Raw genomic sequence first — 57,671 nt, 5'->3', positions numbered from 1 at the left:
GTGCATCTTCTGCGGCAGACAGTTCTGCTTCCGCAGCCGATGGAACAACTGTGGTACCGTCCGGCGATGCAGGAACAGGAACTTCTTCTGCGGGCGAGAGTCATAAGGCAGGGGAGACAACGGCGGTTGCACCGTCTCATACAGCTGCAGAAAAGACTACTGCGGCTGAAACGACAGCCCAGGCTACCACTGCAGCATCCCAGCAGCCGGTATCCCATCCGACAGTAGCCGATTCCGGCAACAGCAGCTCCGGTGGCAATAGCTCCGGAAATGCGCCGACAGCAGCCGATTCCGGCAATGCACCGACGATTGCGCCGAATCCGGGTGTGTAAAAAGAAAATAAAAGGGTTTTTGAAATCTGTAGAAAAATTAACAAAACAGAAGCGCTTTTTGACAGCGCTTCTGTTTCTTTTTTTCAACGGAAAATCCAGAAATAAGCAATTGCTAACTTGGATTTTGGACAGATTGTATGCAAAATAATACGCGAATTTCCTGTTTTCGTGTTTGCAAATCGATAAAAAGTTGCTATAATATACACAGGTCAGTCTCCTTATGCGGGGAGACTTCTCTTTCCGGTGCATTTTTCTCACTGGAAACTTCCCGGTTTTACCCGGGTTAAAGCATATTCACATTTGTAGGAGGATAATCAAATGGCAAGAAAAATGAAAACCATGGATGGTAATCAGGCCGCTGCTCATGCTTCATACGCATTTACCGAAGTTGCAGCTATGTACCCGATTACTCCGTCTTCCGTAATGCCTGAGCATACGGATGAGTGGGCTACTGAAGGCAGAAAGAATATCTTCGGCCGTACAGTACAGATCACTGAGATGCAGTCTGAGGCTGGTGCAGCTGGTGCTGTTCACGGTTCTCTGGTAGCAGGCGCTCTGACCACTACCTATACCGCTTCCCAGGGTCTTCTTCTGATGATCCCGGATCTGTACAAAATCGCTGGTGAGCAGTTACCGGGCGTTATCGATGTATCTGCACGTGCAGTATCTTCTCACGCTCTGAACATCTTCGGCGATCATTCCGACGTATATGCATGCCGTCAGACCGGCTGCGCTATGCTGTGTGAGTCCAGCGTACAGGAGGTTATGGACTTAACTCCGGTTGCTCATCTGTCTGCAATCAAAGGTAAAGTTCCGTTCATCAACTTCTTCGATGGATTCCGTACCTCTCATGAGATCCAGAAGATCGAAGAGTGGGATTACGACGATCTGGCTGAGATGGCTGACTGGGATGCAATTGCAGAATACCGTGCAAAAGCATTAAACCCGAACAACCCGTCTCAGAAAGGTTCCGCACAGAACCCGGATATCTTCTTCCAGGCTCGTGAGGCATGCAACTCTTACTACGATGCTCTTCCGGCAGTAGTACAGATGTACATGGACAAAGTAAATGCTAAGATCGGTACCGACTACAAACTGTTTAACTACTACGGCGCTGAGGATGCTGAGCAGGTTATCATCGCTATGGGTTCCGTGAACGATACCATCGAGGAGACCATCGATTACATGAGAAAGTCTACCGGTGCTAAAGTTGGTGTTGTTAAAGTTCGTCTTTACAGACCGTTCAGCGCAGAGGCTCTGATCGCAGCTATCCCGGATACTGTTAAGAAGATCACTGTTCTTGACAGAACCAAAGAGCCAGGTTCCTTAGGCGAGCCGTTATACCTGGATGTTGTTGCAGCATTAAAGGGCAGCAAGTTCGACCAGGTTGAGATCTTCTCCGGCCGTTATGGTCTTGGTTCCAAAGATACCACCCCGTCTCAGATCGTTGCGATCTATGAGAACAACACCATCAAGAGATTTACCACTGGTATCGTAGATGATGTTACCAACCTGTCCCTGCCGGTAGGTGCTCCGCTTGTTACCACTCCGGAAGGAACCACTAACTGTAAGTTCTGGGGGCTTGGTGCAGATGGTACCGTAGGTGCTAACAAGAACTCCATCAAGATCATCGGCGATAACACCGATATGTACGCTCAGGCTTACTTCGATTATGACTCCAAGAAATCCGGCGGTGTTACCATGTCTCACCTTCGTTTCGGTCATAAGAAGATCAAATCCACCTACCTGATCCATCAGGCAAACTTCGTAGCATGCCACAACCCGGCATACGTTCGTAAGTACAACATGGTTCAGGAGCTGGTTGACGGCGGTACTTTCCTGTTAAACTGCCCGTGGACTCACGAGGAGCTGGACAAGCACCTTCCGGGTCAGATGAAGAAATTCATCGCTGATCACAACATCAACTTCTACACCATCGACGGTGTTAAGATCGGTATCGAGACCGGCATGGGCCCGACCCGTATCAACACCATCTTACAGTCCGCATTCTTCAAACTGACCGGTATCATTCCGGAGGAGAAAGCAATCGACCTGATGAAGGCTGCTGCTCAGAAGACCTACGGCCGTAAGGGTGAGGACGTTGTTAAGAAGAACTGGGCTGCTATCGATGCTGGTGCAACCGGCGTTGTTAAGGTAGAGGTTCCGGAGAGCTGGAAGAACTGCGAGGATGAGGGACTTGATTACAAGACCGTTTCCGGCGACAGAAAAGACGTTGTTGATTTCGTTAACAACATCCAGACCAAAGTTAGTGCTCAGGAAGGTAACAACTTACCGGTATCTGCATTCAAAGAGTATGTAGATGGTAATACCCCGTCCGGTTCTGCAGCATTCGAGAAACGTGGTATCGCTGTAGACGTTCCGGTTTGGAATTCCGAGAACTGTATCCAGTGTAACTTCTGTTCTTATGTCTGCCCGCACGCTGCAATCCGTCCGGTTGCTATGACCGAGGAAGAGGCTGCTAAGGTTGAGGGCGCTACCTTACCGTTAACCGGTATGCCGCAGTACAAGTTCACCATCGCTGTATCTGCACTTGACTGTACCGGTTGTGGTTCTTGTGCAAACGTATGTCCTGGCAAGAAGGGCGAGAAGGCTCTTACCATGGATAAGCTTGACAAGCACCTTGACGAGCAGAAGACCTTTGATTACGCAGTAACCCTGCCGATCAAAGAGGATGTTGTTGCTAAATTCAAAGAGACCACCGTTAAGGGTTCCCAGTTCAAACAGCCGTTACTTGAGTTCTCCGGCGCATGTGCTGGATGTGGTGAGACTCCGTACGCTAAGCTGATCACCCAGCTGTTCGGTGACAGAATGTACATCTCCAACGCAACCGGATGTTCTTCTATCTGGGGTAACTCTTCACCGTCTACTCCTTACACCGTAAACGCTAAGGGCCAGGGTCCGGCATGGGATAACTCCCTGTTCGAGGATGCTGCTGAGTTTGGTTACGGTATGTTACTGGCTCAGAACGCAATCCGTGATGAGTTAAAGGAGAAGGTTGAGCAGGTTGCAGCAAACGAGAACGCTTCTGAGGAAGTTAAGGCTGCATGCAAAGACTACTTAGATACCTTCACCGTAGGTGCTACCAACGGTACCGCTACCGATAAGTTAGTTGCAGCTCTGGAAGGCATTGACTGCCCGACCTGCAAGTACATCGTAGCAAACAAGAACTACCTGGCTAAGAAGTCCCAGTGGGTATTCGGTGGTGACGGATGGGCTTACGATATCGGTTTCGGCGGCGTAGACCATATCCTTGCTTCCGGTAAGGACATCAACGTTATGGTATTCGATACCGAGGTTTACTCCAACACTGGCGGTCAGTCCTCTAAGGCTACCAAGACTGGTGCTGTAGCTCAGTTCGCAGCTGGCGGTAAAGAGACCAAGAAGAAAGACCTTGCAAGCATCGCAATGTCTTACGGTTATGTATACGTAGCTCAGATCTCCATGGGTGCTGATTATGCTCAGACTGTTAAGGCTATCGCTGAGGCAGAGGCATATCCGGGTCCGTCCCTGATCATGGCTTACGCTCCGTGTATCAACCACGGTATCAAGAAGGGCATGAGCAAAGCTCAGACCGAGGAGAAACTGGCAGTTGAGACCGGTTACTGGAACAACTTCCGTTACAACCCGGCTGCTGAGAAGAAGTTCACCCTGGATAGCAAGGCTCCGAACATGGAAGGCTATCAGGACTTCTTAAAGGGCGAGGTTCGTTACGCATCTCTGGCTATGAAGAATCCGGAGAGAGCAGCTACCCTGTTCGCTAGAAACGAGGCAGAGGCTAAGGAGCGTTACGAGTACCTGACCAAGCTGGTTAAGCTGTACGGTGACGACAACGAGTAATCGTTCGTGAAGAAATCAATATAAATCGTTCATGACTGTCCTCGGTTTGCCGGGGCGGACGTGAGCGGGTCAGTTCCGGATGGAATGGCTTGTGCTGTAACAGAAAAAAAGCTCCCGGCCTGCGAAAGCAGGTGCGGGAGCTTTTTTGTACCACTAGGCGAAGAGTGCGCCAAGCAGTCCGTAGGATAACAGGGACATGATTACGGTGGCCATGATGATTCCGCAGAGAATCGCGCCGATGGCTTTGCCGAATTTCATGTGGAGCAGGGCGGCTACCAGGGAGCCGGTCCAGGCGCCGGTGCCGGGAAGCGGAATCCCTACGAAGAGAACGAGACCCCAGAAACCAAATTTCTCAATCTGGCCTTTGTTTTTATCTGCTTTCTGGCGGACCCAGATTGCTACTTTGCTTAAGCCCGGTACACGCTCCATACCGTTTAAAACCTTTTCGATGAGAAGAAGGATGAACGGGATCGGAAGCAGGTTTCCAATGATGCAGATTGGAATTGCCTTTAAGATCGGAACATTCAAAAGAGCGGGAGATGCAGCAAGCAGTCCGCCACGCAGTTCCAGGATCGGGATCATGGAGATGATAAAGATGATGGCTTCCCCGGATACTTTTCCGCCGAGAAGGGAAGCCAGACCCTGTACCAGAGTATCAGTCATAACATATCCTCACTTTTCTGTATAAAATTGTATGAATTTGTGACAATTCTGCGGCCAATTGTGATCGCGTTTGCGCGATGCGTGAACTGTAACAGGACTGTTGCATTGACCGTAAAAAGCCACATACGCTTCATTATAGGAGAAAACACAAAAAAATTCAATTGCTTCTGCCTGCTCGTTTATAAAAAAATACTATGTAGATTTCTCGCAGAGTATGCTAAAATGAAAAGTACGGTTATAGATACAGGACAGATATAGAAAGGAACGGAAGATAAAGTTATGAAACGGCTGTGGAAAATACTGGGAATTTTGGTTGCAACGGCAATTTTACTGAACGTAGTAACAGAAATATTGAACCGGAAATCGCTGATCGGTGCAATTGGATTTGCCTTGCATACACCGCTGGTATTTTTGCTGAACAGTCTGTTGTTTCTGACGCCGTTTTTGCTGGTTTTCTTTACCAGGCGGAAGGTGTTTCTGGCGGTTGTGCTTGTGGTGACCGGCCTGACGATGGCGATTGCCAACAGTGTTCTTCTGGTATTCCGGACTACACCGTTTACGGCAGCGGACCTTCGCCTGGTAAAGTATGCAGCCACACTTCTGACAACGTATCTGACCTGGTGGCAGATCGTGCTGATGGCAGTGGCTGCAGTGGCCGCGATTTTATTTTGTGCGGTGCTCTGGAAAAAAGCGCCGGTGGACCAGCAGAAGGTGAATCTGACGGAATCGGTCTGTGTATCGGCGGTTTCCATGCTGGTGATCTGGGGGGTTTTAAATTTCTCCATTGCGACAGGCGCAGTGGCGCTTCATTTTGGAAATATCGGACAGGCTTATAAGGATTATGGATTTGCCTATTGTTTTTCCAATTCACTTCTGAATACCGGAATTGAGAAACCGCAAAGCTATGACCAGGCGGCTGTGGAGGAACTGGAAAGCGAAGAGCAGACCCAGACCGAAGATGCAAAAAACATAGAAGGCCGCTACCCGAATATCATTATGTTGCAGCTGGAATCCTTTTTTGATCCGCTTTTGTGGAAGAACAATCCGGTACAGGGAGATCCCATCCCGATGTTCCATTTCCTGGAGCGGAATTTCCCATCTGGTTATTTGAGTGTTCCTTCGGTAGGCGCCGGAACAGCAAATACGGAGTTTGAGTGTATCAGCGCCATGAATCTGGATTTCTTCGGACCGGGAGAGTATCCGTATAAGACCATTCTCCAGAAGACATCCTGTGAGAGCATGGCATTTGATATGAAAAATCTGGGTTATAAGGCGCATGCGGTGCATAATAATGAAGCAACGTTTTATGACCGCCACAAGGTGTTTTCCCAGCTTGGGTTCGATACTTTTACGCCGATTGAGTATATGAATGACATCGAGCGGAATCCAACCGGCTGGTGCAAAGATAAGGTATTGGTCGGAGAGATCGAAAAGGTGCTGGATTCCACCATGGGAAGCGACTTTGTATACACGATTTCCGTGCAGGGACATGGTAAATATCCTTCGTTTGAATATTACTGTGAGCAGATCCATGAGATGGATGAATTTATCGGACAGCTGATCAATATGCTGAATACACGCATGGAGCCGACGGTTCTGGTGATGTATGGCGATCATTTGCCGGGCTTTGAATGGACGGCAGAGGAGATGGAGAACGGCTCACTTTTCCAGACCAAGTATGTTGTCTGGAACAATGTCAACCTTCCTGCTGTGAAGCGCGATGTAGAAGCTTACCAGCTTGCTGCCCATGTCCTGAATATGCTGGATATCCATGAGGGCACCATGATCCGGTTCCACCAGCGTCATTTAGACCAGTATGATACAGACACGCAGGAATATCTGGATGCCATGCAGATCCTGCAGTATGACATTCTTTATGGGAATCACGAAGTATATGGAGGGGAATCGCCTTATCCGGCGACAAAACTGGAATTTGGCGTCACTCCGATCATTCAGAGAACAACGCTGCACAATACGGATCAGGTTATTGTATTTGGCGGCCCCTTTAACAGCTACTCCAAAATCTGTATAGATGGAAAAGCGGTGGATACCCAGTATTATTCAAAGACCAGGCTGATTGCAAAGGGAGTTTCCAAAAAAGACGGAGAAGAAATTACCGTTCAGCAGGTTGGACGTGATAAGATTCATCTGGGAACAGCAAGAAAGAGACAGGAGACGATAAAACGATGAATATTCAGGAAGAATGGGAGCTGCATAAGCCGAAAAAGAAAACCTGGGGACGATTCCTGCGGGTCATATTTGGTCGTACCACGTTTGTGATTACGGCACTTCTGATCCAGTTTATCACGCTTTTGTACAGCTTTCAGTGGCTGAGTGAGCATGTGTTTTACTTATATGGCGGTTTTGTAGGCTTAAGTGCTGTCGTTGTGATCTACATCATCAATAAAAACCAGAATCCGTCTTATCAGCTTTCCTGGATCATCCCGGTTCTGGTATTTCCGGTATTCGGTGCTTTGTTTTATCTTTTTGTGGAAGCACAGCCAGGAACCAGAATGATCGACCGGAGACTGAAAGCGAACATCGAAGAAACCAGGCCTTTTTTAAAACAGCAGACACAGGTTATGGAACGTCTGTACCGGGAAAGCAGGGGAACTGCGCGGCTGGCTTATTATATGAACGAATATGGCGGGTATCCGATCTGGGAAAACACCAGTGCACAGTATTTTCCATTGGGCGATGATATGTATCCGGTGCTTCTGGAAGAACTGAAAAAAGCAGAGCGCTACATTTTCATGGAGTATTTCATCGTGGAAAAAGGAGAAATGTGGAACACTATCCTGGAGATATTAAAAGAAAAGGCGGCATCCGGTGTGGAAGTCCGCTTTATGTACGATGGGATGTGCAGCCTGACCTTAGTACCGTACGGGTATCCGAAGCAGCTGGAGCAGTATGGGATCCGCTGCAAGATGTTCTCCCCGGTGCGCCCGGTCCTTTCTTCCGCACAGAATAACCGGGACCACAGAAAGATCACGGTGATCGACGGACATACTGCATTCACCGGAGGGATCAATCTGGCAGACGAATATATCAACCGGAAGGTCCGTTTTGGACACTGGAAGGATACGGCGATCATGTTAAAGGGCGATGCCGTGACCGGATTTCTGATGATGTTTTTGCAGATGTGGAACATTACGGAACACCAGGCGGATGATTATGTCAGATATCTATGCAAGCCAGATTACCAGTACCCGGCAGGACTGGACCGCTCGGGCTTTGCGATGCCGTACGGGGACAGTCCGCTGGATAATGAGCCGGTAGGACAGCACGTTTACATGGATATTTTAAATGAATCCCGTTACTATGTGCATATGATGACACCCTACTTGATCCTGGACAGTGATATGATCACGTCGCTGACCTTTGCGGCGAAGCGCGGCATTGAGACGATCATCATCATGCCGCACATCCCGGATAAGATTTATGCGTACCTGCTGGCGCGTTCCTACTACGCGGAGCTTTTGCAGGCCGGTGTAAAGATTTATGAGTATACACCGGGCTTTGTCCATGCAAAGGTATTTACCAGCGATGACACCAAGGCGGTGGTTGGTTCCATCAATATGGACTACCGGAGCCTGCACCTGCATTTTGAATGTGCAGTTTATCTGTACCGGAATCCGGCCGTGCAGCAGGCAGAGGCAGATTTCCAGGCAACCTTAAAACAGTGCCAGGAGATCACACAGCAGGACTGCAAAAATTATCCGATCCCGAAGAAAATCGCGGGAAAGGTGCTGCGGCTGTTTGCTCCCCTGATGTAAAACAGCAATATCGCACAGTGCGTATCAGAGATGCAGGATTTCTTCTATTAGTAGTGCCGTACCTCTGCGGCTGCCCGGATCTTCTGAATGACAGGCTCGGCGGCTGCGGAGGTGAAATATTGGAAGGTGCATGCTGGCACCTTCTTTTTTAATGCCTCAAAATCTCCGTCTTTGATCAGACAGCGCACGTCGGACGCGCTGATGGCACCATCTGCGTCGGCTTTTCGTGGAATGATGCTGCAGGTCAGGCCGGCGGCGGACAGCTCCTCTGCCATCACCTGGTTGTAGATGCCGGTTACCTGGCTGAAGGGTTCTTCCCCGACAAAGCGGTCTGTGATGGAAAGCGAACTGGCAATGCGCAAAAATACCTGGATATCAAGCTTGGCGTGAGAGCGAATGACGGTGTCGGAGTCCTTTAAAAAGTAGGACGGAAAGGTCGCATTGGAGATCATGTAAGGACCGGTCTCGTGGCAGATCACATTGGAAAGGTCTGCGCAGCCGTCTGCGACCAGCTGTCTGCGGACGGAGAATGGAACCAGGGAAGCATCCTCTGAGACTACAAATACATGGAGTAAGTCTACCGAAGCAGCCGCCTGCTCGACCAGATAACGGTGACCGAGTGTGAATGGGTTGGCATTCATGATGACAGCGCCGATTTTTTGTGTGCTGGTTGGTGCAGAGGCATCCGCGCCGTCTTTGTCGTTGTGTGTGTCCTGGTTTTCTGTCTGTGTCAGAACAACGGGGGCAGTTTGAGCTGCTAAGAAAGCAGCGGTTTCCTGCTGCAATTGTTTCAGGTAATCAGCAAAGCCAGACCGGCGGTTTTCCATAAAAACAACTTTTCCTTCCACACGGGCGATTTCGTAAAAACCGAGATCACTGAAAAAACGGGCCGTATTACATTTTGTATATAAGAAGAGACTGGTGTTGCCGCGGCTGTACTGGTATTCGATCAGGTGTGAGATCACCTGATTCATCAGTCCCTCGCCCTGGTGTTCCGAGGAGACAGCCATGCAGCGCAGTGTGTTGGCAAAGCAGGAACCGGTTGCAACCAGGTTGTAGTCATCGTCGAACAGACCGATGCTGTAATCGAGATTTTTGTCGCGTTCGATTCCTTCTTTTTCCAATAAGGCGTCCATCTGGCGCACAGCGCGTTTATCAGTGGGAGATATTCTGCTGACGGTATAATCTGACATAATAAAAAGTCCTCCGTGTTTTATTCTGAATATGTTTCGAAATGTCAAGTTTTCCGGCAGTCTGTGAAATCTGAATATGGAAACAGGAATGCCAGAACTGTGTTTAGTATAGCGTATTTCCTGTAAAAATGCGAATACTTCCTGAGTTATGGGGAATATTGGATTATGATGATGATTTGCAGCAAGGATGTTCCGTATGGAAAATTCCAAGCACAGTTGGTGTGTAAAAGAATTTTATCAATGCTTGCAGGCAGAAAGGAATGAAATCACAGATGGGCAAACGGAAAATGAAAAATAGAAACAAACAGACAGAAAATTGGAATGCGGAAGATGGTGGAAAACAAATGTCTGAAGTCAATCGCATGAACGAAAAAAATGCCAGGAAAAGGGAAAAAACAGATGTGTCAGTGAATGGAACGGAACAACTCCAAAATGGAGGTGAGCGGGTCCAGGGCGGCGGAAATGAAGCGTTTGGTCTGGGTTATGCGCAGGCTACGCTGGATGGTGGAAATGGCAAACATAAAATCCATTTGCTTTCCATCATCGGGGAAGTAGAGGGGCACGAAAATCTGTCCGGAAATACGAAGGTTACCAAATACGATCAGATTCTGCCCAGGCTTGCCGAGCTGGAAGATGATGACAGTGTGGAAGGCTTGCTGGTTCTTTTGAATACGTCCGGTGGGGATGTGGATGCAGGGCTTGCCATTGCAGAGATGATCGCCTCCCTTTCCATGCCAACCGTTTCTTTGGTGTTGGGCGGCAGCCATTCCATTGGGGTACCACTTGCTGTTTCAACCGATCACTCTTTTATTGTCCAGACCGGGACGATGATGGTGCATCCGGTGCGCATGAGCGGAACGGTAATCGGGGCATCGCAGACTTACGAGTATTTTGAAATGATCCAGGACCGGATCCTGACCTTTGTCAGCGACCATGCGCAGATCGCGTATGACCAGGTGAAGCAGCTGATGCTGAATACGGAAATGCTGACCCGGGACCTGGGAACGGTGCTAGTAGGAAGTGAAACCGTAAAAGCCGGACTCATCGATGAGGTCGGGGGGATCCGGGAGGCACTGGGGTATTTGTACCGGAAAATTGAAGAAGGAGAAGAAGATACGGTACACGGGTAGGAATGTTCTGAAGAACCGGCAAGATCCATTCCTGTTTGCGCAACGTGTGCACAGGAACGAATCTTGAATTTGTGGAGTATGTCCGCGTCTTGCATTTCCTGATAATTTTTTGTATACTAACTACATTGGGAAAGAGGAGGCTGAATTTTTGTGGCAGCAAAGAAACAACAAAACAAAGTAAATTCAGATAAAACAGCAAGAACAACGGGCAGCCGGAAAGCTGCAGGAACCGGGGCGAAGAATGCGGCAGACGGCAGAAAAAAAGCCGGAAGACCGAGAAAGGTCCAGGAACCGGAGCCAGTTCAGGAAGAGGAAAGCCTGGTACGCGCAGAAGTGATCGTTTTGGGATCGTTTGCGGCCGCAGTGCTTTTATTTTTAAGCAATTTTCATCTTTGTGGCTTTGCCGGAGATTTTCTGCGCGGTGTTCAGCTGGGACTGTTTGGTCTTCCAGGATACATTGCTCCGCTGGTCCTGTTCGTAGGGACCTGTTTTTACCAGGCAAACCGGGGAAACCGCGTGGCTTTGCACAAGACAGTTGCTTCTGCAGCAGCTTTTTTTCTGCTCTGCGGCTTTTCACAGATGATATTTGGACAGCAGCCGGAAGCCGGGAAGGGTGTATTGGAATATTACCGTCTGTCTGCGGCATCCGGTATGGGCGGCGGTCTGGCAGGAGGACTTTTATTTGGAGTACTTCGCTCTGTGCTGGGAAGCATCGGTGCATTTCTGATCCTGGCTGTAGGCATGATTTTATGTATGGTGTGCATCACGGGACGCTCGTTTGTGAAAGCAGTGAAACGGCACAGCGATGTGGCTTATCAGTATGCCAGGGAGGATATGGAGCGCCGCAGGGAAATCCATGCTGAGCGCCAGGAAGAGCGCAGGAGACTTCGCGAAGAACAGCGGGTGCGCGGCGTGAATCTTGGTTCCACGTATCTGCCGGCGAAAGAAGACGAGTACCTGGAGAAAGATCCGGAGGCGGATTACGGCGAGCGTTACGAGGATGATTATGATAACGGCTATGATGATGGCAGTGCCGACAATCATGACAGTGGCTATCATGATAACTATGCTGACGGTCATGCGGAACATTACGATGACAGCTATGGTTATGGTGACAGCGATAGCGGCAGCTATGATGAAAGTTATGGCACCCGTGGAAGGGCAGAGCATGCTGCAAGCCGTCCGCGTCCGAAGCGGCAGACACCGGACCAGGCAGATCTGTTTACCGGAAGTATTTCCATGCCGGATGAATACCGGAATGAAAAGCCGGATGTTTCTGCTTATTCAACCAATCTTCCGACCGGAGAAGTGGTACCGCCGGAGCCGGAGGATGATTACGATCTGGAGGCTGCGGCCAGAAAACTGACTGAGTCTGGTTTTGGGCGTTTTGAAGAAACCGGAGAAGTTTTCACCGGCGGTGCAAGGAAACTTGACGAGCCGGAAAAGGGAAAAGCAGGGCAGACCGATAACACGGATGTTTATGCGGATGTGGCTCCGTGGGATGAGCCGGATACATACACAGAAAATCCTTATAAAGAAAATCGGTATACAGCAGATGCTTATGTACAGCAGCAGGCTGAAATGCAGAACGGGCGGAATATGCAGCAGGAGCAGACGAAAGCAGTCCAGGCAGCTTCCGCAGAAAATGCGACGCTGAACCGGGTGCAGAAACCAGCACAGGGAACCGGGCGGGAATTGCAGACAGAATCAGCGCAGCAGATGTGGGAGACCGTGCAGGAACCACAGCCGGAGCCAGTGCAGCAGATGCAGGAGCCATCTCCGTACATGCCGGAGCCTGCCCCGGAGGAGTATCTCCCAGAGCCGGATGTGGCATACACCGTAAAAACGGAGCAGAACACCGACTTTGCGATCCCGGAGGAAAGCAAACGTGTGGTCACTGCGGGAGGCAAGGTCATCGAGACCGATACCGAGGCGCTTCAGAAGAAATTGGAATCTGCCAAAAAGGCAGAAGCAGCAAAACACGAGTCAGAGCAGGCCGAAAGCGAAGTGTCAGTGGAGCAGCAGATTCAGGAAAAAGAAGAAGAACCGAAAAAGGAATACATCTTTCCGCCGTTTAGCCTGTTAAAGCGCGGCAGCCGCAATCCGGGCGGTTATTCGGAACAGGAATACCGGGAAACCGCAGTGAAATTGCAGCAGACGCTGCGCAACTTTGGCGTTGGCGTTACCGTGACCAATATCAGCTGCGGACCTTCCGTCACCCGATATGAGCTGCACCCGGAGCAGGGCGTAAAGGTCAGCAAGATCGTCGGACTTGCTGATGACATTAAGCTGAGCCTGGCGGCAGAGGATATCCGTATTGAGGCACCAATCCCGGGCAAGTCTGCAGTGGGTATCGAGGTGCCGAATAAAGAGAAGACATCCGTATTCTTGCGCGATCTTCTGGAGTCCGATACGTTCCAGAAGCATCCGTCCAGACTGGCTTTCGCAGTCGGAAAGGATATCGGCGGTCAGGTCGTGGTAACCGATATCGCCAAGATGCCGCATCTTCTGATCGCGGGCGCGACCGGATCCGGTAAGTCGGTCTGCATCAACACGATTATCATGAGCATCATCTACAAGGCTGACCCGGAGGATGTCAAGCTCATCATGGTGGATCCGAAGGTCGTGGAGCTGAGCGTATATAACGGCATTCCGCATCTGCTGATTCCGGTTGTGACCGATCCGAAGAAAGCATCCGGTGCCTTGAACTGGGCAGTAGCTGAGATGACAGACCGCTACAAGAAATTCGCGAAATACGGTGTGCGTGACTTAAAAGGCTACAATGCAAAGATTGAGACGATTCAGGATATTGATGACGCAGACAAGCCGAAAAAGATGCCGCAGATCGTCATCATCGTGGACGAGCTTGCGGATTTGATGATGGTGGCTCCGGGCGAGGTGGAGGATGCAATCTGCCGTCTGGCCCAGCTGGCGCGTGCGGCAGGCATTCATCTGGTCATCGCGACCCAGAGACCGTCGGTCAATGTCATTACCGGACTGATCAAGGCAAACGTACCGTCAAGAATCGCATTTTCCGTTTCTTCCGGCGTGGATTCCCGTACCATCATCGATATGAACGGTGCAGAGAAACTTCTCGGAAAGGGCGATATGCTCTTTTATCCGGCAGGGTTCCCGAAACCTCAGCGTGTGCAGGGCGCTTTTGTCTCCGACTCGGAGGTCCAGCAGGTAGTGGACTTTTTAACCGAGCAGGGATTGACAGCCCAGTACAGTCCGGAAGTAGAAAACAGTATGAACGCGGCTCCTTCTGCGACAAGCTCCGACCCGTCTAGCAGCCGGGACGAGTACTTTGAGCAGGCTGGCCGTTTCATAATAGAAAAAGAAAAGGCATCCATTGGTATGCTGCAGCGTATGTTCAAGATCGGATTCAACCGTGCCGCAAGGATCATGGACCAGCTGGCGGAGGCCGGTGTGGTCGGCGAGGAAGAGGGAACAAAGCCCCGTAAAGTCCTTATGACTATGGAAGAATTTGACCAGATCATTTAACCCAGGATGAAACGGTACAGGCTGCCGGCGCATTGCGTGCAGACAGGAGATCAACAGCGGACAGTTTCATTCAGACCACAGGAAAAAGAAAGGGAGGATACTGGATATGAAGACAGATATTGAAATCGCGCAGGAGGCGGTAAAGCTTCCAATCAAAGAGGTTGCAGAGAGCTATGGAATCGTTGAGGATGATCTGGAACTGTACGGCAAGTACAAGGCAAAGATCACCGATGAGCTGTGGCAGCAGGTGAAGGACCGTCCGGACGGAAAGCTGGTTCTGGTCACTGCGATCAACCCGACTCCGGCCGGAGAAGGCAAAACTACGACCAGCATTGGTCTGGCAGATGCCCTTACAAGACTTGGCAAGAAGACCATGATCGCCCTGCGTGAGCCGTCCCTTGGACCGTGCTTCGGCATTAAGGGCGGAGCAGCAGGCGGCGGTTTTGCCCAGGTCGTTCCGATGGAGGATTTAAACCTTCACTTCACCGGAGACTTCCATGCGATCACATCTGCGAATAACTTACTGGCAGCACTGTTAGACAACCATATCCAACAGGGCAATGCCCTTCAGATCGATACCAGACAGATTCTCTGGAAACGCTGCCTGGATATGAACGACCGTGTACTCCGCAATGTTGTGGTAGGTCTTGGCGCAAAGGCAGATGGTGTTGTGCGTGAAGATCATTTCGTGATCACGGTTGCTTCTGAGATCATGGCAATCCTTTGTCTGGCAAACGATATGAACGACTTGAAAGAGCGTCTCGGCAAGATCATCGTTGCATATAATTATGCCGGAGAGCCGGTTACCGCAGCACAGCTGCATGCAGTAGGAGCAATGGCAGCGCTGTTAAAGGATGCCATCAAGCCGAACCTGATCCAGACCCTGGAGCATACCGGTGCCCTGGTACACGGCGGACCGTTCGCAAACATCGCACATGGCTGCAACAGCGTGCGTGCGACCAAGACCGCGTTAAAGCTGGCGGATATCGTGGTAACCGAGGCAGGCTTTGGCGCAGATCTGGGTGCAGAGAAGTTCATGGATATCAAGTGCCGCAAGGCAGACTTAAAGCCGGATGCAGTTGTTCTGGTGGCAACCGTGCGTGCATTAAAGTACAACGGCGGTGTGCCGAAGACGGAACTGGCGGCAGAGAATCTGGATGCGCTGAAGAAAGGTATCGTAAACCTGGAGAAGCACATCGAGAACCTGCAGAAGTTTGGTGTTCCGGTTGTAGTAACCTTAAACTCCTTTGTGACCGATACCGAGGCAGAGTATGCATTCATCCGTGATTTCTGCGAGGCACGCGGCTGTGAGTTCGCGCTCTCTGAGGTATGGGCAAAAGGCGGCGAGGGCGGCGAAGCCCTGGCAAACAAGGTGCTGGAGACTCTGGCAAACAAGGAGAGCCATTACCATGCCCTGTACCCGGATGAGATGAGCTTAAAGGATAAGGTCAAGACCATTGCCACCGAGATCTACGGTGCAGACGGCGTTTCCTACGCTCCGGCAGCATCTAAGGCCCTGGCACGCATCGAGGAGATGGGCTTTGGCAATCTTCCGGTCTGCATGGCAAAGACCCAGTATTCCCTGTCTGATGACCAGACCAGGCTGGGACGCCCGGCCGGATTCACCATCAATGTGCGCGATGCTTATGTTTCCGCAGGCGCAGGCTTTGTGGTTGTTCTGACCGGCGCGATCATGACCATGCCGGGACTTCCGAAAAAACCGGCTGCAGACGGCATCGATGTCGATGAAAACGGCGTGATTACCGGACTGTTCTAGAAAAAACGCCTGTAATCTGGCACAGGCCGGATTGCAGGCATGAAACATGCATGCGGGGCAGCAGGATTGCATGTCGTGCATGCGTGGACAGAAAACAAAAACGTGTGGAAAGGATAGACGAAGAGTATGACGATAAAAGACTGGTTAGAGGGACTTTCTTACAAGCTGGTACAGGGAAGCCTGGACGTGGAAGTAAACGAAGTCGTATACGATTCCAGAAAAGCGGCTCCGGGAGCTGTATTTGTCTGCATGAAAGGAACAAAGATCGATTCCCATGATTTTGTGGGACAGGTAACGGATGCGGGTGTGAAGGTGCTTGTGACTGAGCATGCAGTAGAGGCACCGGCAGATGTGACGGTCGTGGAGACAGCAAATGGCAGGGAGGCATTGGCGCTTTTATCGGCAGCACGGTTTGGCTATCCTTCCCGCAAGCTGACCATGATCGGTGTTACCGGAACCAAGGGAAAGACAACGACGACCCACATGATCAAGACGATTCTGGAGACAGCCGGAAAGAAAACCGGCATGATCGGAACCAACGGTGTCTACATCGGCGAGGAGCATTTCCCGACTGTGAACACGACGCCGGAATCCTATGATCTGCACCGCTATTTTGCAAAAATGGTGGAAGAGGGCTGTGCGTGCTGCGTGATGGAGGTTTCCTCCCAGGCAATGAAGATGCACCGGGTCGCAGGCATCCAGTTTGATTACGGCTTGTTTACCAACATTTCCCCGGATCACATCGGAAAAGATGAGCATGCGGATTTTGCGGAGTACTTATACTATAAAAAGCAGCTTTTTGCGCAGAGTAAGCGTGCCCTGGTCAATGTCGATGATGAGCACATCGAGGAAATTGTAAAGGATATCCCGTGTCCGTGGACCGGATTTGGCTTAAAAGAGGGAGCAGGCTTCCAGGCAGAGAACATCCACTATGTCTCTGAGCCGGATTTTGTCGGCGTGGAGTTTGACATCAAGGGCGAGCATCAGATCCCGGTGCGTGTCAGCATCCCTGGCAAGTTTAATGTATACAATGCGCTGGCGGCAGCAGCAGTTACGCTCTGGGTGGGCGTTCCGGCAGATAAGCTGCAGCATGCCCTGGAGCATTTAAAGATCAACGGCCGTATGGAGATTGTCTATACCTCCGAAAAATGCTGTGTGATTGTGGATTATGCCCACAATGCAGTCAGCATGGAAAGCCTTCTCGAAACGCTCAGGGAGTATCATCCGAAGCGCCTGGTGGTTGTATTTGGCTGCGGTGGAAACCGCTCAAAAGACCGCCGTTATTCCATGGGTGAGATCGGCGGCCGCATGGCAGATCTTTCCATCATCACTGCAGATAACTCCCGCTTTGAGAAGGTGGAGGATATCCTTGCGGATATCCGCGGCAGCATCGAGAAAACCGGCGGAAAATTCATCGAAATCCCGGACCGGAAGGAAGCCATTACCTACAGCATCACCCATGCCGAGCAGGGAGATATGATTGCCATCATCGGGAAGGGACATGAGGATTATCAGGAGATTAACGGAGTGCGTTATCCGTTTTTGGACCGCGCCGTGGTGGAAGAGGTTGTGAAGACCTTGCAGTAAAACGCATGCAGAATCCATGATGGAAAATGGCATGGCATTGCGAAACATGCTGTATGGAAAAATGACATAGAGCATTGTCAGAATGGCAGCATGTAAAAAATAGAAACAGAAAAGAGAACCGGACATGGAAAAGATAACGGTAAAGGATATTGTAACAGCAGTAAATGGAACGCTTTTATGCGGGGATGAGAATCATCCGGTGGAGCATCTGAGCATTGATTCCAGAACCATGAAGGGCAACGACTTGTTTGTGCCGCTCATCGGCGAAAAGGTAGACGCCCACCGCTTTATCGAGCAGGCCTTTGGCGCAGGAGCTGTGGCGGTGCTGACCTCCGAGCACGATCATGCAGAGGATGCAGATCATGCGTGGATCCGGGTGGCCGACACCAAAAAGGCACTGCAGGAGATTGGCCGCTATTACCGCAGCCACTTAAACCTGCCGCTTATCGGCATTACCGGAAGTGTCGGAAAGACAACCACCCGTGAGATGGTGGCAGCAGCACTTTCTGCAAAATACCGGGTTTACAAGACCCCGGGTAACTCCAACAGCCAGGTCGGTGTGCCGATTACGCTGTCCGAGATCACGTCTGCGGATGAGATTGGTGTCTTAGAGCTTGGCATGAGCATGCCGGGAGAGCTGACTGTGATTGCGAAGATCGCACAGGTGGATATGGCGGTGATCACCAATGTCGGCATTACCCATATTGAGCAGCTTGGAAGCCAGGAGAATATTTACCGCGAAAAGCTGACCATTCAGGATGGTTTAAAGGAAGGCGGCATTCTCTTTTTGAACGGGGATGACCCGCTGCTAAAGGAGACAAAAGCGAAAACCGGATGTCGTACCGTCTATTATGGAACCGGGGAAAATTCGGAGTACCGCGCGGAGGATATCCGCAGCGAAGATGGGTATCCGGTGTTCACAGCAAACTGCCGCGGCGAAAAATACATGGTGCGATTAAGCATTATGGGCCGTCACAACGTGTTAAATGCGATGGTAGCACTGGCTGTGGCGGATCTGAGCGGAGTTCCGCTTTCGGATGCAGTGAAGACTCTGGCTGCGTTTACCGGCTTTAAAAACCGTCAGCAGATCGCGGAAAAGAATGGGGTCACGGTCATCGACGATACCTATAACGCAAGTCCGGTTTCCATGAAAGCAGGACTTGAGGTGTTAGAGGCGAAAGCAAAAGGGCGCCGGGTCGCAGTGCTTGCCGATATGAAGGAGCTGGGACCGGATTCTGCCAAATTCCATTATGAGGTAGGAAGCTGGATGAAATCGCATCCGGTGGATGTATTATTTACATACGGAGAGCTTGCCCTGCAGATTGAAAAAGGCGCAAAGCGTTCCGGTATGAAGGCAGAATACCTGCATTTTGATGAAAACCAGAAAGAAGCAATGGTAGATGCCTTAAAAGCAAATCTTCAGACGGGTGACTGCGTGCTCTTGAAGGGCTCCAACAGCATGCGCCTGGGCGAGGTGGCGGCAAAGCTGCTGGCTGAGTAAAAAATTACTGTTTGCGCAGCACGTGAAGAGTAATGAAAGAAGCATGATAGCCAGCTGCACAAAGAATTGCCCGGTTTTGTGCGGGCAGGAATGAAAACATGGGTCGTAAGACCTCAAAAGACAGGAGTATTTATGGCAGAACAATATGCCAGTATTATCATAGATATTTCCCATGAAGACGTAGACCGGGTATTCCAGTACCGGATCCCGCCGGCGCTTTTGCCGCAGATCCGTGTCGGGGTGCAGGTCTGCGTCCCTTTTGGTTCAGGAAACAGAAAACGGACTGGTTATGTGGTGGAACTCACCGACAAGCCGGATTATGATAAAGATAAGATCAAGGAAATCATCGGAGTCACGGAAAAGAGCATTACGGCAGACAGCCGTTTCATTGAGCTGGCCTGGTGGATGAAAGAGCAGTACGGCTCCACCATGAATCAGGCATTAAAAACCGTGCTTCCGGTGAAAAAAAAGGTGAAGGCCCGCAATAAAAAGATTGTGGAAACCATGACCGGGATGCCGCAGTTGCCCGGAACGAGTCTGCATGACGAAAACAAGACTGGAACCAGCGCAAATGCGGCAGACGCAGGAAATGCAGCAGGAGCAGAAAACACAGTACCAGCAGCAGGAAACAGCTCTGCGGTTGTACTGAATCCGGAACAGCAGGCAGTTGTGGATGCCTTCTGCTCCTCTTACGATATCGGAGACCGCACTCCGTGTCTGCTCCATGGTGTTACCGGAAGCGGAAAAACCGAGGTTTACATGGCGATGATCGACCATGTGTTAAAACAACAGAAACAGGTGATCGTGCTGATCCCGGAGATTGCCCTGACCTACCAGACGGTGAGCCGGTTTTACAGCCGGTTTGGAAGCCGGATCTGTGTCATGCATTCCCGGCTTTCCGCGGGAGAGAAATGCGACCAGTTTGAGCGGGCGAGAAAGGGCGAGACGGATATTATGATCGGTGCCCGGTCGGCATTGTTTACGCCGTTTCCGAATCTGGGTCTCATCATTTTGGACGAGGAGCATGAAGGTGCCTATAAGAGCGAGACCACGCCCCGGTATCATGCCAGGGAGGTGGCTGAAAAGCTGGCAGAGTTAAACGAAGCCGCCTTTGTCATGGGCTCTGCCACGCCGTCTGTGGAGGCATACGCAAAGGCACAGGCAGGAATCTACCGCCTGTTCACCCTGAAAAAACGTGCCAAGGCAGGAAGTGAGCTGGCTGCTGTGGAGATCGCGGATCTGCGAAAAGAGATGGAAGCCGGAAATAAGTCCATCTTCAGCCTGCGTCTGCAGGAGCTGATCAAAGACCGGCTGGCGAAAAAAGAACAGGTGATGCTGTTTATCAACCGGCGCGGATATTCCAGCTTTGTCTCCTGCAGAAGCTGCGGCGAGGCATTAAAATGCCCGCACTGCGATGTGTCCCTGACACTTCACAACCATCAGCGGCTGGTGTGCCATTACTGCGGATACCAGATTCCGATGCCGAAGAAATGCCCGCACTGCGGTTCTCCGTATCTGGCGGGCTTTGGCATCGGCACCCAGAAGATTGAGGAGATGGCAGCGCAGATGTTTCCGGAGGCAAAGCTTCTTCGGATGGATCTGGACACTACCTCAAAAAAAGGCGGTCATGAAAAGATTTTGTCCGCATTCGCAAAGGGCAAAGCCGATATCCTGATCGGCACCCAGATGATCGTAAAAGGACATGATTTTCCGGGCGTGACGCTGGTTGGTGTACTCGCAGCCGACGTCTCATTGTATGCGCCGGACTACACCGCAGCGGAGCGGACGTTCCAGCTTTTAGTGCAGGCCGCAGGGCGTGCGGGACGCGGCAGAAAAGCTGGAATTGCACTGATCCAGACCTATATGCCGGAGCATTACAGCATCCAGACAGCCACCTCGCAGGATTATGAGAGCTTTTTTAAGCAGGAGATGGGCTACCGCAGGCTGATGCAGTACCCTCCGGCCTGTCATATGCTGAGCATGCAGGTGACAGGGGAAAATGAGGAGCTGATGACCCGGATCATGGAGGCCATTGCTGCTTCCGTGCGGAAACACTTTGAAGAACAGACCCAGATCATCGGGCCGGTTCCGGCACCGGTGTACAAAGTTAATGATATTTACAGAAAAATTTTATATATGAAACAGGAAAACTATGATATACTAATAAAAATCCAGAAGTATGTCAAAATGCGCTGGGATGAAACAGAAAGCTGTAAAAAACTAACCCTGCAGTGCGATTTCACGTAAACTGCAGCGGAAATAATCAGGGGACGCGTCACGGATGCCGCCCCGATAAGCAGAAAATGACTTATCGATCGAATACAGAAAGGAACAGATAAATGGCAATCAGACAGGTAAGAACCATTGGAGACGATATTTTAAGAAAGGAATGCAAACCGGTAAAGGAGATCACCCCGCGTATCGCAGAGCTGATCGAGGACATGTTTGAGACCATGTACGAGGCAAACGGCGTGGGACTTGCGGCACCGCAGGTTGGCGTGTTAAAGCAGATTGTAGTCATGGATGTGGATGACGGCAACCAGTATGTGCTCATCAATCCGGAGATCATCGAGCAGAGTGGAAGCCAGACCGGTCAGGAGGGCTGCCTGAGCGTGCCGGGAAAGGCTGGCATGGTAACCCGTCCGAACCACGTTGTGGTACGCGCTTATAACGAGAACATGGAACCGTTTGAGTTAGAGGGCGAAGAACTTTTAGCACGCTGCATCTGCCATGAGTGTGCACACCTTCACGGAGAACTCTATGTAGATTTAGTGGAAGGCGAGCTGATGGATGTAACTGCAGAACCGGAGGAAGAATAAGCATATGAGAATTGTATTTATGGGAACACCGGATTTTTCGGTGCCGACACTGGAAGCATTAGTTGCTTCCGAGCATGAGGTGGTTGGTGTGGTAACCCAGCCGGATAAGCCAAAGGGCCGTGGCAAGGAAATCCATATGTCACCGGTAAAAGAATGCGCTTTGCAGCACAACATCCAGGTGTACCAGCCGGTGCGCGCAAGGGATGAGGCATTTGTGGACGAGATGCGTGCATTAAACCCGGATGTTATGGTTGTGATTGCGTTTGGGCAGATCCTGCCGAAGAGTCTTCTGGAGCTGCCGAAATACGGCTGTGTCAACATTCACGCATCCCTGCTGCCGAAATACCGCGGCGCAGCCCCGATCCAGTGGGCAGTCATTAACGGTGACGAGGAAACCGGAATCACCACCATGATGATGGATGTCGAGATGGATACCGGCGACATGCTGGAGAAAACCGTTGTGAAGCTGGACCCGGAGGAAACCGGCGGAAGTCTGTTTGACCGTTTGAGCCTGCTTGGCGGAGACCTGATCCTTTCTACCTTAAGTAAGCTGGAAAAGGGTGAGATCACCCCGGTGCCTCAGGACCATGAGAAGGCAACCTACGTGAAGAAAATTTCCAAATCCATGGGCGATATTGACTGGACCATGGATGCGGTTTCCATTGAACGCCTGGTACGCGGCTTAAATCCGTGGCCGAGTGCGTTTACCAGGTGGAATGGAAAAATGTTAAAGATCTGGGAAGCAAAAGTACTTCCGGATCCGGACGTGAAGCTTCCCTGCGGCAGCGTGATCAGTGCATCCGACGAGGGCTTAAAGATCCAGACCGGAGCAGGTGTTTTGTGCGTGACCAGTCTTCAGCTGGAAGGAAAGAAGCGGATGGATACTGCGGCATTCCTCAGGGGATACCAGGTGGCAGCCGGTTCTATGATGGAAAGGAGTGAGTAATCATGTATGGTGGTTACTACGGGCTGGGCTACAGCCTTTTTGATCCGACAATGATCCTTGTGTACATTGGAGCGCTGCTCTCCATGTGGGCATCTTCGAAAGTAAACAGTACGTTTCAGCGTTATTCCCGCGTGCGCAGCATGACCGGCATGACTGGTGCGGAGGCGGCAAAACGTCTGTTGCAGTCCCAGGGAATCTACGATGTTACGGTTCAGCCGGTGCGCGGACAGCTTACCGACCATTATGACCCGCGGACGAAAACTGTGAATTTATCGGAATCGGTATATGGCAGTACTTCGGTTGCAGCAGTAAGCGTTGCGGCGCATGAGTGCGGACACGCGATTCAGGACAATGTGGGCTATGCACCGCTGCGTCTGCGCTCTGCGTTCGTGCCGATCGCAAACTTTGGAAGCAAGATTTCCCTGCCGCTCATTATCCTTGGTTTCTTTATCGGTCTGACTCCGTTTATTGAGATTGGTATCTGGATGTTTATTCTGGCAGTCTTATTCCAGATCATCACGCTTCCGGTAGAGTTCAATGCTTCCTCAAGAGCTGCAAATCTTCTGGACAGTCTTGGGATTTTGCAGGGCGATGAGGTGAGCGGTACGAAAAAAGTACTGGGTGCAGCAGCCCTGACTTATGTAGCGGCGGCAGCAGCTTCCATCTTACAGCTTATGCGGCTGATCATCCTGTTTGGAGGACGCAGACGAAATGACTAAACAGAACGGACCGACCAAAGAGCGGGAACTGATCCTGGATATCTTAATGGAGATCCTGGAACATGGCAGTTACAGCCATGTGGTATTAAAAAAAGCACTGGATAAGTACCAGTACCTGGAAAAACAGAGCCGTGCGTTCATTACCCGTGTGACGGAAGGTACGATTGAGTATCTTCTCACCATCGACGCGGTCATTGACCAGTGTTCCAAAACTAAAGTAAAGAACATGAAACCGGTGATCCGTACCATCCTCCGTATGTCGGTATACCAGATCTTAAAGATGGACCGGATCCCGGACAGCGCAGTGTGCGACGAGGCTGTGAAGCTTGCGGTGAAGCGTAAGTTTCATGGTCTGAAAGGCTTTGTAAACGGAGTGTTGCGGACCGTGGCAAGGGAAAAAGAAACGTTTGTATTTACCGACTGGGAAAGAAAATATTCCATGCCAGACTGGATCATAGAACTGTGGAAACAGCAGTATCCGGCAGAAACCGTGGAAGGGATCATGAAAGCATTTTTAGAGGAGCGCCCAACTTCGGTGCGCTGCAATCTGGACCGTGCTTCCATAGAGACAATCCTTGCAAGTCTTGAAAAAGACGGGGCAGCGGTTCAGAAAAACCCGCTTGCGGACCATGCGCTTCTCCTTTCCGGATATGATTACCTGGATGCTTTAGAGGCATTCCGGGAAGGCTGGATCACGGTTCAGGATGTCAGCTCTTCTTTTGTGGGAGAAGTGGCAGATCCGCAACCGAATGATGTGGTCCTGGATGTCTGTGGGGCGCCGGGCGGAAAGAGCCTGCACATTGCAGATAAGCTTGCGGGAACCGGACAGGTTGTCGTAAGAGATCTAACCGAGAACAAGATCTTACTGGTGGAAGATAACATCCGCCGCACCGGCTTTAGCAATATCCGGGCGGAGGTCTGGGATGCCCTTTTGGAGGATCCATCCTGGGAAGAAAAGGCAGATATGGTGATCGCAGATCTGCCCTGCTCCGGTCTTGGCATCATCGGGAAAAAGCCGGATATCAAGTATCAGGTGACAGAAGAAAGCTTAAAAGATCTGGCAGAACTTCAGAAAGATATCCTGTCGGTGGTCTGGAAGTATGTAAAACCGGGTGGGAAGCTGATCTACAGCACCTGCACAGTCGACCATCTGGAAAATGAAGACCAGCGTGCCTGGTTTTTAGAGCATTTTCCGTTTGAACCGGTAAGCATTGAGGGGGCATTTGGCAGTCAGGTAAGCGAAGAAACCATGAAAGACGGTTATATCCAGCTGCTGCCGGGCAAGTATCCGTGCGACGGATTCTTTATTTCCGCATTTCGGAGAAAACGGATAACATAACGCGGCTGCGGACAATGGAAAGCAGCCACAAAATCCTGTTGCCGGGCACGCATGCGTGAACGGCAATAAAGAAAGCAGATAATAGATTATGGAAAAGCAAGATATCAAATCCATGACGCTGGAGGAGCTGACAGAAAGCATCCGGCAGATGGGAGATAAGCCCTTCCGGGCAAAGCAGATTTACCAGTGGCTGCATCAGAAGCTGGTGACAGAGTTTGATGAGATGAGCAATCTTTCCAAGCCACTCCGCGAGAAATTGAAAGAGCAGTTTTTTCTGACAGCGCTGTATCCGGCGGATGTAAAGATCTCACAGATCGACGGAACCAGAAAATATCTGTTCCGGCTGGCAGACGGCAATGTCATTGAGAGTGTGTGGATGCAGTACCATCACGGAAACAGCGTTTGTATTTCGTCCCAGGTGGGCTGCCGTATGGGGTGTCGCTTCTGTGCTTCTACCTTAGACGGTCTGGAGCGGAATTTAACACCGGCAGAGATGCTGGATCAGATTTACCGGATCCAGTCCCTGACAGGGGAACGCGTTTCCAACATTGTTATCATGGGTTCCGGCGAGCCGATGGACAACTACGATAATGTGATCCGTTTCATCCGCATGATCACCGATGAAAACGGATTGAATATCAGCCAGCGAAACATTACGCTGTCGACCTGCGGCATTGTGCCGGGAATCTTGAAACTGGCAGAAGAAGATGTCCAGATCACGCTGGCGCTGTCCTTACATGCTCCGAACGATGAGGTGAGAAAGACGCTGATGCCGATCGCGAACCGCTATGCCTTAAAAGATATCCTGGCAGCCTGCCAGACTTATTTTGAGAAGACGGGGCGCCGTCTGACCTTTGAATACAGTCTGGTAAGCGGAGTCAACGATAATCTGGATGAGGCAAAGGCCCTGACTGCGTTGATCCGGCATATGCACGGCCATGTGAACCTGATCCCGGTCAACCCGATCAAGGAGCGTGACTACCGTCAGTCAGACCGGAAGGCAATCGAGGCATTTAAGGCATATCTGGAGAAAAATGGCATCAATGTGACGGTCCGCCGGGAAATGGGCCGTGATATCAACGGTGCCTGCGGGCAGTTAAGAAAAAGTTTCCTGGAAGAGGAAAACAAAGGAGGGATCTAAAGGCATGGAGGCATGTGCACTGACGGATGTAGGACAGAAGCGAAGCATGAACCAGGATTTTGTCTATGTGAGCACTGAGCCGGTTGGATCCCTGGAGAACCTTTTTATTGTCGCAGATGGCATGGGCGGTCACCAGGCCGGTGATTTTGCATCCCGCTTTGTGGTGGAAAATCTGGTGCGCTTTTTTGAAACGCCCTATCCGGACCGGGATGTTCACGGAATCCTGAAGGAGGGAATCCGTGCGGTGAATCGCGAACTTTATGAATGTGCCAGCAAAACCCCGGAGTTAAACGGTACGGGAAGTACGTTGGTATTGGCTACGATCAAAGGAAATGTCCTTTATGTGGCGAATATTGGAGACAGCCGTTTATATCTTTTGCGCGGAGAGCTGGAGCAGATCACAAAAGATCACTCTTACGTGGAAGAACTGGTTGCCATGGGAAAGTTAAAGCGCGGCAGCCGGGATTATATGGAAAAGAAAAACATCATTACCAGGGCCGTCGGCGTCAGTGACGAGGTCGATACGGATCTGTTTGCCCTAAAATTAAAGAGTGGAGACCAGATTTTAATGTGCTCGGACGGACTGAGCAACATGGTAGATGAATTCGAAATGGAATATATCATCCGTTCGGAAGATGGAGTAAAGGATAGAGCGAGGGCTCTGGTGGAGGCAGCCAACCGAAGCGGCGGGCAGGATAACATTTCCGTTGTCCTTATAGAACCGCAGATAAGAGAGGTGAGCTTATGATACTGAGACCGGGAACATTTTTGCAGGATCGTTATGAAATCCTGGAACAGATCGGTTCAGGCGGCATGTCCGTGGTATATAAGGCAAAATGCCATAAGCTGAACCGGCTGGTAGCCATTAAGGTTTTGAAAGAAGAATTCTGTAACGACAGCAGTTTTGTAAGCAAATTTAAGATGGAGGCCCAGTCTGCAGCGGGATTGTCCCATCCAAACATTGTGAGTGTTTACGATGTTATTGATGAGGGAAAACTCCATTACATAGTCATGGAACTGATCGAGGGGATTACCCTGAAAAGCTATATCCAGAAAAAGGGCAGGCTGGAGGTAAAAGAATCCATCGGCATTGCCATTCAGGTGGCACAGGGGATTGCCGCAGCGCATGAGCAGCATATCATTCACCGTGATATCAAACCGCAGAACATGATCATCTCCAAAGATGGCAAAGTCAAGGTGGCGGATTTTGGTATTGCGAGAGCCGTATCAGCCCAGACCATGACGTCGTCTGCCATGGGATCGGTCCATTATATTTCCCCGGAACAGGCACGCGGCGGCTTCAGCGATGAGCGCAGTGATATTTATTCCCTGGGTGTTACCATGTATGAGATGGTAACCGGCCAGGTGCCATTCGAGGGAGACAACACCGTAGCCATTGCCATTGCACATTTGGAAAATGCCGTGGTTCCGCCAAGTGTTTACAATCCGGAGATTCCGGTCAGCCTGGAGCGGATCATCCTGACCTGCATGGAGAAAAAGCCGGAGCGCCGTTACCGCAGTGCACAGGATGTGATCATGGACCTTCGCGATGCCCTGATCCATCCGTCCGGAGAGCGGACAGCAAACCAGATTGACGCAGAGGAGCGGGCGCTGAACGGGGAAACGGTTCAGATCAGCAGTGAGCAGCTGTCCCAGATCAAGCATTTCAGGCGTCCGGAACGTATGGAGCCGGAACACAGGGAAAACTACGACCGGGAAGCAAAGGCGGCATGGGAGTCCTATCAGGATGAAAAAGAGCAGGAAAAGGCATTACCTGAGCGGGAAAGAAAATCCGAGACAACGTCCAGAACCGTGCAAAAACGACGCAGCCGTGATGAGGAAGAAGACCGTGCCAACCCGCACATCGAGCGTATTCTGGCAGGTGCAGGAATTGTAGCCGCGATCGTAGTCGTGGCGGTGCTGATCGTTGTATTTTCCAAACTGGGAGCATTTTTCAAAGCCGGGAGCGGAATCCTTGGAAATACCCAGACGGAAAGCGCCCAGACAGAAAGCGGGGAGTTGATCTTAAAAGATACGGAAGTGTCGATGCCACCGGTACTTGGAATGACAGAAGATATGGCAGAGAGTACCTTAAAAGAAAGCTCTCTGACCATGAAGCGGACCTACGAATATTTTGATGATGTAGAAAAAGGTCATGTGGCAAAACAGGATCCGGAAGCAGGAAGTGTTGTGCTAAAGGGCGGTCAGGTCAATGTTGTGATCAGCAATGGAACCGACAAGCTGGATCTTGGCAAGCTTGGAATTACAGAACTGGATGAAACGACGGCGGTCAGCTTTCTGGAGAGCAAAGGTCTTCATGTCCAGGTTACGCAGGAAGAAAACGAAACCATCAAGGCCGGAACCGTGATGCGCTATGAACCGGAACTGGTGGCAGATGGCGGTACGGTATATCTGTATGTCAGCAGCGGACCTCATGTGGATAAGGTACCTGCTCCGTATCTGGTAGGAAAGACGGAGGAAGAGGCAATCGCGCTTCTGGCAGAGAATGATCTGATGCCGGGCAATACCTCGACGGAATCCAGCGATACGGTGGAAAAGGGCTCTGTCATCAGCCAGTCTGTGACTTCTGGCACACAGCTGGAAAAGGGCAGCAAGATCGATTATGTGGTCAGCAGCGGACCGGAAGTAAAACATCAGCGCTATGTGGCATCCATCAACCAGGTCTATGATCTGAGCAATCTGATCGGACCGGGCGCCGGAACCTCCAGCGTTACCATCATGATCCGCCTGCGCCAGGGAACTGCGGATGATCCGCATTATAAGGTGCTGACGCAGTCTACTACCATCAAAGGCGATGTACTCCTTCCGGTAAACTTTACCAGTATCGAGAGTATGGATGGCACCGATCAGGGTTCATTGGAAATCGTGGATGTAAATTCCGGCGCAGTCATTAAGACGTATCCGCTGACATTCTTCCCAATGGATTAGAAAGAGAAGAAAGAGACATGACAGGAAAAATCATTAAGGGAATTGCAGGTTTTTATTATATCCATGACGGAGTGGACAAGGTATATGCCTGTAAGGCAAAAGGAATTTTCCGAAACCGGGGCATCAAACCGGTAGTAGGAGACAATGTAGAATTTACCGTGCTGGATGAAGCCGCACTGGAAGGCAATATCGATGAAATTCTTCCGAGAAAAAATGTGCTGGTACGTCCGGCGTCAGCGAATGTGGATCAGGCTCTGGTGGTGTTTGCCATCACCCAGCCGGACCCGAATTTCAATCTTCTGGACCGCTTCCTCATCATGATGCTGGCGCAGGACATTCCGGTAACGATCTGCTTTAACAAGATTGATCTGGAATCCGAAGAAAAGCAGGAGGAATACCGGAAAATCTATGAGCAGGCCGGTTATCCGGTTATGTTTGTCAGCACGTATAAGAAGACCGGTGTGGAAGCCGTGCGGGCATATCTGCGTGGAAAAACCACGATCCTGGCTGGGCCTTCCGGTGTGGGAAAATCATCGCTCACCAATCTCTTGCAGCCGGAGGCGGCGATGGAGACGGGAACTATCAGCGAAAAGATCAAGCGGGGAAAACATACGACCCGCCATGCGGAGCTGTTCTGTGTGGAGGAGGATACGTACCTGATGGATACGCCGGGCTTTTCTTCCATGTATCTGGAAGAGATTGAACCGCAGAATCTGAAAGATTACTTCCCGGAGTTCGAGGCTTTCGAGCCTGCGTGCCGTTTTGCAGCCGACTGTGTGCATATCGGGGAGCCGGTATGCGGTGTCAAGGAGGCCCTGGCGGAAGGAAAGATCAGTCAGAGCCGGTATGACAATTACGGACTCTTATATCAGGAGTTGAAAAACCGGAGAAAATATTAATGTTCAGCGGTTGTGTGCGTGCGGAACTATTTCAAATGCTGCACGGGACACGAGTGTGAGGAAGGATTTTAGAAAAGGAATGAAGGAGTAAGTGACCATGTATATTTTAGCACCATCTATTCTTGCAGCAGATTTTGGAGATTTAAGAAAGGAAGTCCAGACCGTGGCAGAGGCAGGCGCACAATACATCCACATCGATGTGATGGATGGCATGTTTGTGCCGAGCATTTCCTTTGGCATGCCGGTCATCAAGAGCATCCGCTCCTGCACGGATAAGGTTTTTGATGTCCATATGATGGTGGAAGAGCCGGGACGCTATGCGGCAGACTTAAAAGAAGCCGGGGCTGACCTTCTCTGTGTGCACCAGGAGGCATGCTGCCATCTGGACCGCACGATCAATCAGATTAAGGAGCTTGGCATGAAGGCTGGTGTGGCATTGAATCCGGCAACTCCGGTGGAAACGCTTTCCTGTGTACTGGACCAGGTAGATATGATCCTCTTAATGTCTGTGAACCCGGGCTTTGGCGGGCAGAAATTCATTCCTTATACGGTAGATAAGATCAAAAAGCTCCGCGCTATGTTAAATGAGCGCGGTTTGAAGACCGATATCCAGGTAGATGGTGGAGTCGGACTTGGCAATGTAAAGGAACTGATGGAAGCAGGAGCAAATGTCTTTGTAGCAGGCAGTGCTGTATACAAAAACGACGCTGCAGCCAATGTAAAGGCATTCTTGAAAATTTTTGATGAGGCTGGGAAATAAATGAAACGGTGTCTGGTTATGACGGGCGGAAAGCTGGATCTGGCTTTCGCCCGCTCCTTTTTGGAGCATGAAACATTTGATAAGATCATAGCGGTGGACGGCGGTCTGAAAGCGGTGAAGGAGCTGGGACTGGTGCCGGACTATATCGTAGGGGATTTTGATTCGGTCTCAAGTGAGGTCCGGGAGGAATTCCGGCGGTACCCGTACATTGTATGGGAACAGCACAAGCCGGAGAAAAATGAGACCGATACAGAGCTTGCGAGAAACCGGGCGCTGACCCTTGCCTGTGACGAGATTGTATTTCTTGGTGCGACCGGAGGCCGCATTGACCATATGATCGGCAATATCCATGCGCTGAAAACCTGTATGGAGCGCGGAATCGATGCCTATATCATCGACGCCCAGAACCGGCTGTATCTGCTGGACGGGGAGCGGGAGTTCTCCAAAGAAACGCAGTGGGGAAAATACGTTTCCTTTGCCCCGTACACAGAAGAGGTGACGGGGATCACGCTGACCGGCTTTAAATACCCGTTAAAGGATAAGACCATCCGCCGCGGTGAAGAGGTGGGGCTTTGCGTCAGCAATGAGATCGCGGAAGATACGGCGAAGATTACGCTGGAGGATGGGGTGCTGATCTGTATCGAATCCAGGGATTAGGGGTCAGGAGCTTCTGGCTGTTTTGCAGGCTGGAAGGCACACGAAAACTGGACTGGTTAAAAAGTTTAAAACTGGCTATTAATATCACTCCACTTGCGTGCTATGATATGCGACAAGATCGTTGTTGCCGGCACAACATAAATACAAAAGCAGCAAGGGAGAATGATTATGAAAGACAGAGAAAACGATAAGGTATACAAGCTGGTACTGACTGCGCTGATGGCGGCCCTGTGTTATGTGGCCTTTACCTTCTTAAAGATTCCGATCCCGACTCCGGGCGGAGACACCACGGCACTGCATATCGGAAATGCATTCTGCGTTCTGGCAGCTCTGCTTCTGGGTGGTGGCTACGGCGGTGTGGCTGGTTCCCTGGGAATGACCATTGCAGATTTGTTAGACCCGGTTTATATTACCAGTGCTCCAAAGACCTTTATCTTAAAGCTCTGCATTGGTCTGATCGCAGGTTTTGTGGCACATAACATTGCACACATCACGGAGGATCACGACAGCAAATACATTATGAAGTGGTCCCTGATCGCTTCGATTGCAGGACTTGGCTTTAACGTGGTGATGGATCCGATTGTTGGTTACTTCTATAAAAATTACATTCTTGGCGTCCAGTCTGACGCAGCCAAGATCATGGCAACCTGGGCAGCAGGTGCAACCCTCGTCAATGCCATTGTCGGAACCATTGTAGTCGTCGTGGTTTACATGGCAGTGCGTCCGGTCTTAAAAAAGGCTGGTCTTTTTATGAAAATCAAATAAAGTCAGGCTGAAGCAGTGATAAAACGATAAAAGTAAAAGCAAAAAAACAGAAGAAAAACAGGATAATTTCTCATGATATTTATTTATAAGTGGAAATAAGTAAAATTCATGTTAAATTATCCTTTTCTTTTATAGGAATTAATGATAATATGAAAATAAGGCTTTTTTGCCCGAGAACCCAAAAAGGAGAGAGAACTTATGAAAAAGAAAATGCTGGCTGTATTATTAGCTGGTACCATGGCAGCATCCATGACCGCATGCGGAGGCAGCAGCTCCAGTAACACTGCAGACACCACTGCAGCAGCAAAGGAGGCTGGCGACAGCGCAGAAAAGACCGGGGAGGCAAAAGCAGACGCAAAAGACGCTTCCGAGTTCAAAATCGGTCTGATCACCGATGTAGGCGGCGTAAATGACGGATCCTTCAACCAGTCTTCCTGGGAAGGCCTTGAGAGAGCAGGCGAGGAACTGGGGGTGACCGTAAACTACTTAGAGTCCGCTACCGATGCTGACTATGCTCCGAACATGGAAACTTTTGTGGATGAGGATTATGACCTGATCATCAGTGTCGGCTACATGCTTGCAGATGCTACCAGAGCAGCAGCAGAAGCAAACCCGGATACCAAGTTTGCGATCATCGATGACGCAACCATCGACCTTCCGAACGTAACCAGCCTGATGTTCCGTGCTGAGCAGGCTTCCTACCTGGTAGGTTATGTGGCTGGTCTGACCACCAAGACCAACAACATCGGTTTTGTCGTTGGTATGACCAATGAGACCATGAACCAGTTCGGCTACGGCTACTGCGCAGGTGCGATCGATGCAAACCCGGACATCACCGTTCAGCAGTTCAATGCAAACTCTTTTGCTGATTCCGCTACCGGTAAGACCATGGCAAACACCGCAATCACCAACGGTGCTGACATCGTATTCCAGGCTGCAGGTGCAACCGGTCTTGGCGTAATCGAGGCATGCCAGGAGGCTGGCGTTTATGCGATCGGCGTAGACAGTGACCAGTCCAGCATTGCTCCGAACACCGTTTTAACCTCTGCCATGAAGCGTGTAGACAATGCAGTATACGAGGCAGTTCAGGAACTGATCGACGGTTCTCTTGAAGGCGGCGTGAAGACCTTTGACCTGGCAGCAGGCGGTGTAGACATCGCTCCGAGCCAGGATCTGATCGCACCGGAAGTCATTTCTGCAGTTGACGAAGTAAAAGAAAAGATTGTAAACGGCGAGATCGAAGTTCCGGATGACAAGGAGTCCTTCGAGGCAAAATACGGTGATGTATATCAGTTAGACTAATACAGATGCTATTATCGTGTTACATGGCACATTACGTGAATCGTAACATGACAGATACTGCATGGCAGACGCGGGGTTCGCAGATTTGCGGACCCCGTATTTCTATGCAGAATTTTATTTCATGGGAAAATCTGCCAAGTGGCATAAAAATAATGGAAATCGAGAATAAAAGTGACATTTGTCCTTTCTTGTTTATGGGAAATGTGGTATAAAAAAGGTATCATGAGAATAAAACCGGGGAAATAAACAAAATGAGCGAAGCAGATGACGTGATCAGCAAACTGAGTCCGAAACAGCAGAATTACTTAAATCGTTACTTTACTTATGCGCCGGAAGCCTTAAAAAGCAGCATGCAGGTGGTGCGGATGCCGGCGGGAACGACTTTCATTCAGGAAGGAACACTGGTCGATAAGGTGTATATCCTTTTAAAAGGAAGTGTATCCGCGGTTGACTACCGGGTGCGCGAAACGGTTTATGGGTTCTGCCATTTTGAACCCATTGAAATATTCGGGACCATGGAGATCCTGGGACAGATGAACCGATATAAGACAACGCTGGCCACGACACAGGACAGCCTGCTTTTAAAGATACCGGGGGATATCTGTAAAAAATGGCTTTTAAACGATGTATCTGCCCTGCGCATGGAAACTGAGCGCATCATTGGGTATCTTCTGGGCCAGTCCAGAAAAGAACGCCTTTATGTGATGCTGCCGGGCAATGAGCGGGTTTATCTCATTCTTACGAATTTATATGAAACCTACGGAAAATGTGATACGTACCGCGTATACTTAAGCAGAAAAGATTTTTCTGAAGTCACCGGTGTCTCCGAGCGGACGATTACCAGAGCGTTAAAAGATCTGGAGGAGAAGGGGCTGATCGCAAGAGATGGCTGGAGCATCGTTATGACGTGGGAGCAGTATCAGAAAATCCGGAAACTCGTAGGAGCACAGATCAATGAAACGGGGGAATGACAAATGAAGTATTCAGAAAATCCAGAGAAACAGTATCATATTCAGGTAGGAGAGGGCGATGTAGGTCGTTACGTGATTCTGCCTGGCGATCCGAAGCGCTGCGCCAAGATCGCCGCTTATTTTGATGACGCAAAGCTGGTTGCCGACAGCCGTGAGTATGTGACCTATACCGGCTACCTGGATGGAGTCAAAGTGAGCGTGACCTCCACCGGTATTGGCGGTCCGTCTGCATCCATTGCCATGGAAGAACTGGTCAAGTGCGGGGCAGACACCTTTATCCGTGTCGGAACCTGCGGCGGTATGCAGCTTGACGTAAAAAGCTCAGACGTTGTTGTGGCAAGCGGTGCCATCCGCATGGAGGGAACCAGTAAAGAGTATGCGCCGATCGAATTTCCGGCAGTAGCCGATCTGGACGTGACCATTGCACTTCGGGAGTCCGCGAAAAAACTGGGACAGACCTGCCACGTCGGTGTGGTGCAGTGTAAGGATGCGTTTTATGGGCAGCACTCCCCGGAGACCATGCCGGTCAGCTATGAACTTTTAAATAAGTGGGAAGCCTGGAAACGTCTTGGATGTCTTGCATCGGAGATGGAATCCGCGGCCCTTTTCATCGTAGCCAGCACACTGCACGTACGCTGCGGTTCCGTATTTCTGGTTATGGCCAACCAGGAGCGGGAAAAACAGGGACTGTCCAATCCGGTAGCCCACGACACCGATATGGCCATCCGTGTGGCAGTGGAAGCCATCCGGAAACTGATTCGCGAAGATGCGAAGTAACTTTCAGCAATTGCAAAGAAACGGAATCATTACGATTCTGAAACTTTATCAATCATATCTATCACATGTAGGAGGAAGTTGTTATTATGCGTGACATTTCTATGGAAAGAGTCAACGAAACCAGAAAAAACATTCTTGAGATCATTGAGAGCGCGACGCTCACCCATGAGCAGAAGCTGACCTGTCTGGCAAACCAGGCAGATTCCCTGATGGAGGTCTTAGATCTTCCGGAAGGTCTGGATGAACTGTTAAACGTGCCGATCGACAGAAAGTGCATCTGCGATTTAAGCGAGGGTCATGCGCCGATGCGTCCGCGTTACATCATCCCGGATTACGCAAAATTCTTAAAAGAAGGAAGCAAATTCCTCCAGTTAGATCCGCCGACCGATCTGTATGAGGCATTAAACAGCCTGATGATCTTCTATAAACATGTCCCGAGCGTGACCAACTACCCGGTTTATGTGGGCCAGTTAGACGAGCTCTTAGAGCCGTATATTGACACCGTGGACGCGGCACAGGCAAAGAAGATGCTGAAGCTGTTCTTAACCCAGATGGACCGTACCATCCTGGATTCCTTCTCCCACGCAAACATTGGACCGCGTGAGACCAAGGCAGGCCGTCTGCTCTTAGAGGCAGAAAAAGAACTGGAGAATGCCGTTCCGAACTTAAGCTTCAAGTATGACGAGGATATCACTCCGGATGATTTCGCGCTCAAAGCGATTGACTGCGCAATGCACAGCGCAAAGCCGAGCTTTGCAAACCACAAGATGTTTAAGAGCGAACTGGGCGAGAATTATGTCATCGCAAGCTGCTACAATGGCCTGCTGCTTGGCGGCGGCGCTTACACCCTTTGCCGTCTGGTGCTGGGCAATATCGCAAAGCGCGCAAAGAATATCCAGGATTTCAAGGAGAGAGAGCTTCCGTATGTACTGGATATCATGGCACGCTATATGGATGCCCGCATCAAATTTGAGGTTGAGGAGAGCGGTTTCTTTGAAAATAACTTCCTGGCAAAAGAGGGCTTCATCCACAGAGACCGTTTCTCTGGTATGTATGGCCTGGTAGGTCTGGCTGACTGCGTCAACATCCTGTTCGAGAAAGAGGGCATCAAGGGACGCTTCGGCCACGACGAGAATGCAAATAACCTTGGTGTAGAGATCATGGAGATCATCAAGGAGTTCAACTTAAACCATAAGAATAAATACTGTGAGGGAACCGGAGGACATTTCCTGCTTCATGCACAGGTAGGTCTGGCAGAGGATGAGAATGTTACCCCGGGAACCAGAATCCCGATCGGCGAGGAGCCGGAAGAGCTGATCGACCAGCTGAACGTGTTAAAGAAGTTCCACAAGTACTTCACATCCGGAACCGGTGACATCTTCCCGATCGATATGACTGTGCACAGAAATCCGGAGTACGTTCTGGATATCATCAAAGGCTCCTTCAAGATGGATCTGCGTTACTTGTCCTTCTATTCCAGCGACAGCGATGTGATCCGTGTAACCGGTTATCTGGTAAAACGTTCTGAACTGGAGAAACTGGCTGGCGGTGAGGCTGTCCTTCAGGATACCACGGCACTGGGACTGGGCGCGGCAAGAAATGGCCACATCCTGGAAAGAAAGGTGCGCTAAATGAAAGCAATCGTAAACCGGATCATCCCGTTCAGCAGTGTGGATGGTCCGGGAAACCGGACAGCCATCTTTTTACAGGGCTGTAATATTGACTGTAAATACTGTCATAACCCGGAAACGAGAAAACTTTGTGTACAGTGCGGAAAATGTGTGGTAAACTGTCCTGCAGGAGCATTAACCATGGGAGAGGATAAGAAAGTTGTTTTTGACCCCCCAAAGTGCGTACAGTGCGATACCTGTATCCACATCTGTCCGCATGACAGTTCTCCGCGTACCTGCGAGATGACACCAGAGGAAGTCTATGAACGCGTGAAAAAGCAGATCCCGTTTATCCGGGGCATCAGTGTTTCTGGTGGCGAGTGCATGCTTTGGCCGGAATTTTTAACAGAGCTGTTTAAGCTTGCGAAAAAAGATGGTCTTGGAACCCTGATCGACAGTAATGGCATGGTCCCGTTCGAACAGTATCCGGAGCTTATGGAGGTTTCCGACGGTGTGATGCTGGACATCAAAGCGTTTGAGGCAGCAGAGCATGAGCGGGTGGCAGGGGTCACCAATGAAATGGTGCTTCAGAATGCGGATTATCTTGCAAAAACCGGAAAGCTTTACGAGGTACGCGCGGTGATCGTCCCGGATCTTTACGATACGGAAAAAAGTGTGCGGGAGATGGGCGATTTTCTGTCTCCTTATCTGAAATACGGAGATATCCGCGTAAAGATCATTGCATACCGCCCTATGGGAGTGCGGGAACAATATTCCCATTTCCAGGTGCCTGACCAGAAGTATCTTTCTTATCTGGCAGACATTTTAAAAGAAAAAGGATTCCAGCATATCACGCTGATCTGATGAGGAAAGATTGCTGTTACGCGCTTGCGCAGACAGCAAACGATAAAAGAAACAGGAGGGACCAAGCCGTGGCAAGAACGAGCCATATGGATGAAAGTAAAGTCGTAATTCAGATGAAAGACATCGTCAAGAAGTTCGGCGACTTTACGGCGAACGACCATATCAACCTGACCGTGCACAAAGGAGAGGTGCACGCAATCTTAGGTGAAAACGGAGCCGGAAAGAGTACCATGATGAATGTACTCTGCGGACTGTACAAACCAACCAGCGGACAGATCTTTATCAACGAGAAGGAAGTTCATTTCAACAGCCCGAAGGATGCGATCGACATCGGTATTGGTATGGTACACCAGCATTTCATGCTGATCCAGCCATTCACCGTAACCGAGAATATTATTCTGGGTATGGAGCCGGTTAAGGGCTTAAGTGTTGACAAGGAAACTGCAAAGAAAAAAGTGCTGGAGCTGTCCGAGCGTTATGGCATGAAGGTAGACCCGGACGCAAAGGTAGAAGATATTTCCGTAGGTATGCAGCAGCGTGTGGAGATCCTGAAGGTGTTGTACCGCGGTGCGCAGACCCTGATCCTGGATGAGCCGACTGCGTCCCTGACCCCGCAGGAGATCGAGGGCCTTATGGAGATCATCTCCAACCTGACTGCAGACGGAAAGAGTGTCATCCTGATCACTCATAAGTTAAAGGAGATCACCGCATCCTCCGATAACTGTACCATTATCCGTCAGGGTAAATACATCCAGACTGTAAAAGTAGCCGATGTCGATGAGAATGTCCTGGCTGCCATGATGGTAGGACGAGACGTTAACTTTAAGGTCGACAAAAAAGACCAGGAAGCAGGCGAGGGTGTCCTGCATGTAGAAAACCTGCACGCAAAGGATTACCGCGGTGTGGAAATCTTAAAAGGCTTTAACTTAGATGTAAGAAAAGGCGAGATCGTAGGACTGGCCGGTGTCGACGGAAATGGACAGACCGAGCTTGTCGAGATTTTGACCGGCCTTCGCAAGGCTGAGTCCGGCACCATTACCATGCTTGGAAAAGATGTCTTCAACAAGAGCCCGAAGGAGACCTTTGCAAACGGTATTTCCAGTATTCCGGCTGACCGCCAGAAGCATGGTCTGGTTCTGGAATTTTCCAACGAGGATAACCTGATCCTGCAGCACTTCGAGGAAGCGCCGTATTCCAAACATGGTATCCTCGACCGCAAAGCGATCAAGGAACATGCCCTGGACCTGATCGAGAAGTTCGATGTCCGTCCGCGCGGCTGTGCAGAGGCATCATCCGGCACCCTGTCCGGAGGTAACCAGCAGAAAGTCATCATTGCCCGCGAGGTAACGAACGACAAAGACCTTCTGATCGCGGTGAACCCAACCCGAGGTCTTGATGTCGGTGCGATCGAGTTTGTACACAAGTATCTGGTAGAGCAGAGAAATAAAAACCGTGCAGTATTGCTGGTATCCTTCGAGCTGGATGAGATCATGAGCCTTTCCGACCGGATCGAGGTTATCTTCGATGGCCAGATCACCGGAAGTGTTCCTGGTAAGAACGCAGACGAGAAGGAACTCGGATTTATGATGGCAGGAGGAAAAAAGACAAATGAATAAAAAGAAAAGTATTCTGGAATGCAATGTACTCTACACCATCATTGCAATTATCATTGGCTTTTTGGTAGGAGCCATCTTCTTGACGATTGCGGGCATCAGCCCGGCAGTCGCTTACGGAAAGCTTTTTAGCAGTATTTTCAGTAAGCCGAAGTACCTGGTATGGACCCTGGTTTACGCAGCACCGCTGATCTTCACTGGTTTAAGTGTAGCTTTCTCGTTCCGTACCGGTGTGTTCAACATCGGCGCTGAGGGTCAGTTCGTTATCGGCGGCCTGGTAGCCTGCATTCTGGGAATTGTGTTAAAGCTTCCGGCAGGCATCCATGCGATCGTATGTCTGGTGGCAGCGGCAGCTGCAGGCTGCATCTGGTCTCTGATCGTAGGCGTCCTGAAAGTAAAACGCGGCATCCACGAGGTACTTTCCTTTATCATGTTTAACTGGATCGCATTCTATCTGTCCAACTACATGGTAAACCTGCCGTTCATCCACCGCGATAAGACTGAGGCAACCCAGGATATCGCAGCTTCCGCGAGACTCCTTCTTCCGGAAAGCCTGAGAAACGCACTTGGCTGTACCAGTGCACACTGGGGCTTTGTCCTGGCTGTAGTCGCAGCAATCGTGATCTGGATCATCATCGAGAAGACCACCCTTGGCTATAAGCTGAAAGCCGTAGGTTTTAACAGCAGCGCTGCAGAGTATGGCGGCATCGATGCAAACAGATCCATTCTGACTGCACTTGGTATTTCCGGTCTGTTATCCGGTCTTGGCGGAGCAGTCCAGGTACTTGGTATGTCCGGACGTTTAAGCCAGTTCGCTGGTCAGGAGGGCTTTGGTTTCGAGGGTATCACCGTTGCCCTGATCGGTTCTTCAAACCCGATCGGCTGCATCTTCTCCGGTCTGTTCTACGGTGCCATGAAATACGGCGGATCCAAGCTCAGTATCGTAAAAGCACCGTCTGAGGTTGTAGACATCATCATGGGCTGCGTTGTTTTACTGATTGCGATCGCTCATGTATTTAAGTATTTTGTCCTGAAGACAGCAAAGAAGAAGGAGGCAAAGTAAGATGAATGAAATTATAAAAGACCTTGGTCTTCTGATCAACGCGACCCTGATCGCGACTCCGCCGCTTCTTCTTGCGGCTCTTGGCTCCTGCTTCTCTGAGCGAAGCGGAGTTGTTAACATCGGTATTGAGGGTATGATGACCATCGGCGCGTTCACCGGTGCTGTTATGGGACTGACCACCGGAAACGGCTGGATCGCATTCCTCTGTGCAGGTCTGGCAGGCGCATTGTTCGGACTGATCCATGCTTACGCATGTATTTCCTGCCATGCAGACCAGACCATCGCCGGTACGGCGATCAACTTCTTAGGACCTGGCCTGGCGCTGTTCCTCTGTAAGGCAATGTACAACAACTCATCCGATACACCGGCCATGGATCCGAGCTGCAAGCTCCCGAAGCTGTTTGAGGGCGTGTTCCCGACCGGTTCCTTCTGGAACAACGTATTGAATGTATATGCGGTTGCTTATCTGGTATTTGTTCTGGCATTTGTGTGCTGGTTCGTATTCTACAAGACCAAATTCGGTGCACACTTAAGAGCAGTCGGAGAGCATCCGGAGGCATGTGAGTCTCTGGGTATCGACGTTTACAAGGTCCGTTACACCTGCGTGATCCTTTCTGGATTCCTGGCCGGTCTCGGCGGTGCTTTCGTAACCCTGGCAACCATCAACCAGTTCCGTCCGAGTGTTATCGTAGGACAGGGCTTTATCGCGATCGCAGCGGTTATCTTCGGTAAGTTCTCCCCGGGAGGAGCAACCAAGGCATGCCTGCTCTTTGGTCTGTGCAGCGGTATCAAATCCCTGGCAGCGCAGAGCAACATGGTATCCCCGAACTTAATTTCCATGATCCCGTACGTGGTAACCATCGTGGCACTGGTACTGTTTGTCGGTAAGGCACATACTCCGGCAGCAAACGGAAAGATCTTTGTAAAGTCCAAATAAGAATGACGTTGCTGTATGCGCAGTGCATACACAGCAGCAAAGATTTACACTGTTCTTTAAAATTTTAATCAGGTCTGTATATAGGAAGCAAGACTTATATACAGGCCTGTAATAATCTAAATAGAAATAGGGGCAGGCGGGTCTGGCGCGAAAGGCAGCCCGATGTGTCCTACTATCTGGAAAACAGGAGAAGGAAAGGGGATTTATTATGACGAACACACCAACTGCGCATAACAGCGCGAAACTCGGCGATTTCGCCAAAACCGTACTGATGCCGGGTGATCCGCTGCGCGCAAAGTACATTGCAGAGACGTATCTGGAAAATGCAAGACAGGTAAACGGGGTCCGGAATATGTTTGGTTATACCGGAACCTACAAGGGAAAAGAGATTTCTGTTATGGGAGGCGGTATGGGAATGCCGTCCATCGGAATCTATTCCTATGAGCTGTTTCACTTTTATGATGTAGATCAGGTGATCCGCATCGGTTCCGCAGGGGCTCTGCAGGACAATATGAAGCTGATGGACGTTGTCATCGGCATGGGTGCCTGCACTGATTCCAACTATGCATACCAGTATGGACTGCCGGGAACCTTTGCGCCGATCGCAGATTATGAGCTGTTAAGCCGGGCTGTGGAGACCGCAAAGCGCCAGGGCACAAACGTCGTAGTCGGAAACGTGCTTTCTTCCGATGTGTTTTACAACGCAATGGGCAATGTCAATGACCTGTGGCGCGGTATGGGCGTGCTTGCTGTGGAGATGGAAGCAGCAGCACTCTATATGAATGCGGCAAAGGCAGGCAAGAAGGCACTCTGCATGCTCACGATTTCCGATCATCTCTACACCAACGAGCATTTAAGCGCCGAAGACCGGCAGCTTGGTTTTCACAAGATGATGGAGATTGCGTTAGAGCTGGCATAAAGCGATTGCAAAAACATGGAAGCAGAAACAAAAAAAGTGGGAATCTGGCATCTGTCGGAACCGTCTGCTTCTGACTGTAATATGTGATAGAAAAGAAAGGGGATTCATACAATGGATGTAAAAGATATTATCAAACATGTGGACCACACACTCTTAACTCAGACTGCAACCTGGGCTGAGATCAGGCAGATCTGCGATGACGCGGTTGCTTACGGAACTGCTTCCGTCTGCATTCCGCCGTCCTATGTAAAGCAGGCGAAGGAGTATGTGCAGGACAAGATGGCAGTCTGCACCGTCATTGGCTTCCCGAACGGCTATATGACCACCGCAGCAAAAGAGTTTGAGACGAAAGATGCACTCGCAAACGGGGCAGACGAGATCGATATGGTCATCAACATCGGCTGGGCAAAAGACGGCAAGTTTGACTGCATCGAAGAGGAAATCCGCACCCTGAAAAAAGCATGCGGCTTTAAGGTATTAAAGGTCATCATCGAGACCTGTCTTCTGACCGACGAGGAGAAGATCCGCATGTGCGAAGTAGTGACAAAGGCAGGAGCAGATTACATCAAGACCTCCACCGGTTTCTCCAAAGCAGGAGCAACCTTCGACGATATTAAGCTCTTTTCCGAGCACATCGGGCCGAATGTAAAGATGAAAGCAGCAGGCGGCATCTCTTCTCTGGATGACGCAGAGAAATTCCTTTCTCTGGGTGCTGACAGACTGGGAACCAGCCGCATCATCAAGCTGGTAAAGCAGGAAGAGGCAACCGGATACTAAAAAATCTGCCTGCCTGAGTGGGCGCATGGATAAAGAAAGCACGGGGATCCGGGAAGCGGAAATCTCCTAAGGAGTGTTGAATAAACAATGAAGAAACTGGAAAAGGATCAGATCGAAGCCCTGATCGAAAAGGCCATCAGCATGATGGATTACTCTTATGTGCCGTATTCCCACTTCCATGTGGGAGCTGCACTGCTGGCGAAAAACGGCACCGTTTACGGTGGCTGTAACATTGAAAATGCCGGTTATACGCCAAGCAACTGCGCAGAGCGCACCGCATTTTTCAAGGCCGTGAGTGAAGGCGTGCGGGAGTTTGATGCCATCTGCGTAGTCGGTGGCGCCAATAAAGAATTAAAAGAAATCACAGCTCCATGCGGCGTCTGCCGCCAGGTTATGATGGAGTTCTGTAACCCGGAAGAATTCCAGATCATTCTGGCAGTCTCCAAAGAGCAGTATGAGATCTATACTTTAAAAGAGCTGCTGCCTCTTGGATTCGGGCCGGATAATCTGAAATAAAATTAAGGAGAATTACATGGAAAAGTTTAAACGCGTATTTGTAGTAGTCATGGATTCCCTTGGAGTGGGAGCTATGCCGGATTCTGCAGATTTTGGTGATATCGGGGTGAACACCCTGGGGCATATTTCCGAATCCGTGGAAACCTTTCAGATTCCAAACCTTCAGAAACTGGGGATGGCAAACATCATCCCGTTAAAGCAGGTCGCACCGGTGGAGAAGCCGCTGGGCTATTATGGAAAACTGCGTGAAAAGAGCCGCGGCAAGGATACCATGACCGGACACTGGGAGATGATGGGCCTGGAAGTGACCAAACCATTCCAGACCTTCACCGAGACCGGATTCCCACCGGAGCTGATCAAAGAGCTGGAGGAGCGCACCGGACATAAAGTCATCGGCAATAAGAGCGCCAGCGGCACCGAAATCTTAGACGAGCTTGGTGAAGAGGAAATCGCAACCGGCCATATGATCGTGTACACCTCTGCAGACTCTGTGCTTCAGATCTGCGGCAATGAGGAGACATTTGGCCTTGATGAACTTTATCGCTGCTGTGAGATCGCCCGGGAGCTGACCATGAAGGATGAGTGGAAGGTTGGCCGCGTCATCGCCAGACCATATATAGGAAAGAAAAAGGGCGAATTCAAGCGCACCAGCAACCGCCACGACTATGCGTTAAAGCCATTCGGTCCGACTGCTTTGAATGCGCTGAAAAGTGCCGGTTATGATGTCATTTCCATTGGAAAGATCAACGACATCTTTGTGGGCGAGGGTATCACTGAGGCCTACAAGTCCAAGAACTCCGTTCACGGCATGGAGCAGACCATCGATGTGGCAAAGAAAGATTTCCATGGTTTGTGCTTCGTGAACCTGGTTGACTTCGATGCCCTGTGGGGACACCGCAGAAATCCGTCCGGCTACGCACAGGAGATTGAAAAGTTCGATGTAAATCTTGGCTTACTTCTGGATACGCTGCGGGAAGATGATCTCCTCATCATCACGGCAGACCACGGAAATGATCCGACCTACACCGGAACCGATCACACTCGCGAGAAAGTGCCGTTTCTGGCATATTCTAAGGCGTGCAAGGAGAGCGGCGAGCTTCCGGAGACCGATACCTTTGCGATCATCGGAGCAACCATTGCCGACGATTTCGGTGTAAAGATGCCGGAAGGAACCATTGGGGATTCGATTCTGGATAAGCTGAAATAAAATAATAATTTGATACAGGAAACATGAAAGGGCCGAAAGCTCCCGCTCCGCCGTATGGCGGGGCAGGAACTTTCGGTCCTTGTTCGTTGCGTTAACGATATGATTCTGTTTTTCTACTTAATTGTTACATACTGTTGGTTCTTCTCATTTTCTCCCATAACCTGATGGTCAAACCACTGGCTCACGTAACGCTCAAAGCTCATGGTATAGTAACCATCCTGGCACTGGTCAGAAGTGTCGTAGGAGTCAGCGAATACCAGTACATCATCGAGCATGATGTCAGAGCTTCTCATATCGTCATAACCGATCAGGACCATCCAATGACCGCCCCATTCAACACTTGTCTACTGGTTCTACCGGCTCAAGACGCTGCTCGAAGTTTTTTGTTTCTGATTCTGCGGCATTTCCAGTTGTTTCGGATACTGCTTCTGATTCGGTTTCCTTTACAGATGCATCTGCCTGTGCAGTTGTTTCTTCTGCCTGTGCAGTTGTTTCTTCTGCCTGGGTTGTTGCTTCTCCTGCCGGTGCTGCAGTTTCCTTTGCCTGGTTTCCTGCACATCCTGTGAAGGTCAGGGCTACGGTGAGCAGGCCTGCTGCTGTCATGATTTTGCTTTTCATTGGTTAGGTCCTTTCGTTTAAAATATGGTTCGATTTTATTGTTTTTAATCGGGAATTGTCAACTCTCATGTCATCTAAGATGAACGAATCGTCTGACATTTTCTTGTATTTGCAAAAGGAATATGCTATGCTCGCATTAGAAAAATATCTGACGGGGCCTTTTGAAACTCTTAAAGATCTGTCAAAAAACACGAAAATGAGGTACAAATGATGAATAACAAACTCTTGCTGATCAATGACCTGGCAGGCTACGGAAAAGTCGCATTATCTGCAATGATTCCGGTGCTTTCTCATATGAAATATGAGATATTCAGCCTTCCTACGGCTATCGTTTCGAACACGCTGGACTATGGTAAATTTGATATTCTCGATACCACAGAATACATGAAAAATACGCTTGACGTATGGAAACAGCTGAATTTTGAGTTCGATGCCATATCAACTGGCTTTATTGTTTCCAAAGAACAAACGGAGCTGATCACGGAATTCTGCAGGGAAGAATCTGCAGCGGGCATTACCATATTTACCGACCCGATCATGGGTGATGAGGGAAAGCTTTACAATGGCATTACGCAGGAAACGGTTGCGCTTATGCGAAAATTAATCTCGGTTTCCGATTACACGGTTCCTAATTATACGGAAGCCGCATATCTCGCCGGTTCTGAGTACCATGAAGAGGGTGCCACAGAGGCAGAATTAAAGGATATCATCGATGAATTGAAACGCCTGGGTGCAAAATCCATTGTGATCACAAGTGCAAAGATCAAAGGTTCAGAACAAAAATGTGTGTTCGGTTATGATGATAAGACAAAGGAATATTTTCAGATTGATTTTGAGGAGATTCCGGTAAGATTTCCTGGCACAGGAGATATTTTCTCGGCCGTTTTCATGGGTAAGATATTAGCTGGATGCAGCCTGCGCGATGCCACAGAGCGTGCCATGACGACGGTAAAAAATATGATCGTGAAGAATGCCGGGAACGCAGATAAATACAAAGGAATACCGATTGAGACATGTCTGGAGGAGATTGATTGATGAAAAGACCAAAGATCCGAATTACCCTGATTGATCAAAAAGGTACCGTTGGCTGCCACAGAGGGCATAAGATTGGTGATTCCTATGATTTTGACACGGAAAGAGGCAATCTGTGCCCTATGGCGATGCATGTAGCGTTTCCGTATGTTGATATCCTGCGGTACGGCGGAAACATTCCAGGGCAGAAAGAGGGAACTGCTTTGTTTGCCTGTCCGGATGTGGATACACTCAATGTATTTAAGATTGAACGAATTGACGAAGATGCATAATTCCTTGAAATTGGAATTAGGAACAAAGGGTGATTTTCTATGCAAAAGGATGATATAGTTGGATCCAAAAAGAAAGGACGATAAGAATATGAAGCTTCTGGTTATCGACAGCACCATCCGCTCCCGTGAAGTCTCCAGAACTGCGAAAGCAGATTTTATTTGTCAATATGTCCGTGAAAAATGAAACACGTCAGGCTCTCGTATTTATAAAAAAACAATGAAAAAGTGACATGTGTCCTTTTCAAGCACATTGATTTGTGTTATAAACTATAGGGTTATTCTGAGACCGTGAAAATTATTATATTGGAGAACATTATGAAAAGAAGAATTACAGCTCTTATGATGGCAGCAGCAATGTGCATGTCTCTTGTGGCATGCGGCGGTTCTAACAGCAGCACCGGTGCAGCAGACACCAAAGCAGCAGACAGCAACAGTGCAGACAGCAACACCGCAGAAAGCGGTTCCGCAGCAGTAGACGCATCTGATTTAAAGATCGGTCTGGTTACCGATGTCGGCGGTGTAAACGATGGTTCTTTCAACCAGACCGCATGGGAAGGTATGGAGCGTGCAGCAAAAGAGCTTGGCGTAACCGTAAACTACTTAGAGTCCAGCACCGATGCAGACTACGCACCGAACCTGGAGACCTTCGCAGATGAGGAGTATGACCTGATCATCAGCATCGGTTACATGCTTGCAGATGCAACCAGAACCGCAGCAGAGCAGAACCCGGATATCAAGTTTGCGATCGTAGATGATGCAACCATCGACCTTCCGAACGTTACCTGCCTGATGTTCCGCGCAGAGCAGGCTTCCTACCTGGCTGGTTTTGTAGCAGGTAAGACCACCAAGACCAACAACATCGGTTATGTAGCAGGTATGGCAAACGAGACCATGAACCAGTTTGGTTACGGTTACTGTGCAGGTGCCCTGGATGCGAACCCGGATGTAACCATCCAGCAGTTCAACGCAAACTCCTTTGCAGATGCAGCAACTGGTAAGACCATGGCAAATACTGCAATCACCAACGGTGCAGATGTCATCTTCCACGCAGCAGCAGCAACCGGTCTTGGCGTGATCGAGGCTTGTCACGAGGCTGGTGTTTATGCGATCGGCGTAGACAGCGACCAGTCCAGCATCTCCCCGGATACCGTCCTGACCTCTGCTATGAAGCGTGTAGACAACGCTGTATTTGATACCATCGAGTCTTTAGTAAACGGAACCCTGGAGAGCAGTGTTCACACCTATGACCTGGCAGCAGGCGGTGTAGATATCGCACCGAGCCAGGATCTGATCGCAGACGATGTCATCGAGGCAGTAAACGAAGTGAAAGAGAAGATCATCAGCAGCGAGATCGAAGTACCGGCTGATAAAGAATCCTTCGAAGCAAAATACGGCGATGTTTACGAGTTAGACTAAGTGCTAAAATAAAATAGAGTCTTTCCATTCAGAAAAAAGTGTAGTATAATCGATTTTGATTATACTACATTTTTGCTTTCCGGGCATATTGGAAGTACAGAGTATGTATTTTACGGTTGGGAAAACAGAAACGTATACAGGAGGAAGAGATGTTAGATTTAAAGTTTGTCCGTGAGAATCCGGACATCGTAAAGAAAAATATCGAAAACAAGTTCCAGTTTGAGAAGCTTCCGCTGGTGGACGAGGTGATCGAGCTGGATGCGAAGAACCGTGCAGCAAAGGCAGAGGCAGACAGTCTTCGTGCATCCCGCAACAAGCTCTCCAAGCAGATCGGCCAGTTAATGGGTCAGGGCAAGAAGGAAGAGGCAGAAGAGGTTAAGGCTCAGGTAGCAGCAAACGCAGCACGCCTTGCAGAGCTGGAAGCTCAGGAGACCGAGCTGGAAGCAAAGGTATTAAAGATCATGATGACCATTCCGAACATCATCGATCCGAGCGTACCGATCGGTAAAGATGACAGCCAGAACGTAGAGATCGAAAAATTCGGCGATCCGTTCGTACCGGATTTTGAGATTCCGTATCATACCGACATCATGAAGACCTTTGACGGCATCGACTTAGACGCAGCAGGTAAAGTAGCAGGAAACGGCTTCTACTACCTGATGGGCGATATCGCAAGACTTCATTCCGCAGTCATTTCCTACGCTCGTGACTTCATGATCGACCGTGGCTTCACTTACTGCATCCCGCCGTTCATGATCCGCAGCAACGTGGTAACCGGCGTTATGTCCTTCGCAGAGATGGATGCTATGATGTACAAGATCGAGGGTGAGGACCTGTACCTGATCGGTACCAGTGAGCACTCCATGATCGGTAAGTTCATCGACACCATTACCCCGGAAGACCAGCTTCCGAAGACCTTAACCAGCTATTCCCCATGCTTCCGTAAGGAGAAAGGTGCCCACGGCATTGAGGAGCGCGGTGTATACCGTATCCATCAGTTCGAGAAGCAGGAGATGATCGTTGTCTGCAAGCCGGATGAGTCCAAGATGTGGTACGACAAATTATGGCAGAACACCGTAGATCTGTTCCGTTCCATGGACATCCCGGTTCGTACCCTGGAGTGCTGCTCTGGTGACCTGGCAGACTTAAAGGTAAAATCCTGTGACGTAGAGGCATGGTCTCCGCGTCAGAAGAAGTACTTCGAGGTAGGTTCCTGCTCCAACTTAGGAGACGCACAGGCACGCCGCTTAAAGATCCGCGTAGACGGACCGGACGGAAAGTACTTCGCTCATACCTTAAACAACACCGTAGTTGCTCCGCCGCGTATGCTGATCGCATTCCTGGAGAACAACCTGCAGGCAGACGGCACTGTCAAGATCCCGAAGGTGCTGCAGCCGTATATGGGCGGTATGGAAGTTATGGTACCGAAGCATAAATAAGATATATTGGCAGAAAGCCGCCGCACGTTGGATATGCGGCGGCTTTCATTATATTATTTTCGGAGTTGAACATATGAGGAGAAATGCGTTATGTGGTTTTTATTCGCATTATTATCGGCAGTATTTGCGGCACTTACATCCATTCTTGCGAAGGTCGGCATTGATGGCGTGAATTCCAACCTTGCAACAGCGATCCGGACTATGGTGGTTGTTGTGATGGCATGGGGAATGGTTTTTCTGACACATACCCAGAGCGGTATTTCCGAGATCAGCAAAAAGAGCTGGCTGTTTTTGATTCTTTCCGGACTTGCAACCGGGGCGTCCTGGCTTTGTTATTACCGGGCACTGCAGATCGGGGAGGCATCCAAAGTGGTGCCGGTTGATAAACTGAGCGTGATCATTACGTTGGTTCTCGCATTTGTATTTTTGCACGAATCCTTTACAATGAAATCCATGATCGGGTGTGTCCTGATCGGAGCGGGAACGCTGCTGATGGTGCTGTAGGGGAATGAACTGGAAGTAGGACAGGATAAGTTTTGATTGAATCCAATCGGATCGTCAGATAAATGACAGAAACACAGGAGGAATAAATGTCACTGGAAAAAGCAAAAGCAGATCTGGAAGCAAAGGGCTTTCTGGATCACGTTATCGAGTTAGATGCTTCGACTGCAACAGTTACCGATGCAGCAGAGGCGCTGGGCGTAAAGCCGGCCATGATCGCAAAGACCATGTCATTTTTGCAGGGAGAAAAAACAGTGCTGATCCTGACAGAGGGAACGGCAAAGGTGGATAACCGGAAATATAAGGATACCTTTCATGTGAAGGCAAAGATGATCCCATTCGATGAAGTGGAGCAGCATGTGGGCCATGCGCCGGGCGGGGTATGCCCGTTTGGAATCAAGGAAGGCGTGGAAGTCTACCTGGATGAAAGCCTCCGCCAGTTTGACGTGGTCTATCCGGCAGCAGGAAATGACCACAGTGCGGTGAAACTGACGATTCCGGAATTGGAACAGGTAGCTGGTGCAAACGACTGGGTGGATGTTACGGTACATGGATAGGAATTTTTTGAAAGAAAATTCCGTACAGTAAAGTTGCGGAAGCCGATTTTGCCGATTTTCCGGTGACGCTGCATTGGTCAATGCCTTTGTGACCGCATCGCTGACCGTTTCCATTGGCGCTATGGCGATCGTGGGATCAATCCAGGACGGTCTTTTGCACGATTATTCTACCCTGGCCGTGAAATCGATTTTGGACTTTATCATCATTGCGGTCATGACCTCATCCATGGGAAAAGGATGTGCGTTTTCTGCAATCCCAGTGTTTGTATTTGAAGGCGGTATTACGCTTTTGGCGGGATTGCTTTCTCTAATTATGACGGAGCTGGCACTGGACTATCTGTCCCTGGTTGGTTCTGCGCTGATCTTCTGTATCGGCGTGAATCTGATCTGGGGGAAAAAGCTGAGCGTAGCCAATATGCTCCCGGCGGTAATATTAGCGGTTGTGGCAGCGTATCTGCCATGGGGATTCTAAATATTTGGGTGTGGAATAACGATAAAGCACATGAGAACGCATGGATGTGAGAGAAAGAGGTGTGACATGATTCAAAAACATTGTTACGAATGTGGAACGGAGCTGATGGAAAAAGAACTGGAAGGAGAGGGAATGGTTCCCTATTGTCCAAAGTGCCAGCAGTACTGTTTCCCGATGTATAACGTGGCAGTCAGCATGATCGTTACCGATGAAAAGACCGGAAAAATCCTGCTGATCCAGCAATACGGAAAGCCAACCTACATTCTGGTGGCTGGCTATGTGAACCGCGGGGAAGCCGAGGAAGATGCAGTTGTGCGCGAAGTAAGGGAAGAAACCGGACTTCATGTTTCCCACATGAAATTTAACCGGACCCAGTTTTTCGAGCCCTCGAACACGCTGATGTGCAATTTTACGGCCTATGTGGATAATGCAGAGGAACTGCACACAAATCAGGAGGTGGACCGCTGCAAGTGGTTTACACCGGAAGAAGCAAGAACCAATATCCGGCCAAATAGTCTGGCCGAGTATTTTTTGAAGAGCTATCTGGATGAAAGATAGATCAAAAAATTTCGTAAGAGGTGACACGTATGAATAGAACGATAAACATAGATCCTGCCTTAATTTCGGTTTACCCGGAGATCCGTCTTGGCTGTCTTCATTTTACCGCAGAAGTAAAAGCATCTTCGGACGTATTTTGGGATTATCTGGATCATGAAATCCTTCCAGCGGTAAAAAATGATATCGAAGGAAAAGAGTGGAGCGAGGTTACAGGCGTGCGAGGAAGTCGCGCCGCTTACAAAGCATTTGGCCGCAATCCGGGGCGTTACCGTGTTTCTTCCGAGGCATTGCTGCGCAGAGTGCGGCGTGGTGACGAGCTGTACCATGTGAATTCTGTCGTGGATGTAAATAACCTGATTTCCGTGGAAAGCGGATTGTCTGTCGGTTCTTATGATCTGGAACAGCTGCAGGGTGATATTGTGTTTCGCAAAGCAGAAGCCAGTCAGGTGGAAGTATGGAATTTATAGTTGGAAAGGAAACAACAAACTGATACATAAGGAGAAAAAAGATGCCGTTTACTTATGAGAAAAAGAAGTGGATCATAGTTGCAGTCTGGCTGCTGATTGCGGTTTTATCGTTTACTGTAGCAGCAAAGTATGCCTCTGCCCCGGAACATCATAAAGAAGTAATTTCCTCGCTGGACGAAAAAAAGGATACGGTTCTTGAACTCACGGCAGCTGCAACAGCAACTTCTGCGCTGATCACGCTGCTGCCTGGTGATGTGGCGACACCCATTGCGGAAAAAATAGCAGATTTAAGCGGTTATCTGATGATTGTACTTTGCGCGATATTTTTGGAAAAATATTTGGTGACAATTACCGGATATGCTGCGTTTCGCATTTTTATTCCATTGGCCTGTTTGCTGTTTGCCGGAAATAAATTCTTTGAAAACGACAGTATCCGATGTCTTGCCAGAAAACTTTTGGTATTTGGAATTTGTATTTTCCTGGTAGTTCCATCTAGCGTAAAGCTGGCAGATCTGATTGATGATACGTATCATACACAGATCGATCTGACGCTGGACGAGGCCAGGAAAACACAGAAAATCCTGAAAAGTCAGTCAGAATCCGATACAACGGCAGTCCAGCCTGAACAAAATGCTAAAACAGAACAGAAGCAGCAAAAAGAAGGAAGCGGTAATCTGTGGGAAATGGCAAAGGGAGCCTTGAACAGTGCAAAAGAATCTGTTACGAGTGCAGTGGAAAATGTAACATTATCAACAGAAGAGCTGTTGCAGAAAGCAGAGCATTCCCTGAGCCGTTTTGTGGAGGCTGTGGCAGTCATGTTGATCACATCCTGTGTGATCCCACTTCTGGTCTTGGTCGTATTTGTCTGGCTGATCAAGATTTTGGTGAATGTAGATCTGAGCAGAAAGATGACTGCGATATCTGATCTGAGAAAGAGGTCTGGGGAAAAATAATGCCTGGAATAAAAGTCTGAGACAAAGGCTTCCTGTCTTGTGATTCTGAATGGAATCAAGTATAATGAACTCAGATAAAAGCGTTTTTGATGGGAGGGATTTGCATGGGAAGTTACCTAAATCCGGGAAATCTTTCATTTCGCGGCAGTCTTCGTTCAAAAATATATGTGGACAAAAGCGAATTGATCGCAAGGACGAATGAAGCTCTTTGTACAGAGCAGAAATACATCTGTGTAAGCCGTCCAAGAAGATTTGGCAAGTCTATGGCAGCCAATATGCTTGCCGCGTACTATGACCGAAATGAAGATACAGAAGAATTGTTTCAGAGTCTTGCAATCAGTAAAGAAAAATCATATAAAGAACATCTGAATCAATATGACGTGATCAAGATTAATATGCAGGAATTTTTAAGCATGTCAGAAACCATGGAAGAGATGCTTGAGATGCTTAAAAATTATCTGGTTTCGGATTTTAAAGAAACCTTTCACGAAATACAATTTCGGGATGAAAAGAACCTGATTCAGGTTATGAAGGATGTATTCCGTTATACGAAATGTCCGTTTGTGATTTTGATCGATGAATGGGATTGTCTGTTCCGTGAGTATAAACAGAATAAAGATGCACAGAAAAAGTATCTGGATTTTTTACGTGCATGGCTGAAAGATAAAGACTATGTGGCGCTGGCTTATATGACAGGGATTCTCCCAATAAAAAAATATGGTTCTCATTCGGCATTGAATATGTTTACGGAATATTCCATGACGAATCCAAGGGAGATGGCTGAATATTTCGGCTTTACAGAGAAAGAAGTAACGTCACTGTGTGAAAGATTTCATCGAAATTTTGAGGAAACGCAAGCCTGGTATGATGGATATGAACTGGTAGCAGTGAACGGCGAAGAAAAAATTTCGTACGCGATGTATAGTCCGAAATCGGTAGTAGACGCGATGCTCAGTGGCGTGTTCGATAACTACTGGAATCAAACAGAAACATATGAGGCATTAAAAGTATATATTAAGATGAATTTTGACGGACTCAAGGATTCGGTAATCCGTATGCTTGCAGGAGAACGAGTCCAGATCAATACGGGAACATTTTCAAATGATATGACGAATTTTCAAGGGAAAGATGATGTTTTAACATTGCTGATCCATTTGGGATATCTGAGCTATCACTGGCCGGATAAAACGGTTACAATTCCTAACAAAGAAGTTTCCCAGGAATATATCAATGCAATCAGTACCATGGACTGGGCTGAAGTAACAGCGTCAGTTGAGTCTTCCAGAAAATTATTAAAGGCTCTTTGGAATCTGGATGAAAAGGCAGTTGCAGAAGGAATTGATAAAGCGCATCGGGAAATTTCCATTCTTCAGTATAACGATGAAAATTCACTAAGCTGTACGATCAATCTTGCTTTTTATTTTGCAAGAGAATACTATACAATTATCCGGGAACTTCCAACAGGAAAAGGATATGCAGACGTTTGTTTTATCCCAAGAAAAATGTATCTGGATAAACCGGCAATCGTTATGGAACTGAAATGGGATAAAAGCGCGAGAGGTGCAATCAGCCAGATTAAAGACAAACACTATGTAGATGCACTGAAAGAATATCAGGGAAATCTTCTTTTGGTGGGGATTAATTATGAGAAAGATACGAAGACACATACTTGTGTGATTGAAAGAATGTATAAGGATTAAAATGGATTGCAAAAGCCCGCCAAATTTTGAGCGGGCTTTTTTCAATCTATTTCTCGATTATTTCTTCATCAGCGGAGCACCGGTCTGCCATGCCTGGCCAACCTTTTCCCCGATGGCATAGTAGCCGCTCTGGAACTGGTCGAATACGAAAGCATTTAACTTGGTCGGGTCCACATTTCCTTTTTCATCCAGGACCGATTCATCGGCCAGAACGCCGACGATCTCGCCGATCACATGGTGCCCGTAGACTTCCATTTTGTCTTCTACAACATGGCATTCCAGGGTAAGCGGGAATTCCTGAACGACAGGGGCGTCGACCTTTTCGCTCTTGACAGAAGTCAGACCGCTGCGCTCAAATTTATCTTCCATTTTGTTGCCGCTGGCAATGCCGAAGAAATCAGCCGCTTCGATGTGCGGGATATCCGCGATGCTTAAGGTAAAAGCACCGTGCTTTTTGATATTTTCAGAAGTTTTATGATCTTCATCGATGTTTAAAGAAACCATGTTCGCTGCGCAGATGCCGCCCCATGCCATGTTCATGACATCAACACTGCCGTTTTCGCCGTAGGTTGCGATCATCAGAACCGGCATTGGAAACAGATATGGTTTGATTCCTAAATCTTTTTTCATGAAAAATCCCTCCAGTCTTCTTATGGATTGACTTCGTATGGTCATCCTCCTATAATGATAGCAGACGACGTAAAAAACACAAGTACTGTTAAGAAAGACAGGTACTATCCTGAAAGGAAGTGTGAAGATGGGATGCATGGAACGTTATATTGAGCATGCGAATTTTGCGGATACCGGGTTTAGTTACACGATGTCACTGATCAGCGGCAAACACAAAATGGTAATCCTGTACTGTCTCATGGAATATGAACCAGTCCGTTTTAATGAAATGAAGCGGTATCTGGGAAACATCACAGACAAGACATTGAGCAGCAATTTAAAAGAGCTGGAAGCAGACCAGCTGATCGTGCGCAAGGAATATCCGCAGATCCCGCCGAAAGTGGAATATTCTCTTTCGGAGCGGGGCAAGTCGCTCATGAAGGTGTTGGACCAGCTTTGTGTGTGGGGCGCGAAAAACCGCCTGTAGATGAATTAAGATAGGGGGAATACAAGTCATGACTTCGTATCAAAAAATCGATATGGAAACCTGGGCGCGCCGGGAACATTACCAGTATTATACGGAAAAACTGAAGGTTGAGTGCAACATGACAGCGCTTATCGATGTGAAGAATTTGCTTGATTTTTGCCATTCATGCGGCTATAAATTTTATGCATCTCTGATCTATCTGGTCACAAAAGTAGTAAACCGGATTGAAAATTTCCGCATGTTCCGGGACGCAGATGGGCACCTTTGTGTCTGGGAGCAGGTGGTTCCAAACTACACGATTTTTCATGAGGACGATAAAACGTTCTCCGATTGCTGGACGGATTATTCCAGTGATTTTGATACCTTTTACCGGGATATCATAACGGATATGCAGACTTATAAAGACAAAAAAGGAATCAAGGCAAAGGTAGGACAGCCAGCCAACTTTTACTGCATTTCCGGTGTGCCGTGGACCTCATTTACTGCATTCGGCAGCAGGACAACGAACGGTTCAGACCCGGCATTTTTCCCGATCATTACGATGGGAAAATACGAAAAAAATGGTGACAAGATCACGATGCCGGTGAATCTTCTGATCGCACATGCGGTAGCAGATGGGTATCATGCAGGACTGTTTTTCCAGTATTTGCAGGAGGAACTTGACGGGCTGCAGGAAGCGGCGGAAAAGCAGAGCGAGATGACTGGAATGCAGGTAGGAGAGGAGAAGACAAACATGACCGAAAAAGAAAAAATGTTAAATCAGATGCTTTATGATGCCAATTATGATGGAGCATTGAAGGCAGAACGTATCCATGCCAAGGAACTGTGTCATCAGTATAATCAGCTTCATCCGGCACAGGAAGAAGAACAGCGGGAGATTTTGCTTCAGCTTCTGGGAAAAACGGGCGAAAATTTCTGCATCACAGCACCGTTCTGGTGTGATTATGGATATAACATTGTGCTGGGCGAAAATTTTTATTCCAACCACAATATGGTCATCCTGGACTGCGCGAAAGTTACATTCGGGGATAATGTATTTGTCGCACCGAACTGTGGCTTCTATACGGCGGGGCATCCGATCGATCTGGAGCGCCGTAACCAGGGACTGGAATACGCGTATCCGATCACGGTTGGTAACAATGTCTGGATCGGAGCGGGCGTTCAGGTCATGCCGGGTGTCACCATTGGGGATAACGTTGTGATCGGCGGCGGAAGCGTTGTGGTCAAAGATATTCCAAGTGATTCTGTAGCGGTTGGAAATCCATGTAAAGTTGTTCGCAAGATTACAGAAGCTGACCGGAAAACCTGCTGGGACCGGAAAACAAAGGATGAAAAAAGGAGTTAAATAATGTGATCGCAGAACTATATCATAAGACGGTTTCCGTTCTGGAAGATGAGCTGACTGGGAATTTTTTCGGAACCATGCGTTATATGCCGTTTCAGCGTGGCCTTGGGTGGATTTTCCGGCATTATACTGTCAGCAGGGATCCTGAGGTGATGCGTATTTTGAACACGCTTACAGACGATGCATTTACGTTGGAATTCTGGAAACGTTCGGAAAACGGGCTGGTGGAGATTGACGGATTTATCCCGTTTTCCGATGTTGGAATCGGGATTGAAGTGAAATACCGCAGCGGTTTATCCGGAGAGGATCAGTTGGAAAAAGAAGCGTTGGTGCTCCAGAATGAGTGGTGCAGGAAGAAGGAAAAGATCCTGCTT

At 49.2% G+C, this 57,671-nt stretch carries 52 protein-coding genes and 2 pseudogenes (2 of these 54 running past the window's edge); 49 read left to right on the top strand and 5 right to left on the bottom strand.

From position 1 onward, the window contains the following. Positions 1 to 332, top strand: partial view of a VanW family protein gene (locus DWZ40_RS03960; RefSeq protein WP_118540993.1) — the 3' end only. It extends 1,648 nt beyond the left edge of the window; only the last 332 of its 1,980 coding nucleotides appear in the window; the start codon falls outside the window, past its left edge; the stop codon is at positions 330 to 332. Positions 333 to 650: 318 nt separating this feature from the next. Next, positions 651 to 4,190: a pyruvate:ferredoxin (flavodoxin) oxidoreductase gene (nifJ, locus tag DWZ40_RS03955; protein WP_118540991.1), complete on the top strand. Its 3,540-nt coding sequence runs from the start codon at positions 651 to 653 to the stop codon at positions 4,188 to 4,190. 153 nt (positions 4,191 to 4,343) lie between these two features. Here the strand turns inward: nifJ and DWZ40_RS03950 are convergent, their stop codons facing one another. Further along, complete coding sequence (locus tag DWZ40_RS03950; RefSeq protein ID WP_118540989.1) at positions 4,344 to 4,853, bottom strand: small multi-drug export protein; 510 nt, start codon at positions 4,851 to 4,853, stop codon at positions 4,344 to 4,346. Positions 4,854 to 5,132: 279 nt separating this feature from the next. On the opposite strand from DWZ40_RS03950, the gene DWZ40_RS03945 reads away from it, so the two are divergent. Both DWZ40_RS03945 and cls read left to right on the top strand, forming a co-directional pair. Beyond that, on the top strand, positions 5,133 to 7,043 hold the full coding sequence (locus DWZ40_RS03945; protein WP_118540987.1) for an alkaline phosphatase family protein: 1,911 nt from the start codon (positions 5,133 to 5,135) through the stop codon (positions 7,041 to 7,043). Beyond that, positions 7,040 to 8,629, top strand: coding sequence for a cardiolipin synthase (gene cls / locus DWZ40_RS03940; protein WP_118540985.1), 1,590 nt, complete (start codon positions 7,040 to 7,042; stop codon positions 8,627 to 8,629). Before DWZ40_RS03945 ends, cls begins: the two co-directional genes overlap by 4 nt. A 47-nt stretch (positions 8,630 to 8,676) precedes the next feature. On the opposite strand, the gene DWZ40_RS03935 is transcribed toward cls, so the two are convergent. Then, positions 8,677 to 9,822: an adenylyltransferase/cytidyltransferase family protein gene (locus tag DWZ40_RS03935; RefSeq protein WP_118540983.1), complete on the bottom strand. Its 1,146-nt coding sequence runs from the start codon at positions 9,820 to 9,822 to the stop codon at positions 8,677 to 8,679. 362 nt (positions 9,823 to 10,184) lie between these two features. On the opposite strand from DWZ40_RS03935, the gene DWZ40_RS03930 reads away from it, so the two are divergent. The 29 genes from DWZ40_RS03930 (at position 10,185) to DWZ40_RS03795 (ending at position 44,871) form a co-directional block, all read left to right on the top strand. Beyond that, positions 10,185 to 10,952, top strand: coding sequence for an ATP-dependent Clp protease proteolytic subunit (locus tag DWZ40_RS03930; protein WP_182431613.1), 768 nt, complete (start codon positions 10,185 to 10,187; stop codon positions 10,950 to 10,952). Positions 10,953 to 11,270: 318 nt separating this feature from the next. Next, on the top strand, positions 11,271 to 14,456 hold the full coding sequence (locus DWZ40_RS03925) for a DNA translocase FtsK 4TM domain-containing protein (protein WP_118541223.1): 3,186 nt from the start codon (positions 11,271 to 11,273) through the stop codon (positions 14,454 to 14,456). 106 nt (positions 14,457 to 14,562) lie between these two features. Then, complete coding sequence (locus DWZ40_RS03920) at positions 14,563 to 16,233, top strand: formate--tetrahydrofolate ligase (protein WP_118540981.1); 1,671 nt, start codon at positions 14,563 to 14,565, stop codon at positions 16,231 to 16,233. Positions 16,234 to 16,359: 126 nt separating this feature from the next. Beyond that, a complete protein-coding gene (locus tag DWZ40_RS03915; protein ID WP_118540979.1) occupies positions 16,360 to 17,820 on the top strand; it encodes a UDP-N-acetylmuramoyl-L-alanyl-D-glutamate--2,6-diaminopimelate ligase in 1,461 nt (486 codons plus the stop codon). A 124-nt stretch (positions 17,821 to 17,944) separates the two neighbouring features. Beyond that, complete coding sequence (murF, locus tag DWZ40_RS03910; protein WP_118540977.1) at positions 17,945 to 19,321, top strand: UDP-N-acetylmuramoyl-tripeptide--D-alanyl-D-alanine ligase; 1,377 nt, start codon at positions 17,945 to 17,947, stop codon at positions 19,319 to 19,321. 132 nt (positions 19,322 to 19,453) lie between these two features. Further along, positions 19,454 to 21,568 carry a primosomal protein N' gene (gene priA / locus DWZ40_RS03905; protein WP_118540975.1) on the top strand — a complete coding sequence of 705 codons (2,115 nt, stop codon included), beginning with the start codon at positions 19,454 to 19,456 and terminating at the stop codon, positions 21,566 to 21,568. 92 nt (positions 21,569 to 21,660) lie between these two features. Then, the gene (gene def / locus DWZ40_RS03900) at positions 21,661 to 22,140 is read left to right on the top strand and encodes a peptide deformylase (protein WP_118540973.1); all 480 of its coding nucleotides are present in this window, start codon (positions 21,661 to 21,663) and stop codon (positions 22,138 to 22,140) included. A gap of 4 nt (positions 22,141 to 22,144) precedes the next feature. After that, the gene (gene fmt, locus DWZ40_RS03895; protein WP_118540971.1) at positions 22,145 to 23,086 is read left to right on the top strand and encodes a methionyl-tRNA formyltransferase; all 942 of its coding nucleotides are present in this window, start codon (positions 22,145 to 22,147) and stop codon (positions 23,084 to 23,086) included. Positions 23,087 to 23,088: 2 nt separating this feature from the next. Continuing rightward, entirely contained in the window at positions 23,089 to 23,805 is a 717-nt protein-coding gene (locus DWZ40_RS03890; protein ID WP_118540969.1) for a zinc metallopeptidase, read from the top strand. Next, positions 23,798 to 25,144, top strand: coding sequence for a 16S rRNA (cytosine(967)-C(5))-methyltransferase RsmB (rsmB, locus tag DWZ40_RS03885; RefSeq protein WP_118540967.1), 1,347 nt, complete (start codon positions 23,798 to 23,800; stop codon positions 25,142 to 25,144). Before DWZ40_RS03890 ends, rsmB begins: the two co-directional genes overlap by 8 nt. An 88-nt stretch (positions 25,145 to 25,232) precedes the next feature. Continuing rightward, positions 25,233 to 26,285: a 23S rRNA (adenine(2503)-C(2))-methyltransferase RlmN gene (rlmN, locus tag DWZ40_RS03880; protein WP_118540965.1), complete on the top strand. Its 1,053-nt coding sequence runs from the start codon at positions 25,233 to 25,235 to the stop codon at positions 26,283 to 26,285. A gap of 4 nt (positions 26,286 to 26,289) precedes the next feature. Then, positions 26,290 to 27,033, top strand: coding sequence for a Stp1/IreP family PP2C-type Ser/Thr phosphatase (locus DWZ40_RS03875; RefSeq protein ID WP_118540963.1), 744 nt, complete (start codon positions 26,290 to 26,292; stop codon positions 27,031 to 27,033). Continuing rightward, the gene (gene pknB / locus DWZ40_RS03870; RefSeq protein WP_118540961.1) at positions 27,030 to 29,234 is read left to right on the top strand and encodes a Stk1 family PASTA domain-containing Ser/Thr kinase; all 2,205 of its coding nucleotides are present in this window, start codon (positions 27,030 to 27,032) and stop codon (positions 29,232 to 29,234) included. The genes DWZ40_RS03875 and pknB overlap by 4 nt, the downstream gene beginning before the upstream one ends. A gap of 17 nt (positions 29,235 to 29,251) precedes the next feature. Further along, entirely contained in the window at positions 29,252 to 30,133 is an 882-nt protein-coding gene (rsgA, locus tag DWZ40_RS03865) for a ribosome small subunit-dependent GTPase A (RefSeq protein ID WP_118540959.1), read from the top strand. A 97-nt stretch (positions 30,134 to 30,230) separates the two neighbouring features. After that, positions 30,231 to 30,893, top strand: coding sequence for a ribulose-phosphate 3-epimerase (gene rpe, locus DWZ40_RS03860; protein WP_118540957.1), 663 nt, complete (start codon positions 30,231 to 30,233; stop codon positions 30,891 to 30,893). Positions 30,894 to 30,911: 18 nt separating this feature from the next. Then, positions 30,912 to 31,550: a thiamine diphosphokinase gene (locus DWZ40_RS03855; protein WP_243035185.1), complete on the top strand. Its 639-nt coding sequence runs from the start codon at positions 30,912 to 30,914 to the stop codon at positions 31,548 to 31,550. Positions 31,551 to 31,718: 168 nt separating this feature from the next. Then, on the top strand, positions 31,719 to 32,315 hold the full coding sequence (locus DWZ40_RS03850; RefSeq protein WP_118540953.1) for an ECF transporter S component: 597 nt from the start codon (positions 31,719 to 31,721) through the stop codon (positions 32,313 to 32,315). A gap of 198 nt (positions 32,316 to 32,513) precedes the next feature. After that, entirely contained in the window at positions 32,514 to 33,617 is a 1,104-nt protein-coding gene (locus DWZ40_RS03845) for a BMP family ABC transporter substrate-binding protein (protein WP_118540951.1), read from the top strand. Between the two features lie 251 nt (positions 33,618 to 33,868). After that, the gene (locus DWZ40_RS03840) at positions 33,869 to 34,588 is read left to right on the top strand and encodes a Crp/Fnr family transcriptional regulator (protein ID WP_118540949.1); all 720 of its coding nucleotides are present in this window, start codon (positions 33,869 to 33,871) and stop codon (positions 34,586 to 34,588) included. Positions 34,589 to 34,591: 3 nt separating this feature from the next. Next, positions 34,592 to 35,365 (top strand): uridine phosphorylase, encoded by a 774-nt coding sequence (gene udp, locus DWZ40_RS03835; RefSeq protein ID WP_118540947.1) that lies wholly within the window; start codon positions 34,592 to 34,594, stop codon positions 35,363 to 35,365. A gap of 101 nt (positions 35,366 to 35,466) precedes the next feature. Further along, positions 35,467 to 36,996 (top strand): YjjI family glycine radical enzyme, encoded by a 1,530-nt coding sequence (locus tag DWZ40_RS03830; protein ID WP_347560044.1) that lies wholly within the window; start codon positions 35,467 to 35,469, stop codon positions 36,994 to 36,996. Beyond that, positions 36,997 to 37,839 (top strand): YjjW family glycine radical enzyme activase, encoded by an 843-nt coding sequence (locus DWZ40_RS03825; protein WP_118540943.1) that lies wholly within the window; start codon positions 36,997 to 36,999, stop codon positions 37,837 to 37,839. A gap of 68 nt (positions 37,840 to 37,907) precedes the next feature. Continuing rightward, positions 37,908 to 39,455 (top strand): ABC transporter ATP-binding protein, encoded by a 1,548-nt coding sequence (locus tag DWZ40_RS03820; protein WP_347560040.1) that lies wholly within the window; start codon positions 37,908 to 37,910, stop codon positions 39,453 to 39,455. Then, positions 39,448 to 40,515 carry an ABC transporter permease gene (locus tag DWZ40_RS03815; protein WP_118540941.1) on the top strand — a complete coding sequence of 356 codons (1,068 nt, stop codon included), beginning with the start codon at positions 39,448 to 39,450 and terminating at the stop codon, positions 40,513 to 40,515. The genes DWZ40_RS03820 and DWZ40_RS03815 overlap by 8 nt, the downstream gene beginning before the upstream one ends. A gap of 1 nt (position 40,516) precedes the next feature. Next, positions 40,517 to 41,452, top strand: a complete 936-nt coding sequence (locus DWZ40_RS03810; RefSeq protein ID WP_118540939.1) for an ABC transporter permease — start codon at positions 40,517 to 40,519, stop codon at positions 41,450 to 41,452. A 208-nt stretch (positions 41,453 to 41,660) separates the two neighbouring features. Beyond that, the gene (gene deoD / locus DWZ40_RS03805; RefSeq protein WP_118540937.1) at positions 41,661 to 42,371 is read left to right on the top strand and encodes a purine-nucleoside phosphorylase; all 711 of its coding nucleotides are present in this window, start codon (positions 41,661 to 41,663) and stop codon (positions 42,369 to 42,371) included. A 111-nt stretch (positions 42,372 to 42,482) separates the two neighbouring features. Continuing rightward, complete coding sequence (gene deoC / locus DWZ40_RS19965) at positions 42,483 to 43,148, top strand: deoxyribose-phosphate aldolase (protein WP_118720604.1); 666 nt, start codon at positions 42,483 to 42,485, stop codon at positions 43,146 to 43,148. A gap of 87 nt (positions 43,149 to 43,235) precedes the next feature. Beyond that, a complete protein-coding gene (locus tag DWZ40_RS19960; RefSeq protein ID WP_347560039.1) occupies positions 43,236 to 43,664 on the top strand; it encodes a cytidine deaminase in 429 nt (142 codons plus the stop codon). Between the two features lie 16 nt (positions 43,665 to 43,680). After that, positions 43,681 to 44,871 carry a phosphopentomutase gene (locus tag DWZ40_RS03795; RefSeq protein WP_118540935.1) on the top strand — a complete coding sequence of 397 codons (1,191 nt, stop codon included), beginning with the start codon at positions 43,681 to 43,683 and terminating at the stop codon, positions 44,869 to 44,871. Positions 44,872 to 44,984: 113 nt separating this feature from the next. Here DWZ40_RS03795 and DWZ40_RS03790 read toward each other — a convergent pair whose 3' ends face one another. Next, positions 44,985 to 45,188 (bottom strand): hypothetical protein, encoded by a 204-nt coding sequence (locus tag DWZ40_RS03790; protein ID WP_118540928.1) that lies wholly within the window; start codon positions 45,186 to 45,188, stop codon positions 44,985 to 44,987. A 16-nt stretch (positions 45,189 to 45,204) separates the two neighbouring features. Further along, positions 45,205 to 45,489, bottom strand: a complete 285-nt coding sequence (locus DWZ40_RS03785) for a hypothetical protein (protein WP_118540926.1) — start codon at positions 45,487 to 45,489, stop codon at positions 45,205 to 45,207. A 207-nt stretch (positions 45,490 to 45,696) separates the two neighbouring features. Between DWZ40_RS03785 and DWZ40_RS03780 the strand changes: the two genes are divergently transcribed. The 12 genes and pseudogenes from DWZ40_RS03780 (at position 45,697) to DWZ40_RS03730 (ending at position 54,856) form a co-directional block, all read left to right on the top strand. After that, positions 45,697 to 46,524, top strand: a complete 828-nt coding sequence (locus DWZ40_RS03780) for a pyridoxamine kinase (protein ID WP_347560038.1) — start codon at positions 45,697 to 45,699, stop codon at positions 46,522 to 46,524. Beyond that, on the top strand, positions 46,524 to 46,793 hold the full coding sequence (locus DWZ40_RS03775) for a TIGR04076 family protein (protein ID WP_118540922.1): 270 nt from the start codon (positions 46,524 to 46,526) through the stop codon (positions 46,791 to 46,793). Before DWZ40_RS03780 ends, DWZ40_RS03775 begins: the two co-directional genes overlap by 1 nt. A gap of 58 nt (positions 46,794 to 46,851) precedes the next feature. After that, the gene (locus DWZ40_RS20280) at positions 46,852 to 46,977 is read left to right on the top strand and encodes a hypothetical protein (RefSeq protein ID WP_279220622.1); all 126 of its coding nucleotides are present in this window, start codon (positions 46,852 to 46,854) and stop codon (positions 46,975 to 46,977) included. 131 nt (positions 46,978 to 47,108) lie between these two features. Continuing rightward, a complete protein-coding gene (locus DWZ40_RS03770; RefSeq protein WP_118540920.1) occupies positions 47,109 to 48,209 on the top strand; it encodes a BMP family ABC transporter substrate-binding protein in 1,101 nt (366 codons plus the stop codon). Between the two features lie 149 nt (positions 48,210 to 48,358). Next, positions 48,359 to 49,648, top strand: coding sequence for a serine--tRNA ligase (serS, locus tag DWZ40_RS03765; protein WP_118540918.1), 1,290 nt, complete (start codon positions 48,359 to 48,361; stop codon positions 49,646 to 49,648). 90 nt (positions 49,649 to 49,738) lie between these two features. Continuing rightward, positions 49,739 to 50,152 carry an EamA family transporter gene (locus tag DWZ40_RS03760; protein WP_118540916.1) on the top strand — a complete coding sequence of 138 codons (414 nt, stop codon included), beginning with the start codon at positions 49,739 to 49,741 and terminating at the stop codon, positions 50,150 to 50,152. Between the two features lie 86 nt (positions 50,153 to 50,238). Further along, positions 50,239 to 50,706 (top strand): YbaK/EbsC family protein, encoded by a 468-nt coding sequence (locus DWZ40_RS03755; protein ID WP_118540914.1) that lies wholly within the window; start codon positions 50,239 to 50,241, stop codon positions 50,704 to 50,706. A 67-nt stretch (positions 50,707 to 50,773) separates the two neighbouring features. Next, positions 50,774 to 51,178 (top strand): annotated as a pseudogene (locus DWZ40_RS03750) (DUF554 family protein); the annotation flags it as partial. Positions 51,179 to 51,244: 66 nt separating this feature from the next. Continuing rightward, complete coding sequence (locus tag DWZ40_RS03745; RefSeq protein WP_118540910.1) at positions 51,245 to 51,736, top strand: NUDIX domain-containing protein; 492 nt, start codon at positions 51,245 to 51,247, stop codon at positions 51,734 to 51,736. Positions 51,737 to 51,765: 29 nt separating this feature from the next. After that, the gene (locus DWZ40_RS03740; RefSeq protein WP_118540908.1) at positions 51,766 to 52,203 is read left to right on the top strand and encodes a phenylalanine--tRNA ligase beta subunit-related protein; all 438 of its coding nucleotides are present in this window, start codon (positions 51,766 to 51,768) and stop codon (positions 52,201 to 52,203) included. 41 nt (positions 52,204 to 52,244) lie between these two features. Then, a complete protein-coding gene (locus DWZ40_RS03735) occupies positions 52,245 to 53,156 on the top strand; it encodes a hypothetical protein (RefSeq protein ID WP_118540906.1) in 912 nt (303 codons plus the stop codon). A gap of 104 nt (positions 53,157 to 53,260) precedes the next feature. Next, entirely contained in the window at positions 53,261 to 54,856 is a 1,596-nt protein-coding gene (locus DWZ40_RS03730) for an AAA family ATPase (RefSeq protein ID WP_118540904.1), read from the top strand. Positions 54,857 to 54,913: 57 nt separating this feature from the next. On the opposite strand, the gene DWZ40_RS03725 is transcribed toward DWZ40_RS03730, so the two are convergent. After that, a complete protein-coding gene (locus tag DWZ40_RS03725) occupies positions 54,914 to 55,486 on the bottom strand; it encodes a flavin reductase family protein (protein WP_118540902.1) in 573 nt (190 codons plus the stop codon). Between the two features lie 136 nt (positions 55,487 to 55,622). Between DWZ40_RS03725 and DWZ40_RS03720 the strand changes: the two genes are divergently transcribed. From DWZ40_RS03720 to DWZ40_RS03705, 4 genes and pseudogenes are all read left to right on the top strand, one after another. Further along, positions 55,623 to 55,952, top strand: coding sequence for a helix-turn-helix domain-containing protein (locus DWZ40_RS03720; RefSeq protein WP_118541219.1), 330 nt, complete (start codon positions 55,623 to 55,625; stop codon positions 55,950 to 55,952). 28 nt (positions 55,953 to 55,980) lie between these two features. Continuing rightward, positions 55,981 to 56,592 (top strand): annotated as a pseudogene (locus tag DWZ40_RS03715) (CatA-like O-acetyltransferase); the annotation flags it as partial. A gap of 93 nt (positions 56,593 to 56,685) precedes the next feature. Next, the gene (locus DWZ40_RS03710) at positions 56,686 to 57,297 is read left to right on the top strand and encodes a sugar O-acetyltransferase (RefSeq protein WP_118541217.1); all 612 of its coding nucleotides are present in this window, start codon (positions 56,686 to 56,688) and stop codon (positions 57,295 to 57,297) included. A 5-nt stretch (positions 57,298 to 57,302) separates the two neighbouring features. After that, positions 57,303 to 57,671, top strand: partial view of a hypothetical protein gene (locus DWZ40_RS03705; protein ID WP_118540900.1) — the 5' portion only. 261 nt of this gene lie beyond the right edge of the window; only the first 369 of its 630 coding nucleotides appear in the window; it begins with the start codon at positions 57,303 to 57,305; the stop codon falls past the right edge of the window.

Source organism: Clostridium sp. AF32-12BH, assembly GCF_003477935.1.
Taxonomy (GTDB): domain Bacteria; phylum Bacillota; class Clostridia; order Lachnospirales; family Lachnospiraceae; genus Brotaphodocola.
The sequence above is the reverse complement of the archived record's forward strand: the minus strand, read 5'-3'. Positions and strand labels throughout refer to the sequence as shown.

Bases quoted from the DNA above. Each gene is read 5' to 3' on its own strand.
- nifJ (WP_118540991.1), top strand. From the start codon at position 651: ATGGCAAGAAAAATGAAAACCATGGATGGTAATCAGGCCGCTGCTCAT.
- DWZ40_RS03950 (WP_118540989.1), bottom strand. From the start codon at position 4,853: ATGACTGATACTCTGGTACAGGGTCTGGCTTCCCTTCTCGGCGGAAAA.
- DWZ40_RS03945 (WP_118540987.1), top strand. From the start codon at position 5,133: ATGAAACGGCTGTGGAAAATACTGGGAATTTTGGTTGCAACGGCAATT.
- cls (WP_118540985.1), top strand. From the start codon at position 7,040: ATGAATATTCAGGAAGAATGGGAGCTGCATAAGCCGAAAAAGAAAACC.
- DWZ40_RS03935 (WP_118540983.1), bottom strand. From the start codon at position 9,822: ATGTCAGATTATACCGTCAGCAGAATATCTCCCACTGATAAACGCGCT.
- DWZ40_RS03930 (WP_182431613.1), top strand. From the start codon at position 10,185: ATGAACGAAAAAAATGCCAGGAAAAGGGAAAAAACAGATGTGTCAGTG.
- DWZ40_RS03920 (WP_118540981.1), top strand. From the start codon at position 14,563: ATGAAGACAGATATTGAAATCGCGCAGGAGGCGGTAAAGCTTCCAATC.
- DWZ40_RS03915 (WP_118540979.1), top strand. From the start codon at position 16,360: ATGACGATAAAAGACTGGTTAGAGGGACTTTCTTACAAGCTGGTACAG.
- murF (WP_118540977.1), top strand. From the start codon at position 17,945: ATGGAAAAGATAACGGTAAAGGATATTGTAACAGCAGTAAATGGAACG.
- priA (WP_118540975.1), top strand. From the start codon at position 19,454: ATGGCAGAACAATATGCCAGTATTATCATAGATATTTCCCATGAAGAC.
- def (WP_118540973.1), top strand. From the start codon at position 21,661: ATGGCAATCAGACAGGTAAGAACCATTGGAGACGATATTTTAAGAAAG.
- fmt (WP_118540971.1), top strand. From the start codon at position 22,145: ATGAGAATTGTATTTATGGGAACACCGGATTTTTCGGTGCCGACACTG.
- DWZ40_RS03890 (WP_118540969.1), top strand. From the start codon at position 23,089: ATGTATGGTGGTTACTACGGGCTGGGCTACAGCCTTTTTGATCCGACA.
- rsmB (WP_118540967.1), top strand. From the start codon at position 23,798: ATGACTAAACAGAACGGACCGACCAAAGAGCGGGAACTGATCCTGGAT.
- rlmN (WP_118540965.1), top strand. From the start codon at position 25,233: ATGGAAAAGCAAGATATCAAATCCATGACGCTGGAGGAGCTGACAGAA.
- DWZ40_RS03875 (WP_118540963.1), top strand. From the start codon at position 26,290: ATGGAGGCATGTGCACTGACGGATGTAGGACAGAAGCGAAGCATGAAC.
- pknB (WP_118540961.1), top strand. From the start codon at position 27,030: ATGATACTGAGACCGGGAACATTTTTGCAGGATCGTTATGAAATCCTG.
- rsgA (WP_118540959.1), top strand. From the start codon at position 29,252: ATGACAGGAAAAATCATTAAGGGAATTGCAGGTTTTTATTATATCCAT.
- rpe (WP_118540957.1), top strand. From the start codon at position 30,231: ATGTATATTTTAGCACCATCTATTCTTGCAGCAGATTTTGGAGATTTA.
- DWZ40_RS03855 (WP_243035185.1), top strand. From the start codon at position 30,912: ATGACGGGCGGAAAGCTGGATCTGGCTTTCGCCCGCTCCTTTTTGGAG.
- DWZ40_RS03850 (WP_118540953.1), top strand. From the start codon at position 31,719: ATGAAAGACAGAGAAAACGATAAGGTATACAAGCTGGTACTGACTGCG.
- DWZ40_RS03845 (WP_118540951.1), top strand. From the start codon at position 32,514: ATGAAAAAGAAAATGCTGGCTGTATTATTAGCTGGTACCATGGCAGCA.
- DWZ40_RS03840 (WP_118540949.1), top strand. From the start codon at position 33,869: ATGAGCGAAGCAGATGACGTGATCAGCAAACTGAGTCCGAAACAGCAG.
- udp (WP_118540947.1), top strand. From the start codon at position 34,592: ATGAAGTATTCAGAAAATCCAGAGAAACAGTATCATATTCAGGTAGGA.
- DWZ40_RS03830 (WP_347560044.1), top strand. From the start codon at position 35,467: ATGGAAAGAGTCAACGAAACCAGAAAAAACATTCTTGAGATCATTGAG.
- DWZ40_RS03825 (WP_118540943.1), top strand. From the start codon at position 36,997: ATGAAAGCAATCGTAAACCGGATCATCCCGTTCAGCAGTGTGGATGGT.
- DWZ40_RS03815 (WP_118540941.1), top strand. From the start codon at position 39,448: ATGAATAAAAAGAAAAGTATTCTGGAATGCAATGTACTCTACACCATC.
- DWZ40_RS03810 (WP_118540939.1), top strand. From the start codon at position 40,517: ATGAATGAAATTATAAAAGACCTTGGTCTTCTGATCAACGCGACCCTG.
- deoD (WP_118540937.1), top strand. From the start codon at position 41,661: ATGACGAACACACCAACTGCGCATAACAGCGCGAAACTCGGCGATTTC.
- deoC (WP_118720604.1), top strand. From the start codon at position 42,483: ATGGATGTAAAAGATATTATCAAACATGTGGACCACACACTCTTAACT.
- DWZ40_RS19960 (WP_347560039.1), top strand. From the start codon at position 43,236: ATGAAGAAACTGGAAAAGGATCAGATCGAAGCCCTGATCGAAAAGGCC.
- DWZ40_RS03795 (WP_118540935.1), top strand. From the start codon at position 43,681: ATGGAAAAGTTTAAACGCGTATTTGTAGTAGTCATGGATTCCCTTGGA.
- DWZ40_RS03790 (WP_118540928.1), bottom strand. From the start codon at position 45,188: ATGGTCCTGATCGGTTATGACGATATGAGAAGCTCTGACATCATGCTC.
- DWZ40_RS03785 (WP_118540926.1), bottom strand. From the start codon at position 45,489: ATGAAAAGCAAAATCATGACAGCAGCAGGCCTGCTCACCGTAGCCCTG.
- DWZ40_RS03780 (WP_347560038.1), top strand. From the start codon at position 45,697: ATGATGAATAACAAACTCTTGCTGATCAATGACCTGGCAGGCTACGGA.
- DWZ40_RS03775 (WP_118540922.1), top strand. From the start codon at position 46,524: ATGAAAAGACCAAAGATCCGAATTACCCTGATTGATCAAAAAGGTACC.
- DWZ40_RS03770 (WP_118540920.1), top strand. From the start codon at position 47,109: ATGAAAAGAAGAATTACAGCTCTTATGATGGCAGCAGCAATGTGCATG.
- serS (WP_118540918.1), top strand. From the start codon at position 48,359: ATGTTAGATTTAAAGTTTGTCCGTGAGAATCCGGACATCGTAAAGAAA.
- DWZ40_RS03760 (WP_118540916.1), top strand. From the start codon at position 49,739: ATGTGGTTTTTATTCGCATTATTATCGGCAGTATTTGCGGCACTTACA.
- DWZ40_RS03755 (WP_118540914.1), top strand. From the start codon at position 50,239: ATGTCACTGGAAAAAGCAAAAGCAGATCTGGAAGCAAAGGGCTTTCTG.
- DWZ40_RS03745 (WP_118540910.1), top strand. From the start codon at position 51,245: ATGATTCAAAAACATTGTTACGAATGTGGAACGGAGCTGATGGAAAAA.
- DWZ40_RS03740 (WP_118540908.1), top strand. From the start codon at position 51,766: ATGAATAGAACGATAAACATAGATCCTGCCTTAATTTCGGTTTACCCG.
- DWZ40_RS03735 (WP_118540906.1), top strand. From the start codon at position 52,245: ATGCCGTTTACTTATGAGAAAAAGAAGTGGATCATAGTTGCAGTCTGG.
- DWZ40_RS03730 (WP_118540904.1), top strand. From the start codon at position 53,261: ATGGGAAGTTACCTAAATCCGGGAAATCTTTCATTTCGCGGCAGTCTT.
- DWZ40_RS03725 (WP_118540902.1), bottom strand. From the start codon at position 55,486: ATGAAAAAAGATTTAGGAATCAAACCATATCTGTTTCCAATGCCGGTT.
- DWZ40_RS03720 (WP_118541219.1), top strand. From the start codon at position 55,623: ATGGAACGTTATATTGAGCATGCGAATTTTGCGGATACCGGGTTTAGT.
- DWZ40_RS03710 (WP_118541217.1), top strand. From the start codon at position 56,686: ATGACCGAAAAAGAAAAAATGTTAAATCAGATGCTTTATGATGCCAAT.